Source organism: Micromonospora tarapacensis, assembly GCF_019697375.1.
In the GTDB taxonomy this organism is placed as follows: Bacteria; Actinomycetota; Actinomycetes; order Mycobacteriales; family Micromonosporaceae; genus Micromonospora; species Micromonospora tarapacensis.
Genome location: NZ_JAHCDI010000001.1, coordinates 57,672 through 114,424 on the forward strand (window position 1 = coordinate 57,672; position 56,753 = coordinate 114,424).

Genomic DNA, 56,753 nt, shown 5'->3' on the forward strand with positions numbered 1-56,753 from the left:
TCGACCTCGTCGATCGGCACCGGCGGCAGCACTCCGCTGCGCAGCCGGAACAGGCCACGCAGCGAACCCGCCCGCGCGGCCAGCTCGTCGACCTTGGCCGTGTAGTCGCGGAAGACGTCGTACTGCCGGCTGCGGGTGGCGTGCTGGAGCAGGAAGACCGTCTCCGGGTTGAACAGGTGCAGCTCGCCCTCGCGGCGCCACTGGTACTCGCCGCCGACCGGCAGCAGGTCGACGGGCTCGGCCGCCGACGCCGGCCAGGCCAGCGCGTGCCGGGCGGCCACCTCGGCGTGGATGCCGTCGAGCCCGACGCCACTGATCGTGCTCGGCGTGCCCCGGAAGTACCGCTCGACCAGGCGGGTGTGCAGCCCCACCGCCTCGAAGACCTGCGCGCCGCAGTACGACGACACGGTCGAGATGCCCATCTTGGACATGATCTTCAGGACGCCCTTGCCGAGCGCCTTCACGTAGTTGCGGATCGCGGCCCGCGGCTCGACGGCGGCCAACGTCCCGGTGGAGATCATGTCCTCCACCGACTCGAAGGCGAGGTACGGGTTGACCGCGGCCGCCCCGTAGCCGATCAGCACGGCGGCGTGGTGCACCTCGCGGCAGTCGCCGGACTCGACGATCAGCGCGACCTGGGTCCGGGTCTGCTCACGGACCAGGTGCTGGTGCACCGCCGCGGTGAGCAGCAGCGACGGGATCGGGGCGAGGTCGGCGTTGGAGTCGCGGTCGGAGAGCACCAGGATCCGGACGCCGTCCTCGATCGCCTCGGAGACGTGCCGGCAGATCTCGGTCAGCCGGGCCTTGATCCCGGCGCCGCCGTCGCGGATGCGGTAGAGCCCGGAGACCCGGACCGCCTTGAACCCGGGCAGGTCACCGTCCTCGTCGATGGAGAGGATCTTGGCCAGCTCGTCGTTGTCGATCACCGGGTAGGGCAGCACGATCTGCCGGCAGCTCGCCGGGCCGGGGTCGAGCAGGTTGCCCTCCGGGCCGATGGTCGTGGCCAGGCTGGTCACCAGCTCCTCCCGGATGGCGTCCAGCGGCGGGTTGGTGACCTGGGCGAACAGCTGGTGGAAGTAGTCGTAGAGCAGCCGCGGCCGGGTCGACAGCGGAGAGATGGGGGTGTCGGTGCCCATCGAGCCGATCGGCTCCGCGCCGGTGCGGGCCATCGGCGCGAGCAGGATCTTCAGCTCCTCCTCGGTGTAGCCGAAGGTCTGCTGGCGACGGCGTACCGAGTCGTGGGTGAAGACGGTGTGCTCGCGGGCCGGCAGGTCGTCCATCTCGATCAGGCCGGCGTGCAGCCAGTCGGCGTACGGCTGGGCGGCGGCCAGCTCCGTCTTGATCTCGTCGTCGTGCACGATCCGGCCGGCGGTGGTGTCGACCAGGAACATCTTCCCCGGCTGGAGCCGACCCTTGGCGACCACGGTGGCCGGGTCGAGGTCGAGCACGCCCGCCTCGCTGCCCAGCACCACCAGGCCGTCGGCGGTCTGCCACCAGCGGCCCGGGCGCAGGCCGTTGCGGTCGAGCACCGCACCGACGATCTCGCCGTCGGTGAAGGCGACCGAGGCCGGGCCGTCCCACGGCTCCGACAGGCTGGCGTGGAACCGGTAGAAGGCGCGCTTGTCGGCGCGCATCTCCGGGTCGTTCTCCCACGCCTCGGGGATCATCATCAGCACGGCGTGCGGCAGGCTGCGCCCGGCCAGGTGCAGCAGTTCGAGAACCTCGTCGAAGTTGGCCGAGTCGGAGGCGGCCGGGGTGCAGACCGGGAAGACCCGCCGGATGTTGCCGGTCAGCTCGGGGGTGCGCAGCAGGGCCTCGCGGGCCTGCATCCAGTTCCGGTTGCCCCGGATCGTGTTGATCTCGCCGTTGTGGGCGATGAAGCGGTACGGGTGCGCCAGCGGCCAGGACGGGAAGGTGTTGGTGGAGAACCGGGAGTGCACCAGGGCCACGGCGCTGTGCACCCGCTCGTCGGTGAGGTCCGGGTAGAAGACCGGCAGTTGGTCCGGGGTGAGCATGCCCTTGTAGACGATGGTCCGGCCGGACAGCGACGGGAAGTAGGCCGTCACCCCGCGCTCGGCGGACTCCCGCTCGGCCTGCTTGCGGACGCAGAACGCGACCCGCTCCAGTTCGATGCCGGACAGCGGGGAGCCGGCCGGGCCGGCGGCGGTGTCGGTGAGGCGCTTCGCGGCGAGGAAGAGCTGTCGTACCCGGGGCATCGCCGCCACGGCCGACTCGCCCAGCTCCGACGGGTCCACCGGAACGTCCCGCCAGCCGAGCACGTCGGCGCCCTCGACCAGGGCGTACTTCTCGACCACCTGCCGGGCGCGGGCCTCGGCGACGTCGTCGTCGGGCAGGAAGACCAGGCCGGTGGCGTACTCGCCGGCCGACGGCAGCGGGAACTCGACCACCGCGCGCAGGAATGCGTCCGGCACCTGGATCATGATGCCGGCGCCGTCACCGGTGTTCGGTTCGGCACCCCGGGCACCCCGGTGGTCCAGCCGGCACAGCGCGCCGAGGCCGTTGGCCACCACCGTGTGGGAGCGCCGGCCGTGCAGATCCGCCACGAAGGCCACCCCGCAGGCGTCGTGCTCACGGGAGGGGTCGTAGAGGCCGGCAGGGGACGCCGCCTGGCCGCGTCGCGGCGCCGGCTGGGGGCGGTGTGGGTACGCGAGGGCCACCGGGCCTCCTGTCGTCGCTCAGGGTGAATCATGGTCGGGACGACGTCGGCCCTTACTCGGACTATTGAGTCTACGTTAGGGCTCGGTGCGCAAGGCCAGTGCAGATTGATCACACCGTCCAGACTCTGGGACGGGCAGTCCCGCGCCGTGGATTCCAAGCAGGTCCGGACAACGACCCGTGGGGAGAATCACGGCGCTCTGGTCCGATTCGCCCGGAAAGGCCCCGGGTTGGGTCAGTGCGACGGTGGACGCCACTGGGCGGCGACGGCGGCGGCGCTGCCCAGCAGGCGGGGGGTGATGATGCCCAGCGCCGCGTCGCGGGCGCGCAGCGCCAGCCGGCCCCGGGCCTGCAACACGGCCGACATCCGGCGGGTCTGCCGGACCACGGCCGCCGCGCGGGGCCGCCGCGCCCGGTCGTAGGCCAGCACCGCGTCGGGCAGGGTCGACTCGCGCAGCAGCGCGGCGAGCGTCGCCGCGTCCTCGAAGGCGAGGCAGGCGCCCTGCCCGAGGTGCGGCGGCATGGCGTGGGCGGCGTCGCCGAGCAGCACCACCCCACCCGGCCCGGCCGGGAAGCCGTACGCCCGGGGTAGCGGACGCAGCTCCCGGATCTCCCGCTGCACCAGATCGGCCGGTTCGGTCGCGGCCAGCAGCTCGTCGACCGGGGCGGGCCAGCCGGCGTACCACCGTCGCAGCAGCGCCAGCTGCGTCTCCGGCGGCTCCGGTCGGGGAGCACCGGCCGCCGTGGCCATCCAGTAGATGCCGCCGCGGCTGGAGGCGCCGGACGAGCCGCGCTCGCCGAGCGAGGCGGCCACGAAGCGGTAGCCGGCGCCGAGGATCTCGCAGCCGACCGAGTCGGGCAGGCTCGGCGCGCGGTACCAGGGGATCACCGCCCGCCAGGCGGCGCACCCGGAGCTGACCACGCCCGCCTCCGGGGCGACCTGACGGCGGATCACGCTGTCCGTGCCGTCGGCCGCGACGACCAGGTCCGCCTCGTACGTGTGCCGGCCGTCACCCACCGCGGGACGCTCGCCGGGCGTCGCGCGTACCGTCCGCACGGTCACCCCGGTGCGCAGCTCGACCCGGTCCCCCAGGCCCGCGATCAGCGCGTCGTGCAGGTCCTCCCGGTGCACCACCACCGGCAGGCGCTCCACCGGCGTCTGGCGCGGCTGCACCAGCCAGTGCCCGTCGGGGCGGCGTACCCCACCGTCGGGCAGGCCGGTGGCGATGGCGTCCAGGCCGGCGCCGAGATCCAGGGCGCGCAGCGCGCGGACCCCATTGGGCCAGAGCACCACGGCGGCCGGCTCCGGGCGGATCCGGTCGGCCCGCTCCAGGAGCGTGACCTGCCAGCCCGACCGGGCAAGCGCACCGGAAACCGCCAGGCCGCCGAGCCCGCCGCCGACCACCACCGCGGTCCGCATGGCGTCGCCCCCTCGCCTCAGCTGTCGCGGTCGGTGGGTCGCGTCGCCGCGGACTCCGCCGCGTCGTCCGGCCGGTCCGTGGCGGGTGGGGAGTCTTCGTCGGCCGGGCCCGCCACGTCCGGGGGAGCCTCGCCGGTCCGGCGCCAGTGCTCGAACTGCTCCTCGCCGACCACCCGGTATCCCTCCGGCGCGGCCGGCCCGGTGCTGTCCTTGCCCGCCGACAGATCGACCTGGGAGACGTCGGAGCCGGCCGGCGGCGCGGTGGTGGCCGGCTCCGGCAGGCCGATCGGGATCAGGTACTCCCGTGGCCCGCGGACCCGTAGGAAGTAGATGAGCGCGCCGACGAACACCACCGCCGCGGTCCACACGTTGAGCCGTACGCCGAGGATCGTGTTCGCCTCGTCGGTGCGCATCATCTCGATCCAGAACCGGCCGGCGGTGTAGCCCATCACGTAGAGGGCGAAGGCGCGGCCACGGCCGAGCCGCAGCCTGCGGTCGAGGAAGTACACCAGCGCGGCGACGCCGACGTTCCACAGCAGCTCGTAGGCGAAGGTCGGGTGGTAGAGCCCCTCCTCCAGGATCGGCTGGCCGGCCTCGTCGCGCAGCGCCTGCCCGCCGTCCATCCGATGGATCTCCAGGCCCCAGGGCAGGTCGGTCCGGCCGCCGTAGAGTTCGTTGTTGAACCAGTTGCCCAGCCGGCCGATCGCCTGGGCCAGTGGCAGGCCCGGTGCCAGCGCGTCGGCCACCACCGTGAGCGGGATGCCCAGTTGCCGGGCGGCGAGCCAGGCGCCGACCGCGCCACCGGCGACCGCACCCCAGATACCCAGCCCGCCCTGGTGGATGAAGAAGATCTTGAACCAGTCACCACCGGTGCCGAAGTAGGCCTCCGGCGAGGTGATCACGTGGTAGATCCGGGCGCCGATGATGCCGGCCGGCACCGCGTAGACGGCGATGTCGAGCACCGCGCCGGGGGCGACCCCGCGCCGGCGCAGCCGACGTTCGGTGACCCAGCAGGCCACCACGATGCCGGCCATGATGCACAGCGCGTACGCCCGGATGGGGAATGGGCCGAGCTGCCACACGGCGCTGCTCGGGCTGGGGATGGCGGCCAGGGACGTCGGCGAGGCGAGACTCACGGGTGCACACGCTACCGCTGCGGGCCCCCGTGGCGTCACCCCGGTCGTCCCGGACCGGGTCAGCGGTCGGGCTGGCGCACACCTTCGGCAAGTTCCGCGCTGAGCGTGCGCAGGGCGGCCAGGCCGGCCGCCTCGTCGGGCGCGTCGACCAGGCAGCGGATCAGGGCGCTGCCGACGATCACCGCGTCGGCGTACCCGGCGACCGTGGCGGCCTGCGCCCCGGTGCCCACGCCCAGCCCGACCCCGACCGGCAGGTCGGTGACCTGGCGGACCCGGGACACCAGCAGCGGCGCCGCCTGCGAGGTCTGCGAGCGGGCACCGGTCACCCCCATGATCGCGGTGGCGTAGACGAAGCCCCGGCAGTGCCCGACTGTCATCGTCAACCGCTCGTCGGTGGAGGACGGCGCGACCAGGAACGTGCGGTCCAGCCCGTACGCGTCCGAGGCGGCCAGCCACTCCCCGGCCTCCTCGGGGATCAGGTCGGGGGTGATCAGCCCGGTGCCGCCGGCCGCGGCGAGATCCCGGGCGAACGCGTCGACCCCGTACCGCTCGATCGGGTTCCAGTAGGTCATCGTCACCACCGGCACGCCGGTGCCCGCCACCGCCTCGACGATGCGCAACGTGTCCCGGGTGCGTACGCCGCCGGCCAGGGCGATGTCGCTGGCCCGCTGGATCACCGGACCGTCCATCACCGGGTCGGAGTACGGAATCTCCACCTCGATCACGTCGACACCGGCGGACACCATCGCGGTCATCGCGGCGATGCTGCCCTCGACGGTGGGGAAGCCGGCCGGCATGCAACCGACCAGCAGCGCCCGGCCGTCGGCCCGGGCCTTGTCGAAGGCCACTCCGATCCGGCTCATGCCGGCACTCCGCTGCGTGGACGCTCGCTCATGCCTACTCCCTGTCGAGGATGCCGAAGTACTCGCCGGCGGTGTGCACGTCCTTGTCGCCCCGGCCGGAGAGGTTGACCACGATTGTGGGCTGCCGGCCCAGCTCGGCGGCGAGCTTTCCGGCGACGGTCAGGGTGCCGGCGAGGGCGTGCGCGCTCTCGATCGCCGGAATGATCCCCTCGGTGCGGCAGAGCAGCTCGAAGGCGGCCATCGCCTCGTCGTCGGTGACCGGCTGGTAGCTGGCCCGGCCCGAGTCGTGCAGCCAGGCGTGCTCCGGGCCGACGCCCGGGTAGTCCAGGCCGGCGGAGATGGAGTGGGACTCCTGTGTCTGCCCGTCGGCGTCCTGGAGCACGTAGGTGCGGGTGCCGTGCAGCACGCCGGTGGAGCCGCCGGTGATGCTGGCCGCGTGCCGGCCGGTGGCCACCCCGTCGCCGCCCGCCTCGAAGCCGTACAGGCGCACCTGCGGGTCGTCGACGAAGGCGTGGAAGATGCCCAGCGCGTTGGAGCCCCCGCCGACACAGGCCGTCACCGCGTCCGGCAACGCGCCGGTCAGGTCGAGACACTGCGCCCGGGCCTCGTCGCCGATGCCCCGGACGAAGTCGCGGACCAGCGCCGGGAACGGGTGCGGGCCGGCGGCGGTGCCGATCAGGTAGTGGGTCTCGTCGACGTTGGCGACCCAGTCCCGCATCGCCTCGTTCATCGCGTCCTTGAGGGTGCGCGAGCCGGTCGTCACCGGTACGACCCGGGCGCCCAGCATCCGCATCCGGGCCACGTTCAGCGCCTGCCGCTCGGTGTCGACCTGGCCCATGTAGACCACACAGTCCAGGTCGAACAGGGCGGCGGCGGTGGCCGCGGCGACACCGTGCTGGCCGGCGCCGGTCTCGGCGATCACCCGCTTCTTGCCCATCCGCCTCGTCAGCAGCGCCTGGCCGAGCACGTTGCGCACCTTGTGCGCGCCGGTGTGGTTGAGGTCCTCCCGCTTGAGCAGGACCCGGGCGCCGACCTGTGCGGAGAACCGGCGGGCCTCGTAGAGCAGCGACGGCGTGCCCGCGTAGTCGCGCAGCAGATCGGCGAGTTCGGCCCGGAACGCCTCGTCGGCCATTGCCGCGCGGTGCGCCGCCTCCAACTCGTCGAGCGCCGCGACCAGCGCCTCCGGCACGAACCGGCCGCCGAACGGGCCGAAGTGACCGGCGGCGTCGGGCAGCTCGTCACTCGCTCGCTGGCGCTCGTTCACGGCTGGTCCTCTCGCTGGGCGATACCGGCGCGAATCAGCGCGCCGGGCGGGGGGTGGCGGGGTGGTTGCCGGCGTTGACCAACTCGGCCACCGCCTCCCGGGGGCTCTTCTGGGTGACCAGCCCCTCGCCCACGAGCACCGCGTCGGCACCGGCCGAGGCGTACCGGATCAGGTCGTGCGGGCCACGCACGCCGGATTCTGCGATCTTGACGACGTTGCTCGGCAGGCCCGGCGCGATCCGCTCGAACACGGACCGGTCGACCTCCAGGGTCCGCAGGTCGCGGGCATTGACCCCGATCACCTGCGCGCCGGCCTCCATGGCCCGGTCGGCCTCTTCCTCGTCGTGCACCTCGACCAGCGCGGTCATGCCCAGCGACTCGATCCGCTCCAGCAGGCCGACCAGCGCGTTCTGCTCCAGCGCGGCGACGATCAGCAGCACCAGGTCGGCGCCGTGCGCGCGGGCCTCGTGCACCTGGTAGCTGGAGACCACGAAATCCTTGCGCAGCACCGGGATGTTCACCGCCGCCCGCACGGCGGCGAGGTCGTCCAGCGAGCCGCCGAACCAGCGCCCCTCGGTGAGCACGCTGATCGCGCGGGCCCCACCGGCGGCGTAGTCGCCGGCCAGGTCCGCCGGGTCGGCGATCTCGGCCAGCCTGCCCTTCGACGGCGAGGCGCGCTTCACCTCGGCGATGACCGCGACACCGGGCCGGCGCAGGGCCGCGTACGCGTCCAGCGGCGGTGGCGCGGCAGCCGCCAGTTCGCGGATCCGCTCCAGCGGAACCTGTTCCTGCCGCCGGGCCACGTCCTCCCGGACGCCGGCCAGGATCTCGTCGAGCACGCTGACGGGCGCCGCCGTGCCGGCCTCGTCCCCCTCCGCGTGCGGATGGTCAGCAGTCACCAACGGACTCCCCTCTCCGGGTGTCATGGGCCGATGCTAGGTGGCCCCACCTGGCGCCGACCGGCGGGGGTATGGCGCTCCTCACGAAATGGGCTGCGGCATAATGGCCGACTTGCGCGCACGTGGCGTGACTCCGAGTAACCGTTCGATCGACGCTTGACTATGGGTAGGGCTCGCGGCGGCCACCACCGGCCGATCGACACCGAGACTCGTCGATGCTGTGACCAAGCTCAAGGACGAAGGTCTCGTTGCCTGCTCAGGTCCGCTGCCGCAGAGTTGACGGTGCAGTCATCACCGCGAAACGTGAACCGAGCAGCATCGTCCTCGGGCAAACTCGATGACGCGCCCGCCTCGTCACGACGATCTCTCCCCGGGGTGATCATGAGTTCTTCCGCGCCGCACCCGACCATCGGAATCACCACCATCTCGCGCACCGTCGCGTCGCTCGCCGTCGGTGTCGTCCACACGCTGGAGCGGGCCCTGGTCGGGCCGGCCCGGGTACGGACCGCGCGGGGCAACGCCTGGGAGGCCGTCTGTGCCGACCGGGCCCGCGCCGACCAGCGGGCCGAGCTGGACCGGCTGGTCGCGCGGCTCACCGCCGCACGAAGCCGCGACCGGCTGCCGGTCAGCTGACCTTCGGGTCCTCATCCCGCTCGGTCGGGTCCTCGCCCCGGTCGAGCGCGTCCCACGCCTGCGCCGTGGCGGCCCCGGCGATCGGGCCGGACGGCCGTTCCCGCGGCACCGACCCGCGCTCGTACCGGGCGCCCATCGCCGGCCAGCGCTGACCGCGCGCCGCGGTGAGCAGCCCGCCGGTCGTCACCAGCAGCCCGCCCAGCAGGCAGAGCGCCGGCCAGTGCCGGCTGGCCTCGCCGGCCACGTCGACCACCAGCCCGTACCCACCACCGGTCCCCACCGCCAGGCCGAGCAGCGCCAGCAATCCGCCGAGCACCCGGCGCGGCCCGCCCCGGGTGGCCAGCACCGCGCCCCCGCCGGCCAGCCCGACCAGGGCCAGCGCCGGCAGCCAGGGCAGCAGGGCCGCCCCGGTCCGCACCTGGCGTACCGGCGGCAGCGGCGCCGGCCGGGCGGCCACCTCGACCGCCCAGGTGCGGGTCGCCGCCCAGAGCGCCAGCCCCGCGCCGGCCAGGCAGAGCAGCACGGCGTACGCCGCTTCCCGCCGCCCCGCCCCGGGCCGCGCGCCACCGGCCTCCGGCCGGGCCGACCGGCTCACCGGGCGGGCCGGAGGGTTTCCGCGGCGGCGATGGCCGCGAGCACCGCCGCCGCCTTGTTCCGGGTTTCCAGTTCCTCCGCGGCCGGGTCGGAGTCGGCCACCACGCCGGCGCCGGCCTGCACGTACGCCCGCCCGGCGCGGAGCAGCGCGGTCCGGATCGCGATGGCCATGTCGAGGTCGCCCCCGAAGCCGAAGTAGCCCACCGTGCCGCCGTAGACGCCCCGGCGGACCGGTTCCAACTCCTCGATGATCTCCATGGCGCGCACCTTCGGCGCGCCGGAGAGGGTGCCCGCCGGGAACGTCGCGGCGAGCGCGTCGAAGGCCGTCCGGTCGGCCCGCAGCACGCCGACCACGGTCGAGACGATGTGCATGACGTGGCTGTACCGCTCGATGGTCGCGAACTCGGGCACCTGGACGGTGCCCGGCCGGCAGACCCGGCCCAGGTCGTTGCGGCCCAGGTCCACCAGCATCACGTGCTCGGCACGCTCCTTGGGGTCGGCGAGCAGCTCGGCGGCGAGCCGGGCGTCCGCCGCCGCGGTCGCGCCGCGCGGGCGGGTGCCGGCGATCGGGTGCAGCAGCGCCCGCCGCTCACCGCCCGCCTCCCCGGTCACCTTCAGGTGCGCCTCCGGAGACGAGCCGACGATGTCGAAGTCGTCGAAGCGCAGCAGGTACATGTAGGGGCTGGGGTTGGTGGTGCGCAGCACCCGGTAGACGTCCAGCGGGTCGGCGTCGGTGTCGCGTTCGAAGCGCTGGGCAAGCACGATCTGGAAGCACTCGCCGGCCCGGATCGCCTCCTTCGCCGCCTCGACCGCCTTCGGGTACCCGCCCTCGGGGGTGCGGCTGGGCACCTCGCCGGCCGGCGGGCGGCGGACCGTGGCGACCATCGGCGGGATGGGCCGCGACAGCGCCGTGGTCATCGCGTCCAGCCGGCCCACCGCCTGGTGGTACGCGGCGGCGACCCGCTGCTCGCGACCCGGCTCGTCCAGCGGCGGCAGGATCGCGTTGGCCATCAGGATCGCCGAACCGTCGAAGTGGTCCAGCACCACCAGGTCGGTGGCGAGCATCATGCCCAGCTCGGGCAGGCGCAGGTCGTCCTCGGTGAGCGTGGGCAGTCGTTCGAAGCGGCGGATCAGGTCGTAGCCGAGGTAGCCGACCAGGCCCCCGGTCAGCGGTGGCATGCCGTCGCCCGGGTCGCCGGGCGGGCCGGCCAGGGCGCTCACCGTCGCACGCAGCATCTGGACCGGGTCACCGGCGGCCGGCAGCCCGGCGGGTGGCTCGCCGAGCCACCCGGCCACGCCGTCGCGCTCGACCAGCGTGGCGCTGCTGCGCACCCCGATGAAGGAGTACCGGGCCCAGGTTAGCCCCGCCGAGCCCACGCCCTGCTCGGCGGACTCCAGCAGGAAGGTGCCGGGCCCGCCGGCAAGCTTGCGGTAGACGCCCACCGGGGTTTCCGCGTCGGCGAGCAGCCGCCGGGTGACCGGCACCACCCGCCAGCGCGCGGCCAGTTCGGTGAAGGTCGCCGCGTCCGGGCGTACCGTGCCGTCGCTCATGCCCACCCGCCGCTCATGAGGGGACCTCGCCGGTGACGGGGAGTTCGGTGAAGAAGCAGGTGCGCTGCCCGGTGTGGCAGGCGGCGCCGACCTGGTCCACGTTGACCAGCACCGCGTCGCCGTCGCAGTCGAGCGCCACCGAGCGGACGTACTGGTGGTGGCCGGAGGTCGCGCCCTTGACCCAGTACTCGCGCCGGCTGCGCGACCAGTAGGTGGCCCGGCCGGTGGTCAGCGTGCGGTGCAGCGCCTCGTCGTCCATCCAGGCCACCATCAGCACCTCTCCGCTGTCGTGCTGGCGGACCACGGCGGCCACCAGGCCGTCGGGGCCGCGCCGCAGCCGGGCGGCGATCGCCGGGTCGAGCCGCGACGGCCGGTCCGGGCCGCCCGGCGGCTCCGGCTGATCGGGGTGGACGCCGGTCACCGGCGCGTCAGGTACGGGCACAGTGAGCCATTGTCCCGTACGCGGCGCGGGCACCTGAGCGGGCTCCCGGCCGGGCGGCGGCGCGCCACCGGCGGGCCGGCCCAGCTGGGCCACGTAGCGGTCCAGGCGCCCGTCGAGCAGGGCGTCGGCGAGATCCGGGCCGGCCACGGCGGCCACCTCGGCGAGGTACGGGCGGATCAGCGGCAGGGTACCGGCCACCAGGCGGGCCGCCGCCGCCCACAGCTGGCCGGTCGAGCCGGGCCACAGCCCCAGGCAGCGCAGCATGTCCTCCCGGTAGCCGGCGGGCGCCACCGGCAGGTCGAGCGCGGCGGCGAAGGCCGATCGGCGGGAGACCACCCGTACCGACGGGTTGGCCAGCCGCAGCACCGACGGGCAGAGCCGAGCCAGGTCGGCGGCGGCCAACCGGGCACCGAGCGGGTCGTCGGCGTCCCGGGCCGAGGCCACCTTGCCGAGGGTCGCGATCAACTCCTCCAGCCGCGGCTCGTCGGCCGGCTGGCACAGCACCGGAAGGTCGATGCGGTCACGCCAGTGGGGGTCGGCCCAGAGCAGCCGGGCGGGGGCCGTCACGGGCAGGCCGAAGGCCCAGTCGGCCGGCTCGCCGAGCCGGGTCACCCAGGACCGGACGTCCCGGGCCGCCACCGAGACATGGGTCAACCGGCCGGAGTGCTCCGCGAAGTACGCCCGACGGGCCGCGTAGGGTGCGCCACCGACGAGTACGTCGACGTCGACGTCGCTGTGGGCGGTGGCGGCCCGGCGGGCGTGGCTGCCGCGCAACAGGATGCCCAGCACGGGCCGATCGGCGGTCGCCCGCAGCCGCGCGGCCCAGTCGTCGAAAAACCCACTGTCCGGTGACGGAGCGTGATCCACCGCGCCATCGTGCCGTACGCCCGATCAGGGCGCAATGACCGATGACGGACCCGCTGTCCGATCCGGAGGTTACTGCCCGTGGTATGGCCTTACCGCCCCACCGGCCGGTTCACTCCGTTTGACGCTGGTATCAGGCGAACTCGCCCAGCTCCGCCCGGCGATAGTGGTCGATCTTGACGTCGAGCACCTTGAGGTCCTCCGTCAACTCGTCCATCCGCCGCAGCACCCGTACGCGGTGCTCCTCGAAGAGGGCCCCCCGGGCACCGAGCGTGCCGTCACCCTGCCGCGCCAGCTCGACGTAGCGACGCATGTCCCGCACCGGCATCCCGGTCCGGCGCAGCCGGGTGAGCAGCAGCAGCCAGTCGACGTCCTGCCGAGTGTAGCGACGCCGGCCGGCCGAGTCGCGGCCCACCGGCGCGACCAGCCCCTCCTGCTCGTACCAGCGCAACGTGTAGGTGCTCAGGCCCACCCGGTGAGCCGCCTCGCCGACGGTGAAGGTGCCCTCCCGCGTACCGATGTCCATCCACCGAGGGTCCCAGCATCGCCCCTTTCCGCGCGACCCCGCGCCGTCGCCAGCCTTGCTACGCCAGCAGGATTTCAACTATCGTTGATTTCAACAGCTGATGAGTTATGGAGGTGGACGATGGACGACGCGATCGCCGTCCGAGGCCTGGTCGTGGACCGGGGCGGGCGGCGGGTGCTGCACGGGATCGACGCCGTGGTCCCGTCCGGCTCGGTCACCGGACTGCTCGGGCCGAGCGGCAGCGGCAAGACCACGCTGATGCGCGCGGTCGTCGGGGTGCAGGTGATCACCGCCGGCACGGTGACCGTGCTGGGCACACCGGCCGGCTCGGCGCAGCTGCGCCGCCGGGTCGGCTACCTCACCCAGGCCCCGAGCGTCTACGCCGACCTGACCGTGCGGGAGAACGCCCGCTACTTCGCCGCCTTGCACGGCCGCGGCCGAGTCGAGGCCGACCGGGCGGTGGCCGACGTCGGGCTGGGGGCGGCGGCCCGCCAGCTGGTGGGCACCCTCTCCGGCGGCCAGCACAGCCGGGCGTCGCTGGCCTGCGCGCTGGTCGGCGAGCCCGAGCTGATCGTGCTCGACGAGCCCACCGTGGGGCAGGATCCGGTGCTGCGGGCCGACCTCTGGGCCCGCTTCCACGAACTGGCCGCCACCGGGACGACCCTGCTGGTGTCGAGCCACGTGATGGACGAGGCGGCCCGCTGCGACCGGCTGCTGCTCATCCGCGAGGGACGGCTGATCGCCGACGACACGCCGAACGCGATCCGGGCCACCGCCGGCGTGGACGACCTGGACGAGGCATTTCTCCGCCTGATCAGAGCGAACCGGGCCGGGGAGGCCTGATGAACCTACGGATCCTGACCGCCACCGTGCTGCGCATCCTGCGGCAACTGCGCCACGACCGGCGCACCGTGGCCCTGCTGGTGCTGGTGCCCACCGTCCTGCTCACCCTGGTCTACTACATGTACGCCGACCAGCCCAGCCAGCCCGGCCAGCCGTCCACCTTCGACCGGATCGCGCTGATCATGCTCGGCTTCTTCCCGTTCATCATCATGTTCCTGGTCACCAGCATCGCCATGCTCCGCGAGCGGACCAGTGGCACGCTGGAACGGCTGCTCACCACCCCGCTGGCAAAGGCCGACCTGCTCTTCGGCTACGGCATCGCCTTCGGACTGGCCGGCGCGGTGCAGGCCACCATCGCCTCCGCCGTGGCGTACTGGGTCTTCGACCTGGACACCGCCGGCAGCAGCGGGCTGGTTATCATGATCGCCGCGCTGAACGCGGTGCTCGCCGTCGCGCTCGGACTGCTCTGTAGCGCCTTCGCCCGCACCGAGTTCCAGGCCGTCCAGTTCATGCCGGTCGTGGTCGCCCCGCAGCTGCTGCTGTGCGGGCTGTTCGTGCCGCGCGACGAGATGGCCGGCTGGTTGCAGGCGATCAGCGACGTGCTGCCGCTGTCGTACGCCGTCGAGGCCCTGCAGGAGGTCGGCACGCACGCCGACCCGACCGGCACGATGTGGCGCGACGTGGCGGTCGTCGCCGGCGCCGTGGTGCTGGCACTGGTGCTCGCCGCGGCCACCCTGCGGCGGCGCAGCGGCTGACGGCGGCACGCGTGCGGCGTTCGGGACGGAGCGAGGGAGGGATGATGGTACGGCGGCCCGGACGGCGGCCCGGCAACCCGGGGACGCGGGAGGCGATCCTGGACGCGGCCCGGGCCGCCTTCGCGGAGCGCGGCTTCGACGCCAGCACCATCCGCGCCATCGCGACCACCGCCGGGGTGGACCCGGCCCTGGTGCACCACTACTTCGGCAGCAAGGACCAGCTCTTCCTAGCCGCCATGCGGGCGCCGGTGGACCCCGGGGAGCTGCTGCCGAAGGTGCTCGCCGGTGACCGGGACGGTCTCGGCGAACGGCTGGTACGCATGTTCCTCACGGTCTGGGACTCGCCGGCCGGTGGCGCCGGGGTGGCTCTGCTGCGCTCGGCGGTCAGCAACGAGTGGACCGCCCGGATGCTGCGCGAGTTCCTGACCACCCAGGTGCTGCGCCGGGTCCTCGACCAGCTCGACGCCGACCCCACGGAACTGCCGCTGCGCGGGTCGCTGGTGGCCAGCCAACTGATCGGGCTGGGCATGATGCGGCACGTGATCCTGCTGGAGCCGGTCGCCTCCGCGGCACCGGAGACCCTGGTCGCCGCGGTCGGCCCGACGGTCCAGCGCTACCTCACCGGCGAGTTGCCCGGCTGACGGTCACCGCCTCCGGTCGCCCGGTGCCGCCCGGGTCCCGCACACCGGAGGCAGCAGCCGGGCCAGTTCGGCCTGGTCGGCCAGGCGGCGGCCGAAGCTCAGCCGGGCCCGCCGCCGGGCGCCGGGCCGCCCGAATGTCACGAGCAGGCCGTACCGGTCGATCCGCTCGACGCGGGGCGCGTGGCCGGCGAGGCCGGCGGGGCCGGCGCTGAGGCCGAGTCGGCGGCGCAGGTAGCCGGCCATCTGGTCCGCGTGATGCTCGGCGAGGTGGGCGAGCAGCCCCGCCTCGGCCGGGTGCAGCGGGTCCGGTTCGGCCTCCGCGTACGCCTCGGGGTCGATCCGGCGCAGCTCGCCGGCCCGGTTCCAGCGGGCCTCGGCCACCTCGAACCGGAACAGCCGGAACCGGGTGCCGACGTCGAGCAGGTCGCCGGTGGGCTCCACCGCGGCGAAGTCCACCGCCGCGCTGCGGGCCGCGTCGCCGTCCAGCCGCCGCACCCAACCGGAGACCAGGGCCCGGCCGAGCGACGGCGCCCCGGCGGCGGGCGGCAGGTCGAGCACGTCGAGCACCGCCGCGACGGCACGGTCGTCGCCGACCGGGCGCAGTGCCGCCGCGAGATCGCTGACCACCGGCACCAGCAGCAGCACCCGGCCGTCGGGGTCGGTGGCGTGGCGGACGTGGTGCAGGCCGGGCCGGCACGCCAGGTGGACGAGGCCGGGCAACCGGCCCGCCACCAGGGTCCGGACGATCTCAGCGGGGCTGGGCCGCATGACACGACCTCCTTTGAGGTTAGGCTTACCTAACTCGGAGGGTATGACATCGGCCCGGCGCCGTCTACCGGGTCTGTTCCAACCACGAGGCGTAGAGCAGGCCGTAGACCGAATCCGGGTCGCGGATCAGCTCGTCGTGCGGGCCGCGCTGCACGACCCGGCCCCGGTCCACCACGATCACCTCGTCGGCACCCTGCGCGGTGGAGAGGCGGTGCGCGATGGCCAGCGTCGTCCGGCCGCGGGTGACCGCGTCCAGGGCCCGTTGCAACCGCACCTCGGTCGCCGGGTCGACGGCGCTGGTCGCCTCGTCCAGCACCAGCAGATCCGGATCCGCCACGTACGCCCGGGCCAGCGCGACCAGCTGGCGCTCCCCCACGCTCAACGCCTCGCCACGCTCCCCCACCCCGGTGGCCAGCCCGGCCGGCAGCCCGTCCAGCCAGTCGGCCAGGCCCAACTCGGTGAAGGCGGCGGTGAGCTGCTCGTCGGTCAACTCCGGGCGGGCGAAGCGGACATTGTCCGCGACCGTGGCGTCGAACAGGAACCCGTCCTGCGGCACCATCACCACCCGGGACCGCAACGAGTCGAAGCGGATCTCGGTCAGCGGCACGCCCGACAGCAGCACGGCGCCGGACGCCGGGTCCATCAGCCGGGTCAGCAGCTTGGCGAAGGTGGTCTTGCCGCTGCCCGTCTCGCCGACCACCGCCACCCGGCTCTTGGCCGGGATCTCCAGGTTGACGTCGTGCAGCACGGTCGGGCCGCCCGGATAGGCGAACCGCACCCCGGCGAACCGGATGTCCAGCGGACCCGCGGGCAGCTCGCGGCCCTGCCGGCCCGGGTCGGCCACGTCCGGCGCGATGTCCAGCACGTCCAGCACGCGACGCCAGCCGGCGATCGCGTTCTGCGCCTCGTTGAGCACCTCGGTGGCGATCTGCACCGGCTGGATGAAGAGCGTGACCAGGAAGAGGAACGCGGTGATCTCGCCGACGGTCAGCGTCCGGTCGGCACCGAGGAACACCCCCAGCACCACCACGCCGGCCAGGGCCAACCCGGCGGCCAGCTCGCCGACGGAGCTGCCGAGGATGCTGATCCGGATCGCCCGCTGCTGGGCCTGTCGCTGGCCGTCGATCGCCTCGTCCAACCGCCGGGAGGTCCGCCCGGCGATGCCGTACGCCCGGATCACCGGCGCACCGACCACGCTCTCGCCGACCGCCGCCAGCAGCGCGCCGGTGCGCTGCCGGACCACCCCGTAGGCGGCGGCGAGCCGGCGTTGCAGCAACCGGATCACCAGGACCGCCGGCACGAAGGCGGCGAAGACCACCAACGTCAGCTGCCAGGAGTACGCCAGCATCACCGCGGTGGTGACCGCCAGCTGCCCGAGGTTGACCAGCAGGATCACCCCGCCCCACTGGAGGAACTGGGTGATCTGGTCGACGTCGCTGGTGACCCGGGAGACCAGGGAACCCCGCCGCTCGGACTGCTGGTGCAGCATCGACAGGTCGTGCACGTGCCGGAAGGCCCGGACCCGCACCGCGGCCAACGCCGTCTCGCTGACCGTGAACAGCCGGCGCATCATCAGGTAGCCGCAGGCCGTGGTCACCACCAGCACCGCGGCGGTGACCCCCACCACCACGAACAACGCGTCCAGGTCGAGCCCGCCGGCGATGCCCCGGTCGATGCCCTGCTGCACCGCCACCGGAACGGCCACCCGGCCGATCATGTAGACCAGCGCCAGCCCGAGCGTGCCGGCCAGCCCGACCCGCAGTTGCGGGGAGAGCGCCAGACCCCGGCGCAGCGTCCACCACGTCGACTCGGGCCGCTCCGGCACCGGTGTCGTCCCGTCCACGGCCACGCTCACCGGGCCCACCTTTCGTTCGCGGCTGCGGGACTCCGCCGCGCCGCGTTCCTCGCGCTCACCGGTCCACCTCCAGGGGGGAGGGCAGCGGGGCGACCTCGTCGTACGTGGGCTGCCGGTCGGGGTCGACCTCGGCCTGCTCGTAGGCGGTGACCAGGTCGGCGTAGCCGGGCACGGTGGCCAGCAGCGTGGCGTGGGTGCCGCGCGCCACCACCCGCCCGTGCTCCAGGTAGATGACCTCGTCGGCGAGGGCGATGGTGGCTCGCCGGTAGGCCACCACCAGGATCGACGCCGACGGCCCGCCGCCCCCGGCCGAGCGCAGCCCGGCCAGGATGGCGGCCTCCACGCGGGGGTCGACCGCGCTGGTCGCGTCGTCGAGCACCAGCAGGCGGGGACGCCCGGCCAACGCCCGGGCGAGGGTGAGCCGCTGACGCTGGCCGCCGGAGAGCGAGGTGCCCCGCTCGCCGACCATGGTGTCCAGCCCGTCGGGCAGGGCGGCGACGAAACCGTCGGCCTCGGCCAGTCGCAGCGCCGCCCAGACCGCCCCGTCGTCGACGCCCGCCCGGTCCAGCGCGACGTTGGCCCGGACGGTGTCGTCGAAGACGAACGGCACCTGGGCCACCAGCGCGGCGACGCCGGCCAGCGAGTCCGCGGTCAGCTCGCGCACGTCCACCCCGTCGATGCCGACCGTGCCGGCACGCGGGTCCACCAGTCGCAGCGCCAACGCCGCCACGGTCGACTTTCCGGCTCCGGTCGGCCCGACCAGAGCGACGATCTTCCCGGCTCCGACGGTGAACGAGACCTCGCCGAGCACCTCGGCGCCAGGCAGGTGCGCCTCGGCGGGTTCGTAGGCGAACCCGACGTCGGTGAAGGTGAGCGCGGCCGGCCCCGCGGCGGCCGGGTCCAGCCGGGTGGTGCCGTACGGCATCTCGCCGGTGGCGTCGAGCACCCGGCGCACCCGGTCCCAGCCGGCGACGCTGCGCGGCAACTCGGCCAGCACCCAGCCGATGGCCCGGACCGGGAAGGCCAGCACGGTGAACAGGAAGGCGACGCTGACCAGCTCGGACACCTCGATGGCGCCCTGCCGCAGCCGGTACGCGCCGACCACCAGCACGGCGAGGGTGCCGAGACTGGGCAGCGTCTCCAGCATCGGGTCGAAGATGCCGCGCAGCCGGCCGACGGAGATCAGCGCGTCGCGCAACTCGCCGGCCCGACCCGCGAACCGGGCCGTCTCCTGGGCCTCCCGGCCCATCGTCTTGACCACCAGCGCCCCGTCGAAGCTCTCGTGGGCGATGCCACTGACCTCGGCCCGAAGCCGCTGCGCACGCGCCTGGCGCGGCGCCATCCGGCGGGAGTAGGCCACGTTGAGCGCGAACAGCGCCGGAAAGACGGCCAACCCGACGAGCGCCAGCGCCCAGTCGACGGCGAACAGCGACGCCACCGCGCCGAGCAGCATCACCAGCGTGCCGACGGCGAAGGGCAGCGGGGCGATCGGGTGCCAGGCGGCCTCCACGTCGGAGTTGGCGTTCGACAACAGGGTGCCGGTGGCGTTGCGGTGGTGCCAGGACAGCGGCAGCTCCAGGTAACGGCGGGTGACCCGGCGGCGGTAGTCGGCCTGGAGACGGAACTGCATGTAGCCCGCGCCGAGGCGCCGGCCGAAGATGCCGGCCACCCGAAGCACGCTCAGCCCGAACAGCGCCGTGGCGGCCAGGGCCAGCACACCCACCGCGACCGAGCCGGACTCGACCGAGGGGATCACCACGTCGCCGACCACCCCGCCGACCACGAACGCGCTGGCGACCACCATCAGCCCGAACAGCACGCTGCCGGACACCGCGACCGCGAAGATCCTCGGCTGTTCCCGGATGGCCCGCCCGAGGACGCCCAGCCCGCGGCCGAGTACCTCCCGACTAGTCCCGCTCGCCACATTCTCCCCCGCCGTAAGCCGCCATAATCCTCTCTCATCCTTACCGCTGCGCGTCGGGTCCGCCGACCCGCGGCAATATGTCCGACGTCACGTCGGCTCGGTGGATCGCTCCGGCGTCACACCGGAGCGGCAACCCGCCCCCGCACCGGCCTACGATCACTGTCATGCCGCGGTACGCCCGATCGGAGCGCGAGGCGCTCACCGAGCTGATGTCCACCCTGGGGCCGGACGCCCCGACCATCAACGAGGGCTGGACCATCCGTGATCTTGCCGCACACCTGGTCGTCCGGGAACGGCGCCCGGACGCCGCGGCCGGCCTGGTGGTCGCGCCGCTGCGCGGATACGCCGAGCGGGTGCGCCGCGAGATCGCCGCGCTCGGCTGGGCCGAACTGCTCGGACAGGTGCGGCGACCACCGGTGTGGAGCCCGGTGAGCAACCCGCTGGCCGACGAGCTGGCCAACACGTTGGAGTTCTTCATCCACCACGAGGACGTGCGCCGCGCCCAGGCGGGCTGGCGGCCGCGGGAGTTGCCGGCGGGACTGGACCGGGCGCTGTGGCGGCGCACCTCGACCCTGGCCAGGCTGGCCCTGCGCCGCTTCCCCGCCCACCTGCTCGTGCAGGCACCCGGACACGGCGAGGTGGCCACGGGCCGTGGCGGTGAGCCGCTGCGGCTGGTCGGTACACCGGGCGAGCTGGCGCTGTTCCTGTCCGGTCGGCAGCGGATCGCGCGGGTGCAACTCGACGGCGGTCCGGAGCTGGCGGACCGGTTGCGCGGCACCAACCTGGGCTTCTAACACGCTGTACGGAACCGGTCACGGGGTAATCCGAAACGTTATTCGCCTGATCGACCGCCCGACATCGGCGCTCCCTTACGCTGTCCGCGCCGCCTCGTGGGGGGGCGGCGCGACAGGGAGCGCGATGCGAAGCTTTGCGGTCTCGGCCCTGCGAGAGCCCCCGTTCTCCAGCGCCCGGCACGACGACACGGAGCGGGTGGCTCGGGAGAGCGCGGACTGGGCGCAGCACCTGGGCCTGATCAGTAACGGGCACCGGCTGCACCGGGCGGATGCCGCCGGGCTCGCCGGACGGGCCTGCCCGCAGGGACCGCTGGACCGCCTGCGGCTGCTGACCGACCTGATCTCCTGGCTGTTCGTCATGGATGACGCCTGCGACGAGGACGGTCTGGGCAGCGAGCCGACCGGTCTCGCGCCGACCGTGGCCGCCCTGCTGGACGTGCTGGACCACCACGGCGGGCCGGGTCCGGTGCCCGCCGGTGTCGCCGGGGCGCTGGGGCTCGGACTGGCCGACCTGTGCCGGCGGGTCCGCGCCCACCGGCGCCCGGCCCTGCTGCTCTGCTTCACCGCCGCGATGCGCGAGTACCTGCTCGCGCTGCTCTGGGAGGCGGCCAACCGGGAACACGAGCGGGTTCCCGCGGTCGACGAGTACGTCCAGATGCGCCGACACACCGGCGCCGTGTACCCGAGCCTCGCCCTGACCGATCTGGCCCTGAACGGCTTCCCGCCGGCCTCCCGCCGGGCCGACCCCGGCTGGGCCGCCCTGGAGTCGATCGCCGCCGACCTGATCTGCTGGTGCAACGACGTCTTCTCCTACGACAAGGAGCAGCACGGCGGGCCGGACGCACACAACCTGATCACGGTGCTGACCTGGGAGGTCGGCGACGAGTCGGTGGCGTTGCGGGCCGCCGCCGAACGGTTCAACGACCGGCTCGACGCGTACCTGGCCGCCGAGAACGACCTGCTGGCCAGCCACGGCGACGCGGTGCGACCGGCGCTGAAGACCCGGCGCAACTGGATCCGGGCCACCTACGACTGGTCGCGGGCGGCGGCGCGGTACGCGTGAGACAAGGGGTCCACCTGACGGGAGCGGCGGCGTGGATGATCGTCAGCACTAGCCGATGCCCGGCGCAGGCAATACCCTTCGGTAACGAATACCGACCGTGACGACCGTCACGCCTCCACCCCCGAAGGCGGCTACAGCGATGGCTCTCGATGTACCGTACCGTTCCATTCCTGACATGTTCCTCAAGCGCGTGGCCGCCACCCCCGAGCGCCCCGCCTTTGCCCACCCCGGCCCGGCCGGGCCGGTCTGGCTGACCTGGGCACAGGTCGCCGAGCGGGCCCGGGCGGTCGCCGCCGGCCTGCACGGCCTGGGTGTCGGGCCGGAGGATCCGGTGGCGATCCTGGCGAACACCCGACTCGAATGGGTGATCACCGACTTCGGCATCATGTGCGCCAGCGGCGCCACGACCACGGTCTATCCGACGACCGAGCCGGAGGACGCCACCTACATCATCGCGGACTCCGGCTCGAAGGTGCTCTTCGCCGAGGACCCGGACCAGGCGGCGAAGATCGCCGGGGCGACGCTACCGGCGCTGACCCACGTCGTCCTCTTCGACGGCACCCCCGACCCGTCGGCGGCGGTGCCCCAGCTGACCCTCGCCCAGTTGGAGGAGCAGGGCTCCCAGCGGCTCGCCGAGGACCCGGAGCTGATCGAGCGCCTGGTCGCCGGCATCGGTCCGGACCACCTGGCCACCCTGATCTACACCTCGGGCACCACCGGCCGGCCCAAGGGCGTCGAGCTGCTGCACGGCGGCTGGTGCTGGGAGGGCGTGGCGCAGAAGGAGGTCGGGCTGCTGCGCGACGACGACCTGCAGTACCTCTGGCTCCCGCTGTCCCACTCGTTCGGCAAGACGCTGCTCTGCGGCGCCACCCACGTCGGCCTGCCGACGTACGTGGACGGCCGGGTCGACAAGCTGGTCGAGCTGCTCTCGGTCGTCCGGCCGACGCTGATGTGCGGAGCGCCCCGGGTCTTCGAGAAGGTCTACAACAAGTCGGTGACCACCGCGCGGGACGCCGGCGGCGCCAAGGCGAGGATCTTCGCCTGGGCGGTGGGCGTCGGCAAGGAGAAGGTCGCCCTGGAACAGGCCGGCAAGGCGGTCCCCGGCGGGCTGAGGTTGAAGTACACGCTGGCCGAGAAGCTGGTCTTCAGCAAGCTCCAGGCCCGCCTCGGCGGCCGGATCCGGGTGCTGGTGTCCGGCGCCGCCCCGCTCAGTCCGGAGATCGCCACCTTCTTCGCCGCGGCGAACCTGCCGATCTCCGAGGGCTACGGGCTGACCGAGACCAGTGCCGGCAACTTCGTCAACCCGCCGCAGGGGCTGCGCATCGGCACCGTCGGCACGGCGTTGGGTGACCTGGAGTGCCGCATCGACACCGACGGCGAGATCCTGATCAAGGGCCGGCCGGTGATGCGGGGTTACCACAACCTGCCCGAGGAGACGGCCGCCGCGTTCACCGAGGACGGCTTCTTCCGCACCGGGGACATCGGCAGCCTCGACGACGACGGCTACCTGCGCATCACCGACCGCAAGAAGGACCTGGTCAAGACCTCCGGCGGCAAGTACGTCGCGCCGTCGCACATCGAGGGCACGTTCAAGGCGACCTGCCCGTACACCTCGCAGGCGGTGGTCATCGGCCAGGCGCGCAGCTTCTGCACCATGCTGGTCACGCTGGACCCGGACGCCATCGTCGGCTGGGCGACGGGCACCCCGCTGGAGGGCCGCCCGTACGCCGAGATCGTCGCCTCGCCCGAGGCCCTGGCCATGGTGGAGGAGTACGTCGCCGAGGTCAACAGCAAGCTGAACCGCTGGGAGACCATCAAGAAGGTCACCATCCTGCCCCGTGACCTGACCATCGAGAACGGCGAGATCACCCCGTCGCTGAAGATCAAGCGCCGCGGGGTGGAGAGCAACTTCTCCGCCGAGATCGACAAGATGTACGCCGGCACCGTCGCCGAGGTCTGACGACAGGTCGCCGCGTCGGCCCCGCCCCGGACCCCGGGTGCGGGGCCGACGCGTACCCCGGCGGGGTCGGGCGACTCGGCACCGGCCCGCCGGTGGCGGTCAGGCGATCACGCTGGGCTCCCGCCACCGGGCCAGCCCCGTCCGATCCAGGTCGTAGCGAATCGCGGCGATCCGCCCGACCGCCTCCACCAGGTCGGCCGCCGGCAGCGTGAACGGCAGCCGCAGGAAACGCTCCAGCGTGCCGTCCAGGCCGAACCGGGGGCCCGGCGCCAGGCGTACGCCGACCTCCTCGGCCGCCCGCGCCAGCGCGCTGGAGATCGGCCCGTCCAACTCGGCCCAGAGCGTCACGCCCCCACGGGGGACGATGACCCGCCATTCCGGCAGCCGGGCGGCCAGCGCGCCGAGCAGCGCGTCACGCTGGAGGGTCAGCTGCGCCTGCCGGGCGGCCACGATGTCCGGCGCGACGTCCAGCAGGTGCACGGCGACCAACTGGTCCAGCACCGGGCTGGACATGTCGACGCCCACCCGGGCGGCGGCCAGCCGCTGCACCTGCGGTGCGGAGGCCCGGATCCAGCCGATCCGCAGCCCACCCCAGAACGGCTTGCTCATTCCGCCGATGCTGACCACCCGGGAGTGCCGGTCGAAGCTCGCCGTCGGCGGCGGCAGGTCGGTCCCGTCCAGCGGCAGGTCCACGAAGGACTCGTCGATCACCAGATCGGTGCCGACGGCGTGCGCGGTGGCCACCAACCGCTCCCGCAGTTGGGCCGGCATCAGGTGGCCGGTCGGGTTCTGGAAGTCGGGGATCAGGTAACCCACCCGTGGGCGTACCTGCCGCAGCGTGCCCAGCAGCAGGTCCGCGTCCCAGCCGCTGGCGTCGGCGGCCAGGCCGTAGGTGCTGATCCGGGCCCGGCGGGCGGCCAGCGCCGCGAGGGCGTTGGGGTAGCTCGGCGACTCCACCAGCACCCCGCCGCCCGGGGCGAGCGTCAACCGCAGCACCAGGTCCAGGGCGTGCTGCGTGCCGTTGGTCACCATGATCTGGTCTGGCGAGGTGGGCAGGCCCCGCTCGGTGTACCGCTGGGCGACCGCCTCCCGCAGCTCGATGATCCCGATCGGGTGGTAACCGGCGCCGCCGAGGTAGCGGGGCAGGTCCTCGGCCGCGGCGCGGGCGGCGGGCAACAACTCGGGCGGGGCGGCCAGCGCCGCCACCCCCAGGTCGAGCATGTCCCGGTCGTCCAGCGGGATCCACAGCCCGTTGGGCGCCACCCGGTGTGTCCCGGGCAGCATCGTCCAGCTGCCCGCACCCCGCCGGCTGGCCAGATGCCCGCTGTCGCGCAGCTCGCGGTAGGCGGCGGTGACGGTGGTGCGGCTGATCCGCAGCGCCTCGGCCAGATCGCGCTCGGCGGGCAGGCGTACGCCCAGGGGGAGCCGCCCGTCGGCGAGCAGTCCGCGCACGGCGCCGGCCAGGGCCGCGTAGTCGGGGCTGCGTCGCCGGCCGGGTAGGGCGTGCCACTGCCCGAGCAGCCGCGCCAATTGGACCCCGCGGACCTGACTTGCCATGGCCACTCTCCCCGTATTGGCTCTATCATTGCGCCAATTGGCCCCTAGGGTGGCATGCGTGACAGTGATTGGCAACCTCCGACACCGGCCGGTCCGGCGGCTCACGCAACTGTTCGTCGGGCTCTTCCTCTACGGCTTCAGCATGGCGCTGATGATCCGCTCCGGGCTGGGCCTGAACCCCTGGGACGTGTTCCACCAGGGGGTGTCCCGGCTGACCGGCCTGACCATGGGCACCGTGGTCATCGGGGTGGGTGCGCTGGTGCTGCTGGCCTGGATCCCGCTGCGGCAACGCCCCGGCATCGGCACCGTGGCCAACGTCGTGGTCATCGGCGTGGCGGTCGACGCGACCCTGGCCCTGCTGCCACCCGGCGGGCCGCTCGCGCTGCGCAGCGCGCTGCTGGTCGCCGGCATCGTCGGCAACGGCGCGGCCACCGCGCTCTACCTCGGCGCCCGGCTCGGACCCGGTCCCCGCGACGGGCTGATGACCGGCCTGGTCGCCCGCCGGCCCGGCCGGTCGCTGCGCCTGATCCGCACGGTGATCGAGGTCGGCGTGCTGCTCGTGGGCGCGCTCCTCGGCGGGACGGTCGGTCTCGGCACGGTCGCCTACGCGCTGACCATCGGACCGTTGGCGCAGCTGTTCCTGCCCTTCTTCGAGGTTGCCGAGCCGGCGGCGGCGGAGACGACCGCGACGGCACCGGCCACCTGACGACCACGACCACCCGGCGCCGGCCAGCTGACCGGAGCGAGTCGGCACCGGCCACCCCCGTCGACCGAACGAAGTCACATCGTCACGCACCGTCGCAGTGTGCCGGGTGGTGTTCCGTCCAGCCGGATCGCCCGGCAGAATCTCCGCATGGGGGAGAACGCCTGGCGTCGCACCGACGCATGGATCTTCGTCTCGTTGGTGATCGCCAGCGGCGCCGGACGCCATCGGCGGTCCCCGACCACCCGCCGCCCCGAGGGCGTACGCCTCGCCGACGTGCTCTCCACCGCCGACCATCTGGACCGGAGCATCCCCGAACGGCACGACGTCGAAGGGGCGATCCGCCGGCTGCTCGGTGCCGGCCTGGTCGACGTCGCCGACGGCTGGTTCCGGCTCACCGCCGACGGGGAACACCTCTGGCGCTCCCGGCCCAACGCCGGGCTGGCCACCACCGTCGACACCGTGCAGGGGGTGCTCAGCCGGCGGCACTCAGCGGGCAGCGCGGAGTGGCACCTCGACGAGGCCGAGCACGCGGCCGCGGTGCAGGAATATCTCGTGCGATCCGTCCCGATGCCCCGGCGCTCCCCCGAGGGCCACTCCGACCGCGGCTGATGCCCACCCGCCAACCGGTGCGGCGTCGGACGGCGGGTCAGCGCACCGGGTGGCCGGCGCCGCGCAGCACGTCCTTGACCTGCCCCACGGTCAGCTCCCCGAAGTGGAAGACGCTGGCGGCGAGAACCGCGTCGGCACCCGCGCCGATCGCCGGAGGGAAGTGGGCCACCTCGCCGGCGCCGCCGCTGGCCACCACCGGCACGTCGACCACCCGGCGCACCGCGCCGATGAGTTCCAGGTCGAAGCCGACCTTCGTGCCGTCGGCGTCCATCGAGTTGAGCAGAATCTCCCCGGCACCCAGTTCGGCACCGCGGCGCGCCCACCGCACGGCGTCCAGGCCGGTGCCGCGCCGGCCGCCGTGCGTGGTCACCTCGAAACCGCTGGGGGTGGTGCCGGCCAGCGCCCGCCGGACGTCCAGCGAGAGCACCAGCACCTGCCGACCGAACCGCTCGGCGATCTCCGCGACCAACTCGGGCCGGGCGATCGCCGCCGTGTTCACCCCGATCTTGTCGGCGCCGGCGCGCAGCAGGGTGTCCACGTCCGCCACCGTACGCACACCCCCGCCCACGGTCAGCGGGATGAAGACCGACTCCGCCGTGCGCCGGACCACGTCGAGCATCGTGCCGCGATCGTCGGAGGAGGCGGTGACATCGAGGAAGGTCAGCTCGTCCGCGCCCGCGCGGTCGTACGCGGCGGCCAGCTCGACCGGGTCACCCGCGTCGCGCAGGTCGAGGAAGTTGACGCCCTTGACCACCCGTCCCGCGTCCACGTCGAGACAGGGGATCACCCGCACCGCCACCGTCATGCCGTGAGCCTATCGCTGCGCGGCCGGCCGCGGCCGGCCCGACCGGCCGCGCCGCCGGACCCGCCGCCCGTCACACCCGCACGAGCATCTTGCCGAGGTTCTCGCCCCGCAGCAGGCCGAGGAAGGCGGCCGGGGCGTTCTCCAGGCCGTCGACGATCGTCTCGTCGTAGCTGAGGGTGCCGTCGCGCAGCCAGCCGGAGACCTCCCGCACGAACTGCTCCCGCAGGTGCTCGTGGTCACTGACCAGGAAGCCGCGCAACGTCAGCCGCTTGCCGATGACCTGTGCCAGGTTGCCCGGGGCGGCCGGTGGCTCGGTGTCGTTGTACTGCGCGATCATGCCGCAGATCGCGGCGCGGGCGTGCGGGTTCATCGACGAGATCGCGGCCTCCAGGTGCTCGCCGCCGACGTTGTCGAAGTAGACGTCGACCCCGTTCGGGGCGGCGGCCCTGAGCAGGTCGCGCACCGGAGCGTCGTGGTAGTCGAACGCGGCGTCGAAGCCGAGCGCGCGCAGCCGCTCGACCTTGGCCGCCGAACCGGCGCTGCCGACCACCCGGCCCGCGCCCCTGCGCCTGGCGAGCTGGCCGACCACGCTGCCCACCGCACCGGCCGCGCCCGAGACGAAGACCGTCTCGCCGGGCCGCATCGCGGCCACCTCCAGCAGCCCGGCGTACGCCGTCAGCCCGGTCATGCCCAGCACGCCGAGGTACGCGGTCACCGGTGCGAGCGCCGGATCGACCTTCCGGGCGGCCTTCGCGTCCACCAGCGCGTACTCTCGCCAGCCCAGCCCGTGCAGGACGGTGTCGCCCGGGGCGAACCCGTCGGCGCCGCCGGTGACCACCTCGCCGACCGCCCCGCCGTCCAGCGGCGCGTCCAGGGCGAACGGCGGCACGTAGGATCGCACGTCGTTCATCCGCCCCCGCATGTACGGGTCCACCGACAGGTACCGGTTGCGCACCAGCAGTTGCCCCGGGCCGGGCGTGGGCACCTCGGTGGTGACGAGACGGAAGTTGTCCTCGGTGGGCCAGCCCTGCGGGCGCGAGGCCAGATGGATCTCACGGTTGGTGGGCACGGGGGTTTCCTCTCCACTGCCGGGGTACGGCGTCACGACGGCGACCAGGATGGGATCCGGCGGTGATCACGGGCGGGCGAGGACCGCCAGGGCCTGCGCCACGGTGAACGCCCCCGCGTAGAGCGCCTTGCCGGCGATCACTCCCTCCACCCCGATCGACTCCAGCGTGGCAAGCGCCCGCAGGTCGTCGAGGGTGGAGACGCCGCCGGAGGCGATCACGGGGGCGTCGGTCCGGGCGCACACCTCGCGCAGCAGGTCCAGGTTCGGCCCACGCATGGTGCCGTCCTTGGTGATGTCGGTCAGGACGTACCGCGAGGCACCCGCCTTGTCCAGCCGCTCCAGCACCTCGTACAGGTCACCGCCGTCGCGGGTCCACCCCCGGGCGGCCAGGGTCCGGCCGCGCACGTCCAGCCCGATCGCCACCCGGTCGCCGAACTCGCCGCAGACCCGGTCGCACCACTGCGGGTCCTCCAGAGCGGCGGTGCCGATGTTCACCCGGGCGGCACCGGTGGCCAGTGCGGCGCGCAGCGACTCGTCGTCGCGGATGCCACCGGACAGTTCCACCCGTACGTCGAGGCGGCGCACCACCTCGGCGAGCAGCCCGGCGTTGGAGCCCCGGCCGAACGCGGCGTCCAGGTCGACCAGATGAATCCACTCGGCGCCGTCGCGTTGCCACGCCACGGCGGCGTCCAGCGGGTCGCCGTAGGTCGTCTCGCTGCCGGCGGCGCCCTGCACGAGGCGGACGGCCTGGCCGTCGGCGACGTCCACGGCGGGCAACAGGGTGAGGCTCATGTGTCTTGTCCCTCTCACGTCGTCAACGGCGGTTCAGGGCGACCACCACGATCACCGGCAGTACGAGCAGCAGCAGCACGATCAACGCGAGGCGCAGGGCCACGTCGGGCACGAGCACCCAGATGAGGACGATCGCCGCCAGCGTCAACGCCACGATGGTGGCCCGTTCCCGCCGGGAGTACCTCGGCAGCCGGCCGGTCCGGCCGCGGCGCACCGTCGGCACCAGCCGGCGGACCAACGCACGGCGTCGCGCCCGGCGGGCCGCCGTGCGTTCCCGCAGCACCCGGAGCCGGGCGGCCTCCGCCTCGCGGGCCGCCCGGCGCTGGGCCCGTTCCTTGCTCACCGCGGCCTCCGGTGTGTGCCACCCACCGGATCAGCCACCGGCGGGCACGACGGTCAGCCAGTTGCGCAGCAACGCGGCACCGGTCTCGGCGGACTTCTCCGGATGGAACTGGGCGGCCGACAGGGGGCCCCGTTCCACCGCCGCGACGAAGTCGCAGTCGTGGTGCGCCGTGGTCACCCTGGCCCCGGACGCGGCCAGCGCGGCGACGTCACCGGCGGCGTACGAGTGGACGAAGTAGAACCGGCTGTCGGCGGGCAGGCCGGCGAAGAGCACCGAGCCCACCGGCGCCTGCACGGTGTTCCAGCCCATGTGCGGCAACCGGGCCGCGTCGAGCCGGGAGACGCTGCCCGGCAGCAGACCCAGCCCCTTGGTGACCACCCCGTGCTCGTCGCCGGACTCGAAGAGGATCTGCATGCCCACGCAGATGCCCAACACCGGCCGGCCGGCGGCGACCCGCCCGGCGATCACCGGGCCGGCGCCGATCGCCTCGATGCCGGCCATGCAGGCGGCGAAGGCGCCCACCCCCGGCACCACCAGGCCGTCGGCGTCGGCCGCGGCCGCGAGGTCACCGGTGACCAGCACGTCGGCACCGGCGGCGGCCAACGCCCGCTCCGCGGAGCGCAGATTGCCCGAACCGTAGTCGAGCACCACGATCCGGCGCCGGTCTGTCGGGGCGGCGTCTCGTCCGCCGACGGTCCGCTCTGTCACGATCCCTCCCCCGGTAGCAGCCAGAGCACGCCCGCAACCGTGGCCAGCACGGCCAGCAGCGCGGTCACCACCACCGCGCCCCGCGGCGCCCCCTGCCGGTGCAGCGACAGCGCCCCGCCCACCAGCACCCCCGCCAGGATCAGCAACAGCGTGGGCAGCACACCGCTCATCGACGCCGCCTCGACGCGGCGGCACCCGGGCCCGTCACAGCGCGCCCTTGGTGCTCGGGATCGCCCCGGCCGCCCGGGGATCCACCGCGGTGGCCTCCCGCAGCGCCCGGGACACCGCCTTGAACTGCGCCTCCACCACGTGGTGGGCGTCCGGGTGCCCGCCCGGGCGGGCCGCCCGCAACACGTCCACGTGCAGGGTGATCCGGGCTGCCTGGCCGAAGGACTCCCAGAGGTGCCGGGTCATGCTGGTCGGGTAGACCGGCCCGATGTACGGCGCCAGCGGCGGCTCGTCGTGCACGACGTACGGCCGGCCGGACAGGTCGACGGCGGCCCGGACCAGCACCTCGTCCATGGGCACGGTGGCCGAGCCGTACCGCCGGATGCCGGCCTTGTCCCCCAGCGCCTGGTCGAACGCCGCGCCGAGGGCCAGGGCGGTGTCCTCCATCGTGTGGTGGGCGTCGATCTCAAGGTCACCCACGGTCCGCACGGTCAGGTCGAAGCCGCCGTGCCGGGCGATCTGGTGCAGCATGTGGTCGTAGAAGCCGACCCCGGTGCTGATCTCGGCAGCTCCGGTGCCGTCCAGATCGACCTCGACCAGGACCTTGGTCTCCTTGGTGATCCGCTCCACCCGGGCGGTCCGGCTCATGGTGTGCCTTTCATCCGTGGCGACTGCGGGGCGACGGGCCCCTCGCGCTCAATCCTGTCGATGGCGGTGAGGAACGCGTCGGTCTCGGCGGGAGTGCCGGCGGTCACCCTGAGCCAGCCGGGCAGGCCGACGTCGCGCACCAGCACGCCGTGGGCGAGCATCGCCCGCCAGGCGACGGACTGGTCGCCGCCGACCTCGTACAACACGAAATTGGCGTCGCTGTCGGCGACCCGCAGGCGGCGACGGCGCAGCTCGCTGACGATCCGGTCGCGCTGCCGCATGATCGCGGCAACCGTGCCGAGCAGCGCGTCGCGGTGCGCCAGCGCGGCCCGGGCGGCGGCCTGGGTGAGCGCGGAGAGGTGGTACGGCAGGCGAACCAGCTGCACCGCCGCCACCACCGCCGGGTCGGCCGCCAGATAACCCAGCCGACCACCGGCGAAGCCGAACGCCTTGCTCATCGTCCGGGTCACCACCAGCCGCGGATGCCCCGGCAGCACCGCCAGGGCGCTCACCGTGCCCGGCCGGGCGAACTCCACGTACGCCTCGTCGACCACCACCATCCCGGGCGCGACGGCGAGCACCGCGGCGATCACCGCGGGGTCGAGCGCGGTGCCGGTGGGGTTGTTCGGCGAGCAGAGGAAGACCACGTCGGGCCGGTGCTCACGGACCTGGGCGACCGCCTCGTCGGCGGTGAGCCCGAAGTCGACGCCGCGGCGGGCGGGCACCCATCGGGTGCCGGTGCCCAGCGCCAGCAGCGGGTGCATCGAGTACGCCGGGGCGAAGCCGAGCGCGCTGCGCCCCGGCCCGCCGAACGCCTGGAGCAGCTGTTGCTGAATCTCGTTGGAGCCGTTCGCCGCCCACACACCCTCGACGGTGAGCCCGTGGCCGAGGTACCCGGCCAGGTCGGCGCGCAACGCCAGCGCGTCCCGGTCCGGGTAGCGGTTGAGATCGCGCAGCTCGGCCGTGACCGCCTTGCCGATCGCCTCGACCACGGCCTCCGGCACCGGGTAGGAGTTCTCGTTGGTGTTGAGCCGCACCGGCACGTCCAGCTGCGGCGCACCGTACGGCGAGCGCCCCCGCAGGTCCTCGCGGATCGGCAGGTCGTCCAGGGCGGTCATGCCGTCTCACCGGCGAACCGGGCACTGACCGCCTGGCCGTGCGCCGGCAGGTCCTCCACCCCCGCCAGGGTGACCACGTGCCCGGCGACGTCCCGCAGCGCCTGCTCGGTGTACTCCACCAGGTGCATGCCGCGCAGGAAGGACTGCACCGACAGCCCCGACGAGTGCCGGGCGCAGCCACCGGTGGGCAGCACGTGGTTGGAGCCGGCGCAGTAGTCGCCCAGCGACACCGGCGAGTACGCACCCACGAAGACCGCCCCGGCGTTGCGTACCCGCATCGCCCACTCCCGCGCGTCCACCGTCTGGATCTCCAGGTGTTCCGCCGCGTACGCGTCGACCACCCGCAGCCCCGCCGCGAGGTCGTCGACCAGCACCACACCGCTCTGCTCGCCGCGCAGCGCGGTACCGATCCGCTCGGCGTGCTTGGTGGCCGGCACCTGCCGGGCCAACTCCCGGTCCACCGCGTCGGCCAGCGCGACCGACGGGGTGACCAGCACGCTGGCCGCGAGCGGGTCGTGCTCGGCCTGGCTGATCAGATCGGCGGCCACGTGCACCGGGTCGGCGGTGTCGTCGGCCAGGATGGCGATCTCCGTCGGGCCGGCCTCGGCGTCGATGCCGACCACGCCGCGCAGCAACCGCTTCGCGGCGGTGACCCAGATGTTGCCCGGCCCGGTGATCATGTCGACCGGGGCGCAGTGCGCGCTGGCCGCGGCGTCGACGGCACAGCCGTACGCCAGCATCGCCACGGCCTGGGCGCCGCCGACGGCGTACACCTCGTCGACGCCGAGCAGCGCACAGGCGGCGAGCACCCGCTGGTCGGGCAGGCCGTCGTTGTCCTTCTGCGGAGGGCTGGCCACCACCAGCGACCGGACGCCGGCCGCCTGGGCGGGCACCACGTTCATCACCACCGTCGACGGGTACATCGCCAGCCCGCCGGGGACGTAGAGGCCGACCCGGTCCACCGGGACCCAACGTTCGGTGACCGTGCCGCCGGGCACGACCTGGGTGCGGTGGTCGACCCGCCGTTGGTCGTCGTGCACCCGGCGGACGCGGCCGATCGACTCCAGCAGGGCCGCACGGACCTGCGGATCCAACGTGCCCTCCGCCGCCGCGATCGTCTCGACCGGCACCCGGAGCACCTCCGGGCAGACCCCGTCGAACCGCTCGCTGGCCGCACGGACCGCCGGATAGCCATGCTCGCGCACCGCCGCCACGAGCGGACGGATGCGCTCGACGGCCACCGAGACGTCGAGCTGGGCACGGGGCAGCAGGTGGCGCGGGTCGGGCACGCCACCACGCAGGTCGATCCGGTTCAACACCCCTGCGAGTCTAGGCGGCCCCGCGCCCGGCCGACCGGCGCCGCCCGCTGTCCGGGACGGTGAGCCGGGACACGCCGCCGGCCGCCGGTCGGGCTACGCTTGATCACGTGACCGCACGGCTACCGGTGTTCCCGCTCGCCACGGTGCTCTTCCCCGGGCTGGTCCTGCCGCTGCACATCTTCGAGGAGCGCTACCGCGCCCTGGTCCGCCACCTGGTCGGGCTGCCCGAGGGGGCACCACGCGAGTTCGGTGTGGTGGCCATCCGCAGTGGCTGGGAGGTCGCGCCCGCCGCCGGTCGCAGCGCGGTCGGCACCGGGGAGGTGACGCTGCACGAGGTGGGCTGCACGGCCGAGCTCCGGCAGGTCACCGAGCTGGCCGACGGGGGCTTCGACATCGTCACCGTGGGGCGGCGGCGGTTCCGGGTGGCGGACATGGACCGCCACTCCGCGCCGTACCTGACCGCCGAGGTGCGGTGGCTGCCCGAGCCGACCGGCCCGGACGAGGTGGCCGCCGTGCTGGCGGCCCGGGTGATCGCCGTCTTCCGGCAGTACCTCGGCCTGATCCGGCCCGAGGCCGGTGAGCTGACCGAGCAACTGCCCGAGGATCCGACCGTGCTCTCCCACCTGGTGGCCGCGACCGCGGCGCTGACGGTGGCGGACCGGCAGCGGTTGCTCGCCATCGACGACACGGCGGCCCGGCTGCGCGCCGAGCTGAACCTGCTCAATCGCGAGGCGGCGCTGCTGCGCCAGGTGCGGGCGGTTCCGGTGCCGCTGGCGGAGCTGGCCACGGCGCCGCCGACCCCGAACTGACCCCGTCCGCCGCCGCAACGGACGGGTCGGCCGGCGGATACCCGGCGAGCCAGGTCATGGCCGGCTCCGGCCGCAGCGACGGCCACCGCGACCAGCCCGCCAGCAGCGTGTACGCCACGGCCGCACCGAACGCCGGCAGCAGCAGGTTGCCGAACGGCACCGGCAGCACCCCGAGGAACAGGTCGATCCCGCCGGCCCGCAGGTCCGCCGGCTTGGTGAAGGGCGTCCCGTCCGGTGCGGTCTCCAGCAGCCGCTGGTAGCCGGCCAGCCCGACCCGGCGCCCCACCTGCCAGGCGACCACGCCGGCGGCGAGCCCGCCGGCCACCACCACGACCAGCCCGACCGGCCCCCGGCGCCGCCGCAGCACGAACCACACGGCGAGCGCGGCGAGCACCCCGAACGCCAGCCCGAACAGGCTGAACCACCCGTCGGCGGCGATCGGTTGCTCCGGCTGCGCCTGACCGTAGACCGCGCCGTCGCCACTCTTGATCACCGGGGTGGCCGGCGCGACCGCCGCCCAGAGCAACCCCAGCGGGGCACCCAGCAGGCCCAGGAGCAGCACCGTCACCGCCCCGACGACCGCCGTACGGGCGGCGCGGCTCGGTGGTGGCGGCGCCGGCTGCGGGACTGCCGGCGATGCCGGTACGGGCGGTTCGGCGGCGGAGGTGTCCGGGCTCACCCGATGATCCTCGCAGTTCCCCGCGCAAGCCGTGCACGGTGTCGGCACCGCGGCCGGGTGACGTCCCGGTGCGAGCCGGCCGGTGAGGTGGCCACCCCGCTCAGCGGCCGAACGGTTCCAGCATCGCCGACGCCGCCCGCAGCCACGCCTGCCGGGTCTCGGCCTGGAGCTGGTGGTACTCGATCGAGGAGCCGGTCTCCAGGACCGGGTCGTACGGCACCACCGTCACCGCCCGGGTCCGGGTGGCGAAGTGCCGCTCCAGGTCCTCCTGCAACGGCAGCCGTCCGGGCGTGGGGCAGGAGATCAGGGTGACCGCGTTGTCGGCCAGCTCGCCCATCCCCTCCTCGTGCAGCAGGTCGAGCATCCAGTCCGCGCTGAACGCCGCGTCCTCGCGCGGCACCGTGGTGACCACCAGCTGATCGGCGGCCTGCATCACGGTGCGCCAGTTCGGGCTCTCCACGTTGTTGCCGGTGTCCACGCAGATCACGTCGTGGGTGCGGCGCAGCAGCTCCAGCACCCGCTTCACGGTGAACTGGTCCAGCCGCTGGGCGAACCGGGGGCTCTCCTCACCGGCCAGCACGTCGTACGAGCCGTCGGAGGCGTGCCGGAGGTAGTCGTCGAGAATCTCCAGCAGTTCCGGGCCCTCCCGGATCTCGATCTGGACGAGATCGGAGACCAGGTGCCGGATCGTCCGCGCGTGCCGGGCGCTGCCGGCGCGCAGGCCGAGGGTGCCACGCAGCTCGTTGTCGTCCCAGGCCAGCACGCCACGGCCGCGGACGCTGCCGACGGTGGCCGCGGCCAGCACGGTGGCCGTGGTCTTGTGCACGCCGCCCTTCGGGTTGGCGAAGGCGACCACCCGGGGCGTGCCCAGCTCCCGGCGGAGCACGGCGGCGGCCCGTTCGAGGTCGCTGCCGGCGCCCTGCGCACGCCACTCGATGCGCCCCGGCCGGCCGGCCACCGTCGTCGCCGGCGGCGCCGGGGTGGCGCCGGGGGCGCCGAGGGTGCCACCGGCGGGGAGGGCTGGTAGCCGCCGTTGTCCAACAACGCGTACCGGGACTCCGCCGGCGGCGCGGCGTGCCGGTAGCCGTTGTCCAGCAGCGTGTACCGGGACTCCACCGGATCGGGTCGGCGCGGCTCCGGCACCGCCGGGAGGACCGGCTCCGCCGGCTGTCCCCGGTACGGTTGGGCGGGATGCGTCGGGTCGACCCGATAGGCCGGCTCGGCCCGGTAGTCCGGTTCCGCGGCGTACGGTCGTTCGGCCGACTGCCCGATCGCCGCTGCCCGCCCCGCGAAGCCGGTGCCCGGTCCACGCCGGGACAACCGCTCGGACGGTGGCGGCGCATCCTCGGCCGGCTGCTCGGCGGCGGGCGGCTCCGCGCTGCGGCCACCGAGGCGGGCTCGGTCGAGCAGCGCCCGCCACCGCGGTGCCGGTTCGGCGGGCCGTCCCCAACCGGTCTCGCTGCCCTCCACGGCTCGCCTCCCCAGCGCTTCGGTTTACGTCTGACAGGCTACGAACGAAAGCCTATTCAGGCCACACCGGACGGCACACCGATGTGTCGGCAACCGTCACGGTGTCGACTCCACGTCGTCACCCTCGACGGCGTCTGCCGAGGTGGAAAGCGTCCCAGGTGTCATCGCCGAGGGTGTGGGCGAGGGCGCCACGGGTGATGGTGACGAATCCGTCACCCCGGCCGGCTCCGACGATCGTTTCTCCGGGACCGGCGACGATCGTTCCTCCGGGACCGGCGACGATCGTTCCTCCGGGACCGGCGACGATCGTTCCTCCGGGACCGGATCCGCGGTGGGCGAACCGGTGACGGTGCCCGGTGTGGCGTCCGGCGTCGGTTCCCGATCGGCCGGCGGCCGGACCACGTCCCGCTGCTCGGGCAGCGGCGGGGTGAACACCGCCCGCTCCAGCCGGTGGACCTCCGGCGCCGGGTCGACGACCCGTACGTTGGGACGGGCCGCCACGCCCCGCAGTTCCACCGGCGCGGCGCGTACCACCAGGCCGTAGAGGCAGGCGCAGCCCGCCCGGTAGGCCGCCGCCTCCGCCGCCGCGACCTGCGCGCCGCTGCGGTACAGCTGGCGCAGTTCGCGCTCCTGCGGCCCGCCGCCACCCAGCGCGGTGGCCCGAGCGCGGTAGTCCGCGGCCTCCCGCTCCTTGCGTTCGGCGAGCTTGACCATGCCGGCCGTCACGTCCTCCGGCACCCGCTGGGCGGGGATGCGGACGAGTTCGGTCTGCCGGCCCGGCAGCGGCACCCGCGCGAAGACGACCGCGACGCCCACGTCACCGACCAGCGCCGCGAGCGACTGCGGGGTGAGGTACCGGCTCAGCGAGACCAGGGCGTAGGTGCCCTCGCCGAGCAACCCGCTGCCGACCAGCGCCGCCAGGTCGGCCGCCGCCGTCCGCTCGTAGCCGGGGATCGAGTCGCCGTCGACGACCCCCACCCGGGTCACCTCGCCGACGGTGCGGTCCGGCAACGGCGGACCGCCCGTGGCGAGCACGGCCGTGGCCAGCACGGCGGCGCACGACAGCGTCGTCACCCATCCCAGCACCGGCACCCGGGCCGGGCCCTGGCCGAGCCGGCTGACCACGACGGAGAGGCGGGGCAGCAGTCGCTGATCCAGCTGCCGCAGCAGATCGCCGGCGCGCACGGGCGGTCCCCTCGTCGGTCGGTCGGGACGGGTGGCGCGCGTCAGTCACGGAGTCTGTCCAGCGCGCGTCCCAGATCGTCAGGGTAGTCGCTGACGAAGCGGACCTCGTCCCCCGTACGGGGGTGCTGGAAGCTCAACTCTCTGGCGTGCAACCACTGCCGATCCAGTCCGAGCCGGGCGGCGAGAGTGGGATCCGCGCCGTACGTGAGGTCACCCACGCACGGATGCCGCAGCGTGGAGAAGTGCACCCGGATCTGGTGGGTACGACCGGTCTCCAGCCGTACGTCGACGAGGCTGGCCGAGGGGAACGCCTCGATGGTGTCGTAGTGGGTGATGCTCGGCTTCCCGTCGGAGACCACCGCCCAGCGGTAGTCGTGCTGCGGATGCCGGTCGATGGGTGCGTCGACGGTGCCGCGCAACGGATCCAGGTGCCCCTGCACCACCGCGTGGTAGCGCTTCTCCACCTCGCGGTACTTGAAGGCCCGCTTCAGGGCGCTGTACGCCTGCTCGCTCTTGGCCACCACCATCACCCCGGTGGTGCCGACGTCGAGCCGGTGCACCACCCCCTGCCGCTCGGCGGCACCGCTGGTGGCGATGGTGTGCCCGATCGCGGCGAGCCCGCCGATCACGGTCGGGCCGGCCCAGCCGGGGCTGGGATGCGCGGCCACCCCGACCGGTTTGTCGACCACCACGATGTCGTCGTCGGCGTGGACCACCCGCAGGCCGGGCACCGCCTGGGGGACCACGGTCGGCGCCGCCGCCGGCGTCGGCAGCGTGACCTCCAGCCAGGAGCCGGCCCTGACCTTGTGCGAGTTGGGCCGGACCGCGCCGTCGACCAGCGCCCCACCGGCGTCGACGAGCGCGGCGGCGGTGGTCCGGGAGAGGCCGAACAGCCGGGCGACGGCCTGGTCGAGACGCATCCCGTCGAGACCGTCGGGTACCGGCAGGCTGCGTTGGTCGCCCCCGGCGGCGAAGGTGGCGGTCATGCGCCGTCCCGCCGCCCGCCGTCGGTGTCGCCCGGCTCCCCGGTCGTGGCGGCCTGCCGGGCCGCGTCACCGTCCCTGGCCCGGTCGCCATCCTTGCCGCCGGCCCGCCGGTGGTCGTCGGCCGGCGCCCGGGTGCCGTCGCGCTGCCGACCGGTGAACTCCAGCCCGACGGCCAGCAGCACGCCGCAGACCAGTGCGCTGTCGGCCACGTTGAAGATCGGGAAGACCCGACCGTACGGGTCGAAGACGCTGATCATGTCGACCACGTGGCCGACGAACCAGCCCGGGGCCCGGAAGATCCGGTCGATCAGGTTGCCCACGACTCCGCCGACCACCAGGCCGAGCGAGATCGCCCACGGCACCGAACGCAGCGCGCGCGCCATCCAGGCGATCCAGCCCAGCACGCCGACCGCGATCAGCGGGAAGATCCAGGTGTGGTCCCTGCCGAGGCTCCACGCGGCCCCGCTGTTGCGGGTCAGCGAGAGGTAGACCGCGCCACCCAGCAGCCGGACCGGTTCACGGTCGCTCAGCTCGAGCAACGCCAGATGCTTGGTCAGCACGTCGACCGTCAGCGCGAACGCCGCGAGGCAGAGGAGGATCGTGACGGGCCGGCGCCGCGATCTCGTGGTGGTGCCCGGCTCGGCGGTGCCGGACCCGGCGGGCGGTGCTGCGCTCATCTACTCCCCATCGACAGTCGCGGCGGTGTGTCACACGGCCGCACGGGCACCGGGGAGTGCGCCGTCAGCGCCGCTCCGCCAGTTGCTTGCAGGTCACGCAGAGGGTGGCCGACGGGAAGGCGGCCAGCCGCTCCACCGGGATGGGGTTGCCGCACCGCTCGCACCAGCCGTAGCCACCCTCGTCGAGACGCTCCAGGGCGCGCTCGACCTGCGTGATCCGTTCCAGGATGCTGTTGGCGAGGGAGATCTCCTGCTCCCGCTCGAACGTCTTGGTGCCGGTGTCGGCCTGGTCGTCCCCGGCCGAGTCGGTCAAGCGATCGCGCTGCAACTCGGTGATCTCGCTCAGCGTCTGATCGTACTCGGCTCGCAGTTCGTCATGCCGCGCCGCCAACGCGGCTCGGATCTTCTCGGTTTCCGCGGCACTGCGGGTGGACTTCGGCGCCGGCTTGCGGCCTGCGGTCCTGGTGTCGGCTGGCTTGGCCATAGTCGCTCCCTCGGCCACGGAGCCGCGGTGGGTCCGCGACGCCTCGACAGGGGCGCGCCGGCATCGACCGCCCCGAGTACAAAACGGGCGCGCGGCGACTAGGCCGCGCACTCCGGAGGTTGGCAAGGATACGGAACGTACAGGCGTCCGACAACGTGCCGCACCGGATCGCCCGATTCGCCCCGACTCCATGCAGATCGGGGCAAAGGGAACGCTAGCAGATCGGCGCAGCTCAACCGGCCGGTTCATTGCCGTCGCGCAACCGGCTCAGTCGCCCGACCAGATCCGGCGGTGCCGGGGTGATCAGGAAGAGTTTGTCCCGGCTCGCCGAGCCGGTACGCAACGACACCGCGGCCGGGCGGACGCCGAGCGCGGCGGCCAGCGCACGCCGGGCGGCCTCGGTGGCCCGGCCGTCGACCGCGGGAGGGCTCACCGCGATCACGAGTGCGGGCCCGTGCGGTCCGTCGAACCGGCCGCCCACCCGGGCCCGGGACGCACCCGGTTTCACCCGCACAGCGACGGTGAGCGCATCGGCCATCAAGGTCGGCTCAGCGGCGTCCGGATTCCGACAGCAGCGTGGTGCCCGGAGTGCAGTGCGCGCAGGAGGTGAAGCCGAGTTCGACCGCTTCGGCGACGGGCAGCGGCTCGTGCTCCCGCCCGACCAGGTGCGGGCACTCGCTGAGGTGGTAGCGCGGTCGGCCGTCGACCACCCGCACCTCGGCCGAGAGGCGGGCCACCCGCGCCGCCTGCGCCACGGTGATCTCCTGAGCCGCCGGCTCGTCGTCGTAGCCGTCGGCGTCCGCGACCCGCGGGCCCGTCACCGGTGAACTCGCCGGTGAGCCGGGTGGTTGCCGCCACCCGACGTCACCGGTGTCACCAGTTGCCGGCGCGTACTGCGCCGGGATACCCGGCTCGGGGCCGGCAGGGTCCCGTGGCGGGGCTCCGCCCGACACCGAGCCCCGGCCGGTGGCCGCCTGGCGGGCGCCCGCGACCAGTGCCACGGCGGCCAGCAGGCTGGCCGCGATCGAGACGACCAACAGCGAGCTGGAGCCACCGGCCAGGCCGAACACCAGTAGCACCACCGCGACCAGGATGAGCGCGAGACTGATGACTATCACGGCTCACCCCCCGCCGCGTCGTACCGATGAGGAAGGTCAGGTGATCGCCGCGTCCGCGACGACCACCGGCCCGTGTCAGCGACCGGCCTCGAGCGCCCCGGAGCGGCCTCCACCGTAGGAACCGGCCAGGCCGGCGGCGGCGAGGCCGTTGCCGGCGGCCCGGGTGTTGTCACCGCGGGTCATCTCGGCCTCCAGGCCCTGGCCGCGGCCGTCGAGGTCACGCAGCTGGCTCTCCAGGTACGCCTTGAGCCGGGTGCGGTACTCCCGCTCGAACTGCTTGAGCTCCTCGATGTGCTTCTGCAACGCGGTGCGCTTGGCGTCCAGACCGCCCATGGCCTCCTGGTGCCGCTGCCGGGCGTCACGCTCGAGCGCGTCGGCCTTGGCCCGGGCCTCCCGGGTGACCTCCTCGGCCTTCGAGCGGGCCTCGGAGAGCAGCTGGTCGGCCTCACGGCGGGCGTCGGAGACGTGGTCGTCGGCGGTCCGCTGGGCCATCATCAGCACGCGCAGCGCCTGCTGCTCGCCGTCACCGCCCGGCACCGCACCACCGGCGGTCCGGACCTGCTCCAACTCGGCCTGCATCGCGCGGGCGGCCTGCTCGGCGGAGGCCTTGTCGCGCTGCACCCGGTCGAGCTGGGCCTTGACGTCGTTGAGCTCGGCCGCCAGGCGGGCGTCACCACCGGGACCGGCCGGGGCGCCGCCCCGGCCACCGCGCTCCACCTGGGCGCGCAGCTCGTTGTTCTCCTCGATCAGACGGGCGAGTTCGCGCTCGACCTCGTCCAGGAAGGCGTCGACCTCCTCCTCGTCGTAGCCCCGCTTGCCGATCGGCGGCTTCTTGAAGGCGACGTTGTGGACGTCGGCCGGGGTCAGCGGCATCGAAACTCCTCGGGTCAGTTGCGGCCGCGATAGCGCGTCGGTCATCAGGCGGTCCTGATGATCGCCGGCTCTAACACAAACCTCATCAGCACGAACAGGATAACCAGGAGCACAAGGGAGGCCAGGTCGATGCTCACGGTACCAATTCGCAGCGGAGGGATCACACGCCTCAACGCCCAGAGCGGGGGATCAGTGACGCTCCACACGGATTCCAGTCCGGCGGACGCTCCGCGACCGGGTTGCCAGCGCCGGCCGTACTGCAGCACCGCGCTGAGCACGAAACGGGCCAGAAGGATGATCAGGAAGACATAAGTGATCAGGTAGAGAACCTGTAGCAAGATCGACAACACGGCAGGCGGCGTCCCTCGGGTCGGGCGGGTCAACTCAGGCTGAAGAACCCGCCCTCAGCGATCTTGGCCTTGTCCTCCGCGGTGACCTGGACATTGGCCGGTGAGAGCAGGAACACCCGGTTGGTCACGCGCTCGATCGTACCGCGCAAGCCGAAGGCCAACCCGGCGGCGAAGTCCACCAGACGGCGGGCGTCCGCCTCGTCCATCTCGGTGAGGTTGATGATCACGGGTACGCCGTCCCGGAAGTGCTCACCGATGGTGCGGGCCTCGCGGTAGGTGGTCGGATGCAGCGTGGTGATCTGGTAACGCTGCTCCTCCTCCGGCACCAGCGCGCGCTCGCGCGGCTGCGCCTGCGGCGCCAGGGCGAGGTTGTCGCGGGTGTGGTAGGTCAGCGCACCGGACGGCTCGCCGGTGGACCGGGTGATCGACCGGACGCTGGACCGCTCCACCCGCTCCGGGCGCTCGGACTCCAGCCGGTCGGCCTCGCTGAGCCGGCCGGAGCGCTCGCTCAGCCGGCCCCGGTCACTCAGCCGGGGACGCGGTGCCGGCGGCTCCTCCGCCTCGTCGTCCTCGTCGGCGAACTCCTCGGCGTACCGGCTCTGCCGGTAACGCGACTCGCGGTAGCCACCCTTGTCGTAGCCACCCTTGTCGTAGCCACCGTCGTCGTAGGCCCGCTCGTCGTCCTCTTCGACCAGTCCGAGCCAGACCCCCGCCTTGCGCAGTGCACCCATCCCGCGCCCTTCCCGTCCGCCGTGCGGCACACGCCCCCGCCGTGTCGCCGGTCGCGAGTGGACCAATCCTGCCCACCGAACCGGAACGGCAATCCCCCGACGCGCAATTCGCGTTGCACGTCATGCCCCCCGTGACCGGGAAGGCCGTTCCCGCAAACAACACTGATGTAATTTGCTTCCCTCGTGGTCAGGCTACCCCAGCGTGGGACGCATTCCGAGCAACGCGCTGCCGACGCGGACATGTGTCGCGCCGTGACCGATCGCCGCCTCCAGATCCCCGCTCATCCCGGCCGACAGGGTCGTGGCCCGCGGGTGCTCCGCCCGCAGCGCCGCCGCGATCGCGGCCAGCCGGGCAAACGCCCGCTCCGGCTCCCAGCCCAGCGGCGCCACGGCCATCAGGCCGGCCAGCCGCAACCCGGCGGCGGCGGCGACCGCGGCGGCGACCGGGCCGAGACCCACATCCGGATCGGCCGAGTCCGGCACCGCGCCGCCGCGCGCCGGGTCGGCGTCGATGCTGACCTGCACCAGCACGTCCAACAGCCGATCCCGGCCGCCGGACGTGGCGGCGGTGTCCAACGCGGACGCCAGCCGGACGCTGTCCACCGACTGGACCACGTCCGCGTACCGCAGCACCGACTTCACCTTGTTGCGTTGCAGCCGGCCGATGAAGTGCCAGCGCGGCGCGACCCCGGCCGCGGCGACCTGCGCCGCCTTGGCCGCCGCCTCCTGGTCGCGGTTCTCCCCCACGTCGGTCACCCCGAGGCCGGCCAGCGCCACCACGTCGGTCGCCGGGTAGGTCTTGGTCACCGCGATCATCGTCACCTCGGCCCGGTCACGGCCGGCGGCTGCGCAGGCGTCGGCGATGCGCGAGCGCACCCGGGCGAGCCCGGCGGCGAGTTCGGCGCGCCGGTCCGCGCGCACCAGGGCTTCACTGTCGGTCATCGGCGGTGCTCAGGAGCCGTTCTTGAGGAAGTCGGGCACGTCGACGTCGTCGAAGAGCACCCGGCGCGGCGACTGCGGCGCCGCCGGGGTGGCCGGCGATGGCACGACCGGCGTGCTGGACTGGGTGGGCTGGTTCTGGTTGGTCTTGCGGGCCGGCTCGGCCGCCTTGTAGGCCGGCGTGCCACCGTCGAAGCCCGCCGCGATCACGGTGACCCGCACCTCGTCGCCGAGCGCGTCGTCGATCACCGCGCCGAAGATGATGTTCGCGTCCGGATGTGCCGCGTCGGTCACCAGCTGGGCCGCGTCGTTGATCTCGAACAGGCCGAGGTCGGAACCGCCCGCGATGGAGAGCAGCACGCCCCGGGCGCCGTCCATGCTCTGCTCCAGCAGCGGGCTGGAGATGGCCGCCTCGGCGGCCTCGACCGCACGGTTCTCGCCCCGGGCGCTGCCGATGCCCATCAGCGCGCTGCCGGCGCCGCTCATCACGCTCTTGACGTCGGCGAAGTCCAGGTTGATCAGACCCGGCGTGGTGATCAGGTCGGTGATGCCCTGCACACCGGAGAGGAGCACCTGGTCGGCGGTGCGGAACGCGTCCATCATGCTGATGTTGCGGTCACCGAGCGCCAGCAGCCGGTCGTTGGGGATCACGATCAGCGTGTCGCACTGGTTACGCAGCTCGTCGATGCCGGCCTCGGCCTGCACCTGGCGGCGCTTGCCCTCGAAGGAGAACGGACGGGTCACCACGCCGATGGTCAGTGCGCCGAGCTTGCGGGCGATGTTCGCCACCACGGGCGCCCCACCGGTGCCGGTGCCGCCGCCCTCGCCGCAGGTCACGAAGACCATGTCGGCGCCCTTGAGGACCTCCTCGATCTCGTCGCGGTGGTCCTCGGCGGCGTTCTTGCCCACGTCCGGGTTGGCGCCGGCACCCAGCCCCCGGGTCAGCTCCCGGCCGACGTCCAGCTTGACGTCGGCGTCGCTCATCAGCAGCGCCTGCGCGTCCGTGTTGATCGCGATGAACTCGACGCCCTTGAGCCCAACCTCGATCATCCGGTTGACGGCGTTGACGCCGCCGCCCCCGATGCCGACGACCTTGATGACCGCCAGGTAGTTGTGCGGAGGTGTCATCTCCGGTCCTTTCCTTCGAGACTGGCTACTCCCCGGCCGGCTACGGCCTGGCCGGACCGGCGGTCGACGCAGCTGTCACCAGCGAGGTCGAGAGGCAAACCCTCGCCCTCTACTAGAGGGTTAGAGTTATGTCAACCACTGATCCCCTTCGGGGCAACGTAAGCGCAGCCGAGCGATGAGCCAAGGACCCTTCCGGCGTGTCGCCGGTGGAGCGAGCCGCCTCACCACTGACCGATCGCTCACCGGAAGGTGACCACGTCCGGCGCGCTCACGTCGATCCGGGCGGCATCCTGGTCGAGCAGCGCGGTGGCCACCCGCGCCTTGTCGTCCCCCCGGGTCGAGTCACCCCAGAAGACCGTACGGTCCCCGCGCAACCGCACGCTGATCCGGGCCAGGCCCTCGACGGTGACCTCCACCAGCTCGTCACGCAGCCGGGGGGTGAGGGCGGCGAGCACCTCCAACCCGGCTGCGGTCTCCGGATCGTCGGGCCCGGGCGTGGCCAGCCGCACCAGCGGCAGGCCGCCCGGGCGCTGCGGCACCGTGCGGAACACCACCCCGGCGGCGTCGACCACGGCGAACTGCTCCCCGCGCGGCACCACCGCCGCGCCGGTCCGCTCGGTCAGCCGGACCACCAGCGCGTCCGGCCAGTCCCGCGTGACGGTGACCCGTTCCACCGGCGGCAGCGTGCCGATCCGGCCCGCCAGCGCGGCCAGGTCGACCCGGGCCAGCGGAGCGCCGTCGGGGACTCCCGCCGCGTCCCGCACCTGCACCGCCGTCACCAGCTCGGCCCCCTCCACCCGCACCTCGCGCACGCCGAACAGGCCGGTGCCGAGCAGGGTCCACGCCACCAGTCCGGCCAGCGCGAGCAGCCCGCCGGCCACCGCCCAGGGCAACGCCGCACGCATCCGGCGGCGCCGCGCCCGGGCCATGAACCGCCGGGTGGAGGCGGGCACCGCGTCGCTGTCGGCGCGGACCAGCTGCCACCGCCGGGTGGGGCGGCGCCCCGCACCGCCGTCCACGCCGGTGCCACGCCCACGGGCCGGCCCGGGACTCATTCCGCCACGGATGCCGCGCCGTCCACGCCGACGACGCCGGGGACGCTGCCCCGATGCTCGTCGACCCACCGGCCGCGCCGCCGGGAGCGGTGCCCGCCAGCGCCTGCGGATCGGCGGTACGCGCCGCCAGCGCGGCCAGCAGTTCGTCGCCCATCAGCGAGATCGGCGGAGCACCCATGGTCACCACCACGTCGCCCGAACGCGCCCGGCGGGCCACCTCCACGGGAGCGGCCTCCCACGAGTCCGCGAAGACCTTCCGCCCCGCCGGCAGCGACACCGCCTCGACCAGTGCCGTCGACCCCTCACCCGGGCCCCGCTGCTCACCCGGCCCGAAGACCTCCAGCAGCACCAGCTCGTCGGCGATCGCGAGCGCCTCGGCGATCTCCGCCTGAAGTTCCCGGGTGCGGTAGACCCGGTAGGGCTGGAAGACGACGATCAGGCGCCCCTCGCCGGCCACCTCCCGCAGCGTCCGCAGGGCCAGGGTCATCGAGGTCGGGTGGTAGGCGTACTCGTCGTAGACGAGCACCCCGTCGGCGACACCCTTGCGCTCGAACCGCCGACGCACTCCCGGGAAGGCCGCCAGCGCGGTCTCCGCCGCCTGCGGCGGCACCTCCAACAGGCACGCGGCCAGCACCGCCGACGCGCTGTTGAGCCCCATGTGCCGGCCCGGCACCGGCAGCCGGAACTCGCCCAGCGGCCGGCCGTCGAGGTGGGCGAGGTAACGCACCCCGCGGGCCGAGGAGGCCATGTCGCTCAGCCGGAGGTCGGCGTCGGCGGCCTCGCCGTAGGTGTACACCCGGCGTCCCTCGGCGCGCAGCGTGGCGGCCAACCGCCGCCCGCCCGGGTCGTCGGCACAGGTGATGACGTAGCCCTCCGGGTCGGTGAGCCGGGCGAACTCGGCGAAGGCCGCCTCCAGGGTGGCCAGGTCACCATAGGTGTTCAGGTGGTCCGCCTCGATGTTCGTGACGATCGAGACGAACGGGCGGTAGATGAGGAACGACCGGTCGCTCTCGTCCGCCTCGACCACGAAGTGCTCACCGGTGCCGTGGTGCGCCCCCGAGCCGACCTCGGAGATCTCCCCACCGATCACGAAGGACGGGTCCGCGCCGGCCTGCTGGAGCACCATGGTGACCATGGAGGTGGTGGTGGTCTTGCCGTGCGTGCCGGCGACGGCCACGGTGCGGCGGCCGGTCATCGCGGCCGCGAGAGCCTCCGAGCGGTGCAACACCCGCAGCCCGCGCCGGCGCGCCTCGACCACCTCCAGGTGGTCGGCGGGGATGGCCGACGAGTAGACGACGGTGTCGACCCCGTCCAGGTTGGCCGTCTCGTGCGTCATGTGGATCGTCCCACCGAGCGCCCGCAGGCCGGCCAGCGACGGCCACTCGCGCAGCTCGCTGCCGGAGACCGGCAGGCCCCGGGTGAGGAAGAGCCGGGCCAGACCACTCATGCCGACCCCGCCCACCCCGATCAGGTGGATGTGGCCGAGGTCCTCGGCGGTCAGCGTGCCGGCCGGGCTGAACGTGGTCATCGGGACCAGCCTTTCGTTCGCGACTGCGGGGCTCGCAAACCCGGCTCACTCCTCGCGCTCACCGGGCCACCGCCTCGTAGACGAAGTTGAGCAGGGCCTCGTCACCGTCGCGCCGCCCGTACGCGGCTGCGGCGGTGCCCATCGCGTGCAGCCGCTGCGGGTCACGGATCAGCGGGAGCACCGTCCGTTCGAGCCAGTCCGGGGTCATCTCGGCGTCGTCGACCAGCAGCCCGCCGCCGGCCTCGACCACCGGCAGGGCGTTGCGCTTCTGCTCCTGGTTGCTGTGCGGGTAGGGCACGTAGATGGTCGGCAGCCCGATCGCGGCCACCTCGGCGCAGGTCATCGCCCCGCCCCGGCCGAGCATCAGGTCCGCGGCGGCGTATCCGGCGTCCATGTCGGACAGGTACGGCAGCGTCACGTACGGCACCGGCAGGTCGGTCGGGATCGGCACCGGCTCGTTGCGGGCGCCGATCACGTGCAGCACCTGGATGCCGTTGCGGGCCAGTTCCTTGGCCGCACCGGCGACGGCGAGGTTGATCGAACGGGCGCCCTGCGAGCCGCCGGCGACGAAGAGCACCGGCAGGTCGGGGCGGAGCCCGAAGTGGGCGCGGGCGGCGCCGCGGATGGCCGCCCGGTCCAGTCCGGAGATGCTGCGGCGCAGCGGCACACCGACCACCCGGGCGTCGCGCAGCGACTCGGCCTGCGACGGCTGGTGCGGGAAGCCGACCGCGACGTGCTTGGTGAACTTCATGCCCAGCCGGTTGGCCACGCCCGGCGGCACGTTCACCTCGTGGATCACGATCGGCAGCTCCCGCCGCCAGGCGGCCAGGTAGGCCGGCACCGAGACGTACCCGCCGAAGCCCACCACCACGTCGGCGCGCACCTCGTCGATGACCTTGCCCGCCGCGCGGGCGGCGGTCCACATCCGGCCCGGGGTGCGGACCAGGTTCATGTTGATCGACCGGGGTAGCTGGTAGGCGGGGATCTGCCGCAGGTCGTAGCCGGCCGGTGGGATCAGCTCGTTCTCCAGGCCCTTGGGTGTGCCGAGGCAGGTGATCCGGACGCCGGGGTCGTGCCGGCGCAGGCAGTCGGCGAAGGCGAGCAACGGGTAGATGTGCCCCCCGGTGCCACCTCCTGCGAGCACCACCGAACGCAGCGGACCCATCAACGTCTCCTCTCGTCCGCCGACCCGCCGCGGCCCCGGCCGTCCCGGGCGCCACGCGGTGCGGCCTGGTCGTCCCCGCGCCGCCTCCGCGCCCCGGGTACGGACCCTCGGGCAGCCGGCGGCGCCGCGCGGCGGCGCCGGCCGGAAAGCGGCGGCAACGGTGCCCACACTAGTCGGACCCACCGGGCCGGCGGACGGGCATGCAGCGCCCGGGCCGCATCCGGCTCGGCGCGGGCGAAGGAGGCCAGCATGCCGACCGCCGCGAGGGTGACCACCAGCGCGCTGCCGCCGTCGGAGATGAACGGCAGCGGTACGCCGGTCAGCGGCAACAGCCCGATCACGCCGCCGATGTTGATGAACGCCTGACCGACGAGCCACGCGGTGGCGCCCGCGGCCGCCAGCCGGCGGTACGGATCCTCGACCCGCCGGGCGATCCGCAGGCCGGTGTAGGCGAGCACCGCGAAGAGGGTGACCACCACCGCGCAGCCGACCACGCCGAGTTCCTCGGCGATGACCGCGAAGATGAAGTCGTTCTCGGCCGCGGGCAGCCACGCCCACTTGGTCCGCCCCTGGCCGAGACCGGTGCCGAACCAGCCGCCGTTGGCGATCGCGTACCGGGCCTGGACCATCTGGTAGCAGAGTTGATCCTTGCAGGCGTCCAGCGGCGGCGGGCTGAAGAACACGGTGAGCCGGGCCAGCCGGTAGTTGTCCTCGCCGCGCACACCGGAGCCGGCGCCGAGCGAGGCCACCGCGACCAGCAGCCCGATGCCGAGCAGCCCGATCGCGCTGAGCGCGGCGAAGACCCGCAGCCGCACCCCGGCCGCCCAGAGCAGGCCGACGACCAGGGCCAGCAGGCAGAGCATGCTGCCCAGGTCGTTGTAGCCGACCAGGACGAACAGCAGCCCCACCACCGGGAACAGCGGCGTGGCCAACTCCCGCCACCAGCCCAGCGCCGCACCCTTGCGGGCGAGCACGTGCGCGCCCCACAGCACCAGCGCGAACTTCGCCAACTCCGAGGGTTGCAGGCTGATCTCACCGACGTACAGCCAGAGCAGGTCAGCCTCCAGCGGGCCGATCCGCGGCTCGCCGTCGGTCAGCCGCCCGTACGCCACCAGCAGGTTCAGCAGCAGCAGCAGCCCCACCGCGACGCCCAGCGTGGGCCGGCCCAGCGTCCGGTAGGTGCTGGCCGGCAGGCGCTGGCAGGCCCAGAAGGCCACGATGCCGATCACCGCGAAGATCGCCTGCTTGGTCAGCGACGCCGAGGCGTCACCGCCCTCGGCGTAGTCGCGCACGCTGGTGGCCGAGAAGACCATGGTCAGGCCGATCAGCAGCAGTAGCCCGGCGCTGGCGAGCAGCAGGTGGTAGGAGGCCAACGGCCGGGCCAGCAGGCCGCGCAGCGCCGCCAGGCCGCCCACCGCGTCCAGCCCGCGCCACGCGCCGTCGGCCGGCCGCTGGCGCGTCGCCGGCACGTCGCTTCCCGCTCGCGCCTCCCCCACAGCGTCATCATCGCGGTTACCGGCACCCGACACCGGCGGTACCGGCCGGTCGGCGTGTCGAACGTGCGCTGATCACGTCCTGCTGTCACGCGGTCACGATGGTGTGACAGGTCGGAGCACCCGGCCACCGCGACGTCGCGTCGCGGTGGGTCACCCCGGCCGCTGCCGGATCGGCGGGTGCCGGCGGCCCGGCGGGTCAACCCATGTTGGCCAGGAAGTCGCTGTAGAAGAGGCCGAGGGCGATGGCCACGCCGATGCCCGCGATGATCCAGAACCGGACCACGATGTTGACCTCGCTCCACCCGGCGAGCTCGAAGTGGTGCTGCAACGGCGACATCCGGAAGACCCGCTTGCCGGTGGTCTTGAACGAGATGATCTGAATCACCACCGACATCGTGATGATCACGAACAGTCCGCCGATGATCGGCAACAGCAGCACGGTGCGGGTGGACATCGCCATGCCGGCGATCAGGCCGCCGAGGCCGAGGGCGCCGGTGTCGCCCATGAAGATCCGGGCCGGCGAGGTGTTCCACCACAGGAAGCCGACACAGGCACCGGCCGCCGCCCCGGCGATCAACGCGATCTCCAGCGGATCCCGGACCGTGTAGCAGTAGTTGTCCGCGTTGGCGGTGTACGCCGGGTCGGCGCACCAGTGCCGGTACTGCCAGAACGCGATCACCGCGTACGCGCCGAGCACCATCACCGAGGCTCCGGTGGCCAGACCGTCGAGGCCGTCGGTCAGGTTGACGCCGTTGGTCGCGGCCATCACCACGAAGATGAAGATGACCACCGCGCCGATCTTGGTCACGTCCAGCGCCGGGATGTCCCGGATGAAGCTGAGCGTCGTGCTGCCCACCGTCTCGGTGTTGGTCACCGCGCCGGAGGCGTCGGTCATCGTGGACGGGAAGTAGAGCGCGACGACCCCGAACATCGCGCCGACCAGGATCTGGCCGAGCAGCTTGCCGCGCGCGCTCAGGCCGCCGCTGTGCCGCTTGCGGACCTTCAGGAAGTCGTCGAGGAAACCCACCGCGCCGGAGAAGACCATCAGGCCCAGCAGCACCAACGCGGTGATGGTCGGCTCGACCTGGGCGATCTGCGCGTCCGGCAGGGTGGTCAGGGCAAGGTGACCGGCCACGTACGCGATGACGGTGGCCAGAATGAACACCACGCCGCCCATCGTCGGCGTGCCCTTCTTGCCCTGGTGCATCTGCGGACCCTCGGCCCGGATGGGCTGGCCGGCCTTCAACCGGGTGAACACCTTGATCGCGATCGGGGTGGCGAAGAGCGAGACGAGGAAGGCCACCCCGATGGCCACGATCACCGCCCTCACGCCGCGCCCCCCTCGGCCGGCGTGCCCGCGGAGGTGCCCGCGCCGTTCCCGGCGGCGTCGGCACGCAGCGCGTCGGCCACCTCCCAGGTCCGGTACCGGGAGCCCTTCACCAGGACGACGTCGCCCGGCCGTAGCTCGCTGCGCAGCACCTCGACAGCCGCCGCCTGATCGGTGAGCAGCACCGACTCTCCTCCCCAGTCACCTACCGATGTCGCACCGTGGTGGATCGGCGCCGCCGCCTCGCCGACCACGATCAGCCGGTCGACGCCCAACTCGGCCGCGAGACGGCCCACCTCGGCGTGCCCCTGCGCCTCGAACTCACCCAGCTCGGCCATGTAGCCGAGCACCGCGACGGTCCGCCGCCCGGCGCCGACACCGCCCAGCGCACGCAGCGCCACCGCCGTCGACGCCGGGTTGGCGTTGTACGAGTCGTCGATCACGGTCACCCCGTCGGTGCGTTCGAAGACGTCCATCCGGCGGGTGGAGACCAACCCGAGCGCGCCCAGCGCGATCGCCAACTCGGTCAGCGGCATGCCCAGCTCCCGGGCCACCGCCGCGGCGGCCAGCGAGTTGGAGACCTGGTGCCGCCCGGTGAGCCCGAGCCGCACCGGCGCGCTGCCCTCCGGCGTCACCAGCGTGTACGCGGGACGTCCGCGCTCGTCCAGCGTCACGTCCACGGCCCGCACGTCGGCGTGGTCGGCCTCGCCGTAGCGGACCACCCGGGCGGCCGTACGGGTGGCCATGGCGTCGACCAGCGGGTCGTCGGCGTTCAGCACGGCCAGGCCGTCGGCCGGCAGCGCCTCGACCAGCTCGCCCTTGGCCAACGCGATGTTCTCCTGCGAGCCGAACTCGCCGATGTGCGACACCCCGACGTTGAGCACCACGGAGATGCGCGGCGGCGCCACCTCGCAGAGGTACCGCACGTGGCCGATGCCCCGGGCGCCCTTCTCCATCACCAGGTACCGGGTGGTCGGCCCGGCCTGCAACGCGGTGTACGGGTGCCCCAGCTCGTTGTTGAACGACCCGGGCGGCGCCACCGTCTCGCCGAGCCGGGCGGTCACCTGGGCGATCAGGTCCTTGGTGGTGGTCTTGCCGGAGGAGCCGGTGAGCCCGATCACGGTCAACCCGGGCAGCCGGTCCACCACCACGCGGGCCAGCCGGCCCATCGCGACCAACGCGTCGGCGACGAGGATCATGGGCACCCCGGGCATCTCGCGGGTGCCCAGAACCGCCACCGCCCCGGCGTCCACGGCCGCGGCGGCGTAGTCGTGCCCGTCCACCTTCTCCCCGTCGAAGGCGACGAAGAGACCACCGGGGGTGACCATGCGCGAGTCGAACTCCACGCCTGCGGTGACCTGCGCGGCGGGGTCGGCGGCGGCCAGCCGTCCGTCGACCGCCGAGGCCACCTCGGCCAGGCTGAGCGTGATCACTGCTGGCTCTCCAGATCCCCGAAGCCGGCCCGCAGGGCGTCGGCGAGTTCGGTCCGGTCGTCGAACGGGTACACCTCGCCGACGACCTCCTGGCCGCGTTCGTGGCCCTTGCCCAGCACCGCCACCACGTCGCCCGGCGACGCCAGCCGGACCGCCTCGTCGATCGCCGCGCGGCGGCCCGCGACCTCGACGATCCGCGCCGGCGCCCCGGCCCGGTCGGTGCCGGCGAGCACCTCGGCCCGGATCGCCGACGGATCCTCGGTGCGCGGGTTGTCGTCGGTCACCACCACCACGTCGGCTCCCTGCGCCGCCGCGGCACCCATCATCGGCCGCTTGCCCCGATCCCGGTCGCCCCCCGCGCCGATCACGCAGATCAGCCGGCCGGCGCTGAGTTGGCGCAGCGCGGCCAGGGCGGCCACGATCGCGTCCGTCTTGTGCGCGTAGTCGACCACCCCCCGCACACCGCCGGCCACGCCCACCGACTCCAGCCGGCCGGGGACGCCGCCGCAGGCGGCCACCCCGGCGGCGGTCGCCGGGTCCACTCCGGCGGCGACCAGGGCGGCGATGGCCAGCAGGGCGTTGGACACGTTGTGCCGGCCGGGCAGCGCCACCCCGGCGGGCAACTCCAGCCCGCCCGGTCCGTGCGCGACGAACCGCTGGGCGTACCCCGCGCCGCCGACCTGGTCCGCCCACCAGGTCGCGGCCGGGTCGCCGGCCGCGGAGAAGCTGACCGTGGCCGGCTTGACCAGCGCCTTCAACGCCGGGTCGTCGTGGTTGAGCACCTCGACGGCGCAGCGGCCGTCGAACAGCCGCGCCTTGGCCGCGAAGTAGTCCGCCGAGTCGGCGTGGAAGTCGAGGTGGTCGGAGCCGAAGTTGGTCCAGCCGCCGACGGTGAACCGCACCCCGCCGACCCGGCCCATCGCCAGGGCGTGGCTGGAGACCTCCATGACCACCGCGGTCACGCCCCGCTCGCCGGCGGCGGCCAGCATCGCGTGCAGGTCGGTGGCCTCGGGCGTGGTACGCACGCTGTCCACCACCACGTCACCGAGCCGCGTCTCCACGGTCCCGATCAGGCCGGTGGTGTGCCCGGCGGCGCGCAGCCCGGACTCGACGAGGTACGCCGTGGAGGTCTTGCCGGCGGTGCCGGTCACCCCGATCACGATGAGCTGCTCGGTCGGGTCGCCGTAGACGGCGGAGGCGAGGGTGCCGAGCACCGCACGCGGATCGGTCACCACCAGGGCGGGCAGCCCGCTCGCGGCGGCCAGTTCGGCTCCGGCCGGGTCGGTCAGCACGGCGACCGCGCCGGCCGCCGCCGCGCCGGCCGCGAACTCGGCGCCGTGCCGGCGGGCGCCCGGCAGGGCCGCGTACAGGTCGCCGGGGTGAACCTCCTGGCTGGCGTGGGTCACCCCGGTCACCATCGGGTCGGTTCCGCCGGTGGGCGCCACGGCGAGCCGGGCGGCCAGGCCACCGAGCCGGATTCCGGGCACCGAACGGGGACGAGGATTGCCGCGCACGGCGTCAGACCCTACCCGGTCCCCCGCTCCCGGCCGCACGGCGCGCCTGAATCTCCGTCCCATCGCGTCGAACCGCAGGCAGCGGCTACGGAAACACGGTGAACGTCGGCGCCGGCTCGCCCGGGGGAGGCACCCGGAAGTGGCGCAACGTGAAGGTCATCATGTCCCGGAAGGCCGGTGCCGAGATCTGGCCACCGCCACCGCTCGGGCTGTGCACGAAGACCGCGATCACGTACCGCGGGTCCTCCGCCGGCGCCATCCCGATGAACGACGCGACCTCGCCGGGCTGCTTCTTGCCCTCGACCAGCCGCCAGCCGGTGCCGGTCTTGCCGGCGACCCGGTAGCCGGGCACCGCCGCCGCCAGCCCGGTGGCGTCGTCCACGGTGGTGACCGCCTCCAGGAGCGTACGCAGCGCGGCGGCGTTGTCCGGGCTGAGCACCTGCCGGGTCACCGGCTCCGCCGCCGGGGTCCGCTTCCCGTCCGGGGCGATCGTCTCGCTGACCAGGTGCGGCTGGACGTAGGTGCCGTCGTTGGCGATGGCGGCGTACGCGGCGGCCATCTGCAACGGGGTGGCGTCCACGCTGTGCCCGATCGGCACCGACCCGTGCGACGAGTCGCTCCACTCCGCCAATGGCAGCAGCCGCCCGCTCGCCTCGCCGGGCATGCCGACCCCGGTCGACTCGCCCAGCCCGAACCGCCGCTGGTAGTCGAGCAGGCGCTCCGGGCCGAGCTTGTCGGCGATCTGGATGGTGCCGACGTTGGAGGAGTACGCCATCATCCCGGCCACGCTCATCCGCCGGCCGTTCCCGAAGTGGGTGTCGGGGAACCAGGTGTCTCCCTTGCGGATGCCGTTGGCCACCGGGAACGAGGTGTCCGGAGTGATCACCCCCTCCTGGAGCGCCGCACCGAAGGTGATCGCCTTGTGCACCGAGCCCGGGTCGACCACGAAGCTGGTGGCCGCGTCCACCCGGTCGGTCGGCTCGCTGGGGAAGGGTCTGGCCGCGTTGTACGTGGGGTGGCTGGCCTGGGCCAGCACCTCGCCGGTGCGCGCGTCCAGCACCACCGTCGCGCCGGTGCTGCCCTGCACCTGCTGCATCCGGTCGCTGAGGATGCGCTGCACCATGTACTGCAGGTCGCGGTCGATGGTGAGCACCAGCGAACTGCCCGGCTTGGCCGGGGTGGTGATGCTTAAGCCGCCCGGGATGGGCGCCCCCAGGTCGCCGAGGCCGACCTCGAAGACCCGCTGGCCGTCCTCGCCGTGCAGCAGGTCGTCGAAGCGTGCCTCCAGGCCCTCCAGCCCCACCATGTCGGGGCTGGTGAAGCCGATCAGGTTGGCGGCCAGGTCTTCGCCGGGCACCTCGCGCCGCTCGTCCCGGTGGGTGTTGATGCCCGGCAGCTTGAGCGCCATGATCTCCTTGGCGCGGTCGATGTCCACCCCTCGGGCCAGGTACTCGAACTGCGAGTCGACGCCGCTGATCCGCTTGCGGGGCCGCATCCTCTCGGCCAGTTCCGAGGCCGGGATGCCCAGCAGCGGGGAGAGCGCGTCGGCGGTCGCCGCGATGTCCTCGATCCGGGTCGGGTCGGCGTAGACGTACCGGGCCTCGACGCTGTGTGCCAGGGCGGCCTTGCCGGAGCGGTCGTAGATCGCCCCGCGCGGCGCGGGCAGCTGCACGGTCCGGGTCCGGTCGGCGAGCCCGCCGTCGGCGTACGCCGGGGTGTCGACCGCCTGGAGCACGACGAGCCGGACGCCGATGGCGACGAAGAGAGCCAGGGCCAGCACGGTGCCCAGGCGCAGCCGGCGGCCGGGGTCGGCGAGCCGGGGCGGGCGGGGCGCTTCCGCGCCGGCCGCCGCGCCGCCGGCCGGTCGCCACGGCGCGGCTCACGGGCGACCCGCCGCCGGGGCGTCACGGTCGGGGATTCGTCGCGTCCGGTGCGGTCGCTGACCGTCCGGACCACGGTGGCACCACCGACGCCGCCGTCCCGGCGGGTCGGGCCGCCCGGCCGGCCGGCGGCCCGACCCCCGTCGAGGACCTGCAGGGCGGGGCGGAACGGATCCTGCGACCGGCTGCTGCGTGGGGTGCGCCGCTGCTCGACCCGGCCCCCGGCGGCCGGCGCGGCCCCTCCCGGATGGTGCGGCCCCGCGGCGTGTACGCGCGGGCGTCGGAGATGCCTCCGACGCCCGGCTCTCCGCCCCGCTCTCCCGCCGCCCGGGGCGGCACGCCCCGCTCCCCGCCGCCACGGGACGAACCGCGCCGGGAGCCTGTGGCATCCCGGCGCGGTTCGTCTGATCTCGATGGCACGGCCTACCCCTCCGCGCCCTGCTGGCTCGCGATGGACACCGGCCCGCCGGCCGGCTGCGGCACGCCGATCACCTTGCCGTCCGGCAGCCGGATGTAGGCCAGCTCATCCGACTCGACCAGACCCAGCCGGCGGGCCTGGGCGGCGAGGTTGCCGGGCGACTCGGACTCGGCGATCTGCTTCTTCAGCTGCTGCT

Annotated in this window: 51 protein-coding genes and 5 pseudogenes (2 of these 56 cut by a window edge); 10 read left to right on the forward strand and 46 right to left on the reverse strand. The window is 73.7% G+C overall.

Going from position 1 to position 56,753, the window contains the following annotated elements:
- The 6 genes from gltB to trpC all read right to left on the reverse strand — a co-directional run.
- Positions 1-2,678, reverse strand: the 5' portion of a protein-coding gene (gene gltB / locus KIF24_RS00240) for a glutamate synthase large subunit (protein WP_221082220.1). 2,071 nt of this gene lie to the left of the window's left edge; only the first 2,678 of its 4,749 coding nucleotides appear in the window; its start codon is at positions 2,676-2,678; the stop codon falls past the left edge of the window.
- Between the two features lie 233 nt (positions 2,679-2,911).
- Positions 2,912-4,096, reverse strand: coding sequence for an FAD-dependent oxidoreductase (locus tag KIF24_RS00245; RefSeq protein ID WP_221082221.1), 1,185 nt, complete (start codon positions 4,094-4,096; stop codon positions 2,912-2,914).
- A gap of 17 nt (positions 4,097-4,113) precedes the next feature.
- Positions 4,114-5,232 (reverse strand): prolipoprotein diacylglyceryl transferase, encoded by a 1,119-nt coding sequence (lgt, locus tag KIF24_RS00250; RefSeq protein ID WP_221082222.1) that lies wholly within the window; start codon positions 5,230-5,232, stop codon positions 4,114-4,116.
- Between the two features lie 59 nt (positions 5,233-5,291).
- Positions 5,292-6,095 (reverse strand): tryptophan synthase subunit alpha, encoded by an 804-nt coding sequence (gene trpA, locus KIF24_RS00255; RefSeq protein WP_221082223.1) that lies wholly within the window; start codon positions 6,093-6,095, stop codon positions 5,292-5,294.
- Between the two features lie 34 nt (positions 6,096-6,129).
- Entirely contained in the window at positions 6,130-7,359 is a 1,230-nt protein-coding gene (gene trpB / locus KIF24_RS00260) for a tryptophan synthase subunit beta (protein WP_221082224.1), read from the reverse strand.
- Positions 7,360-7,393: 34 nt separating this feature from the next.
- Positions 7,394-8,197 (reverse strand): indole-3-glycerol phosphate synthase TrpC, encoded by an 804-nt coding sequence (gene trpC / locus KIF24_RS00265; protein WP_221082301.1) that lies wholly within the window; start codon positions 8,195-8,197, stop codon positions 7,394-7,396.
- Positions 8,198-8,638: 441 nt separating this feature from the next.
- On the opposite strand from trpC, the gene KIF24_RS00270 reads away from it, so the two are divergent.
- The gene (locus KIF24_RS00270) at positions 8,639-8,890 is read left to right on the forward strand and encodes a hypothetical protein (protein WP_221082225.1); all 252 of its coding nucleotides are present in this window, start codon (positions 8,639-8,641) and stop codon (positions 8,888-8,890) included.
- Here the strand turns inward: KIF24_RS00270 and KIF24_RS00275 are convergent.
- The 5 genes and pseudogenes from KIF24_RS00275 to KIF24_RS00290 form a co-directional block, all read right to left on the reverse strand.
- Positions 8,883-9,485, reverse strand: coding sequence for a Trp biosynthesis-associated membrane protein (locus KIF24_RS00275; RefSeq protein ID WP_221082226.1), 603 nt, complete (start codon positions 9,483-9,485; stop codon positions 8,883-8,885). The two genes, KIF24_RS00270 and KIF24_RS00275, sit on opposite strands and share 8 nt — an antisense overlap.
- Entirely contained in the window at positions 9,482-11,035 is a 1,554-nt protein-coding gene (locus tag KIF24_RS00280) for an anthranilate synthase component I (protein ID WP_221082227.1), read from the reverse strand. Before KIF24_RS00280 ends, KIF24_RS00275 begins: the two co-directional genes overlap by 4 nt.
- Before the next feature lie 13 nt (positions 11,036-11,048).
- A complete protein-coding gene (hisI, locus tag KIF24_RS31990) occupies positions 11,049-11,477 on the reverse strand; it encodes a phosphoribosyl-AMP cyclohydrolase (RefSeq protein ID WP_331460975.1) in 429 nt (142 codons plus the stop codon).
- Positions 11,478-11,657: 180 nt separating this feature from the next.
- Positions 11,658-12,344, reverse strand: a pseudogene (locus KIF24_RS34225) (phosphoribosyl-AMP cyclohydrolase); the annotation flags it as partial.
- A 130-nt stretch (positions 12,345-12,474) separates the two neighbouring features.
- Positions 12,475-12,867: a MerR family transcriptional regulator gene (locus KIF24_RS00290; RefSeq protein ID WP_221082229.1), complete on the reverse strand. Its 393-nt coding sequence runs from the start codon at positions 12,865-12,867 to the stop codon at positions 12,475-12,477.
- 120 nt (positions 12,868-12,987) lie between these two features.
- Between KIF24_RS00290 and KIF24_RS00295 the strand changes: the two genes are divergently transcribed.
- From KIF24_RS00295 to KIF24_RS00305, 3 genes are read left to right on the forward strand one after another with little or no spacing between them, the layout of a single operon-like run.
- Positions 12,988-13,710 carry an ABC transporter ATP-binding protein gene (locus KIF24_RS00295; RefSeq protein ID WP_221082230.1) on the forward strand — a complete coding sequence of 241 codons (723 nt, stop codon included), beginning with the start codon at positions 12,988-12,990 and terminating at the stop codon, positions 13,708-13,710.
- The gene (locus tag KIF24_RS00300; protein ID WP_221082231.1) at positions 13,710-14,465 is read left to right on the forward strand and encodes an ABC transporter permease; all 756 of its coding nucleotides are present in this window, start codon (positions 13,710-13,712) and stop codon (positions 14,463-14,465) included. The genes KIF24_RS00295 and KIF24_RS00300 overlap by 1 nt, the downstream gene beginning before the upstream one ends.
- Positions 14,466-14,509: 44 nt before the next feature.
- Positions 14,510-15,106 (forward strand): TetR/AcrR family transcriptional regulator, encoded by a 597-nt coding sequence (locus tag KIF24_RS00305; protein WP_221082302.1) that lies wholly within the window; start codon positions 14,510-14,512, stop codon positions 15,104-15,106.
- 3 nt (positions 15,107-15,109) lie between these two features.
- Here the strand turns inward: KIF24_RS00305 and KIF24_RS00310 are convergent, their stop codons facing one another.
- From KIF24_RS00310 to KIF24_RS00320, 3 genes are all read right to left on the reverse strand, one after another.
- Positions 15,110-15,874, reverse strand: a complete 765-nt coding sequence (locus KIF24_RS00310; protein ID WP_221082232.1) for a DUF2470 domain-containing protein — start codon at positions 15,872-15,874, stop codon at positions 15,110-15,112.
- A 64-nt stretch (positions 15,875-15,938) separates the two neighbouring features.
- On the reverse strand, positions 15,939-17,723 hold the full coding sequence (locus KIF24_RS00315) for an ABC transporter ATP-binding protein (protein WP_407939847.1): 1,785 nt from the start codon (positions 17,721-17,723) through the stop codon (positions 15,939-15,941).
- 61 nt (positions 17,724-17,784) lie between these two features.
- Positions 17,785-19,653, reverse strand: a complete 1,869-nt coding sequence (locus tag KIF24_RS00320) for an ABC transporter ATP-binding protein (protein WP_221082233.1) — start codon at positions 19,651-19,653, stop codon at positions 17,785-17,787.
- A 164-nt stretch (positions 19,654-19,817) separates the two neighbouring features.
- Between KIF24_RS00320 and KIF24_RS00325 the strand changes: the two genes are divergently transcribed.
- The 3 genes from KIF24_RS00325 to KIF24_RS00335 all read left to right on the forward strand — a co-directional run bounded on the left by KIF24_RS00325 (position 19,818) and on the right by KIF24_RS00335 (position 23,470).
- Positions 19,818-20,447: a TIGR03085 family metal-binding protein gene (locus KIF24_RS00325; protein ID WP_221082234.1), complete on the forward strand. Its 630-nt coding sequence runs from the start codon at positions 19,818-19,820 to the stop codon at positions 20,445-20,447.
- A gap of 124 nt (positions 20,448-20,571) precedes the next feature.
- Positions 20,572-21,510 carry a terpene synthase family protein gene (locus tag KIF24_RS00330; RefSeq protein ID WP_221082235.1) on the forward strand — a complete coding sequence of 313 codons (939 nt, stop codon included), beginning with the start codon at positions 20,572-20,574 and terminating at the stop codon, positions 21,508-21,510.
- A 139-nt stretch (positions 21,511-21,649) separates the two neighbouring features.
- A complete protein-coding gene (locus KIF24_RS00335; protein ID WP_221082236.1) occupies positions 21,650-23,470 on the forward strand; it encodes an AMP-dependent synthetase/ligase in 1,821 nt (606 codons plus the stop codon).
- Positions 23,471-23,569: 99 nt separating this feature from the next.
- Here the strand turns inward: KIF24_RS00335 and yczR are convergent, their stop codons facing one another.
- On the reverse strand, positions 23,570-25,027 hold the full coding sequence (yczR, locus tag KIF24_RS00340) for a MocR-like transcription factor YczR (RefSeq protein WP_221082237.1): 1,458 nt from the start codon (positions 25,025-25,027) through the stop codon (positions 23,570-23,572).
- Between the two features lie 58 nt (positions 25,028-25,085).
- Here yczR and yczE point away from each other — a divergent pair, with 58 nt between their 5' ends.
- Both yczE and KIF24_RS00350 read left to right on the forward strand, forming a co-directional pair.
- A complete protein-coding gene (gene yczE / locus KIF24_RS00345) occupies positions 25,086-25,733 on the forward strand; it encodes a membrane protein YczE (RefSeq protein WP_221082238.1) in 648 nt (215 codons plus the stop codon).
- Between the two features lie 147 nt (positions 25,734-25,880).
- The gene (locus KIF24_RS00350; RefSeq protein WP_221082239.1) at positions 25,881-26,342 is read left to right on the forward strand and encodes a hypothetical protein; all 462 of its coding nucleotides are present in this window, start codon (positions 25,881-25,883) and stop codon (positions 26,340-26,342) included.
- A 37-nt stretch (positions 26,343-26,379) separates the two neighbouring features.
- On the opposite strand, the gene hisF is transcribed toward KIF24_RS00350, so the two are convergent.
- The 9 genes from hisF to hisD all read right to left on the reverse strand — a co-directional run bounded on the left by hisF (position 26,380) and on the right by hisD (position 33,312).
- Positions 26,380-27,147 carry an imidazole glycerol phosphate synthase subunit HisF gene (hisF, locus tag KIF24_RS00355; protein ID WP_221082240.1) on the reverse strand — a complete coding sequence of 256 codons (768 nt, stop codon included), beginning with the start codon at positions 27,145-27,147 and terminating at the stop codon, positions 26,380-26,382.
- A 70-nt stretch (positions 27,148-27,217) separates the two neighbouring features.
- Positions 27,218-28,216 carry an NADP-dependent oxidoreductase gene (locus tag KIF24_RS00360; RefSeq protein WP_221082241.1) on the reverse strand — a complete coding sequence of 333 codons (999 nt, stop codon included), beginning with the start codon at positions 28,214-28,216 and terminating at the stop codon, positions 27,218-27,220.
- A 66-nt stretch (positions 28,217-28,282) separates the two neighbouring features.
- Positions 28,283-29,008, reverse strand: coding sequence for a bifunctional 1-(5-phosphoribosyl)-5-((5-phosphoribosylamino)methylideneamino)imidazole-4-carboxamide isomerase/phosphoribosylanthranilate isomerase PriA (priA, locus tag KIF24_RS00365; RefSeq protein ID WP_221082242.1), 726 nt, complete (start codon positions 29,006-29,008; stop codon positions 28,283-28,285).
- Positions 29,009-29,030: 22 nt separating this feature from the next.
- Complete coding sequence (locus KIF24_RS00370) at positions 29,031-29,351, reverse strand: hypothetical protein (protein WP_221082243.1); 321 nt, start codon at positions 29,349-29,351, stop codon at positions 29,031-29,033.
- A gap of 30 nt (positions 29,352-29,381) precedes the next feature.
- Entirely contained in the window at positions 29,382-30,059 is a 678-nt protein-coding gene (hisH, locus tag KIF24_RS00375; protein ID WP_331460972.1) for an imidazole glycerol phosphate synthase subunit HisH, read from the reverse strand.
- Positions 30,056-30,229, reverse strand: a complete 174-nt coding sequence (locus KIF24_RS00380) for a hypothetical protein (protein WP_221082244.1) — start codon at positions 30,227-30,229, stop codon at positions 30,056-30,058. Before KIF24_RS00380 ends, hisH begins: the two co-directional genes overlap by 4 nt.
- 34 nt (positions 30,230-30,263) lie before the next feature.
- Complete coding sequence (gene hisB / locus KIF24_RS00385) at positions 30,264-30,875, reverse strand: imidazoleglycerol-phosphate dehydratase HisB (RefSeq protein WP_221082245.1); 612 nt, start codon at positions 30,873-30,875, stop codon at positions 30,264-30,266.
- Entirely contained in the window at positions 30,872-31,993 is a 1,122-nt protein-coding gene (locus tag KIF24_RS00390) for a histidinol-phosphate transaminase (RefSeq protein WP_221082246.1), read from the reverse strand. The genes hisB and KIF24_RS00390 overlap by 4 nt, the downstream gene beginning before the upstream one ends.
- Positions 31,990-33,312: a histidinol dehydrogenase gene (hisD, locus tag KIF24_RS00395; protein WP_221082247.1), complete on the reverse strand. Its 1,323-nt coding sequence runs from the start codon at positions 33,310-33,312 to the stop codon at positions 31,990-31,992. Before hisD ends, KIF24_RS00390 begins: the two co-directional genes overlap by 4 nt.
- 107 nt (positions 33,313-33,419) lie before the next feature.
- Here hisD and KIF24_RS00400 point away from each other — a divergent pair, with 107 nt between their 5' ends.
- Positions 33,420-34,121 carry an LON peptidase substrate-binding domain-containing protein gene (locus tag KIF24_RS00400; protein ID WP_221082248.1) on the forward strand — a complete coding sequence of 234 codons (702 nt, stop codon included), beginning with the start codon at positions 33,420-33,422 and terminating at the stop codon, positions 34,119-34,121.
- On the opposite strand, the gene KIF24_RS00405 is transcribed toward KIF24_RS00400, so the two are convergent.
- The 22 genes and pseudogenes from KIF24_RS00405 to KIF24_RS00510 all read right to left on the reverse strand — a co-directional run.
- Positions 34,033-34,800 carry a DUF2567 domain-containing protein gene (locus tag KIF24_RS00405; protein WP_221082249.1) on the reverse strand — a complete coding sequence of 256 codons (768 nt, stop codon included), beginning with the start codon at positions 34,798-34,800 and terminating at the stop codon, positions 34,033-34,035. The genes KIF24_RS00400 and KIF24_RS00405 overlap by 89 nt on opposite strands.
- A 100-nt stretch (positions 34,801-34,900) precedes the next feature.
- Positions 34,901-36,270 (reverse strand): annotated as a pseudogene (locus tag KIF24_RS00410) (AAA family ATPase).
- Between the two features lie 96 nt (positions 36,271-36,366).
- A complete protein-coding gene (locus tag KIF24_RS00415) occupies positions 36,367-37,455 on the reverse strand; it encodes a hypothetical protein (protein WP_221082250.1) in 1,089 nt (362 codons plus the stop codon).
- 41 nt (positions 37,456-37,496) lie between these two features.
- Entirely contained in the window at positions 37,497-38,441 is a 945-nt protein-coding gene (locus KIF24_RS00420) for an RluA family pseudouridine synthase (protein ID WP_221082251.1), read from the reverse strand.
- Entirely contained in the window at positions 38,438-39,118 is a 681-nt protein-coding gene (locus KIF24_RS00425; protein WP_221082252.1) for a signal peptidase II, read from the reverse strand. The genes KIF24_RS00420 and KIF24_RS00425 overlap by 4 nt, the downstream gene beginning before the upstream one ends.
- A 64-nt stretch (positions 39,119-39,182) precedes the next feature.
- Complete coding sequence (locus tag KIF24_RS00430) at positions 39,183-39,602, reverse strand: TraR/DksA family transcriptional regulator (protein ID WP_221082253.1); 420 nt, start codon at positions 39,600-39,602, stop codon at positions 39,183-39,185.
- A gap of 232 nt (positions 39,603-39,834) precedes the next feature.
- The gene (locus KIF24_RS00435; RefSeq protein WP_221082254.1) at positions 39,835-40,140 is read right to left on the reverse strand and encodes a DUF167 domain-containing protein; all 306 of its coding nucleotides are present in this window, start codon (positions 40,138-40,140) and stop codon (positions 39,835-39,837) included.
- Between the two features lie 10 nt (positions 40,141-40,150).
- Positions 40,151-40,720 (reverse strand): hypothetical protein, encoded by a 570-nt coding sequence (locus KIF24_RS00440; protein WP_221082255.1) that lies wholly within the window; start codon positions 40,718-40,720, stop codon positions 40,151-40,153.
- A 75-nt stretch (positions 40,721-40,795) separates the two neighbouring features.
- Entirely contained in the window at positions 40,796-41,593 is a 798-nt protein-coding gene (locus KIF24_RS00445; RefSeq protein ID WP_221082256.1) for a DivIVA domain-containing protein, read from the reverse strand.
- A 44-nt stretch (positions 41,594-41,637) separates the two neighbouring features.
- Positions 41,638-41,943, reverse strand: a complete 306-nt coding sequence (locus KIF24_RS00450) for a YggT family protein (RefSeq protein ID WP_221082257.1) — start codon at positions 41,941-41,943, stop codon at positions 41,638-41,640.
- Between the two features lie 29 nt (positions 41,944-41,972).
- Positions 41,973-42,674, reverse strand: a complete 702-nt coding sequence (locus KIF24_RS00455) for a cell division protein SepF (protein WP_221082258.1) — start codon at positions 42,672-42,674, stop codon at positions 41,973-41,975.
- A 192-nt stretch (positions 42,675-42,866) separates the two neighbouring features.
- Positions 42,867-43,616, reverse strand: a complete 750-nt coding sequence (locus KIF24_RS00460; RefSeq protein ID WP_221082259.1) for a YggS family pyridoxal phosphate-dependent enzyme — start codon at positions 43,614-43,616, stop codon at positions 42,867-42,869.
- A 9-nt stretch (positions 43,617-43,625) separates the two neighbouring features.
- Entirely contained in the window at positions 43,626-44,741 is a 1,116-nt protein-coding gene (ftsZ, locus tag KIF24_RS00465) for a cell division protein FtsZ (protein WP_221082260.1), read from the reverse strand.
- A 239-nt stretch (positions 44,742-44,980) separates the two neighbouring features.
- Positions 44,981-45,760: a cell division protein FtsQ/DivIB gene (locus KIF24_RS00470; RefSeq protein ID WP_221082305.1), complete on the reverse strand. Its 780-nt coding sequence runs from the start codon at positions 45,758-45,760 to the stop codon at positions 44,981-44,983.
- A 73-nt stretch (positions 45,761-45,833) separates the two neighbouring features.
- Positions 45,834-47,324: pseudogene (gene murC, locus KIF24_RS00475) on the reverse strand (UDP-N-acetylmuramate--L-alanine ligase); the annotation flags it as partial.
- A gap of 58 nt (positions 47,325-47,382) precedes the next feature.
- Entirely contained in the window at positions 47,383-48,489 is a 1,107-nt protein-coding gene (gene murG, locus KIF24_RS00480; protein WP_221082261.1) for an undecaprenyldiphospho-muramoylpentapeptide beta-N-acetylglucosaminyltransferase, read from the reverse strand.
- Positions 48,489-49,895, reverse strand: a complete 1,407-nt coding sequence (locus tag KIF24_RS00485; protein ID WP_221082306.1) for an FtsW/RodA/SpoVE family cell cycle protein — start codon at positions 49,893-49,895, stop codon at positions 48,489-48,491. Before KIF24_RS00485 ends, murG begins: the two co-directional genes overlap by 1 nt.
- 286 nt (positions 49,896-50,181) lie before the next feature.
- The gene (mraY, locus tag KIF24_RS00490; protein ID WP_221082262.1) at positions 50,182-51,315 is read right to left on the reverse strand and encodes a phospho-N-acetylmuramoyl-pentapeptide-transferase; all 1,134 of its coding nucleotides are present in this window, start codon (positions 51,313-51,315) and stop codon (positions 50,182-50,184) included.
- A complete protein-coding gene (locus KIF24_RS00495) occupies positions 51,312-52,745 on the reverse strand; it encodes a UDP-N-acetylmuramoyl-tripeptide--D-alanyl-D-alanine ligase (RefSeq protein WP_221082263.1) in 1,434 nt (477 codons plus the stop codon). Before KIF24_RS00495 ends, mraY begins: the two co-directional genes overlap by 4 nt.
- Positions 52,742-54,322, reverse strand: a complete 1,581-nt coding sequence (locus tag KIF24_RS00500; RefSeq protein WP_221082264.1) for a UDP-N-acetylmuramoyl-L-alanyl-D-glutamate--2,6-diaminopimelate ligase — start codon at positions 54,320-54,322, stop codon at positions 52,742-52,744. The genes KIF24_RS00495 and KIF24_RS00500 overlap by 4 nt, the downstream gene beginning before the upstream one ends.
- Positions 54,323-54,344: 22 nt before the next feature.
- Positions 54,345-56,559: pseudogene (locus KIF24_RS00505) on the reverse strand (peptidoglycan D,D-transpeptidase FtsI family protein).
- Positions 56,560-56,562: 3 nt separating this feature from the next.
- Positions 56,563-56,753, reverse strand: a pseudogene (locus tag KIF24_RS00510) (septum formation initiator family protein); it runs 416 nt beyond the window's last position.

Bases quoted from the DNA above. Each gene is read 5' to 3' on its own strand.
- KIF24_RS00245 (WP_221082221.1), bottom strand. From the start codon at position 4,096: ATGCGGACCGCGGTGGTGGTCGGCGGCGGGCTCGGCGGCCTGGCGGTT.
- trpA (WP_221082223.1), bottom strand. From the start codon at position 6,095: ATGAGCCGGATCGGAGTGGCCTTCGACAAGGCCCGGGCCGACGGCCGG.
- KIF24_RS00270 (WP_221082225.1), top strand. From the start codon at position 8,639: ATGAGTTCTTCCGCGCCGCACCCGACCATCGGAATCACCACCATCTCG.
- KIF24_RS00280 (WP_221082227.1), bottom strand. From the start codon at position 11,035: ATGAGCGACGGCACGGTACGCCCGGACGCGGCGACCTTCACCGAACTG.
- KIF24_RS00290 (WP_221082229.1), bottom strand. From the start codon at position 12,867: ATGGACATCGGTACGCGGGAGGGCACCTTCACCGTCGGCGAGGCGGCT.
- KIF24_RS00295 (WP_221082230.1), top strand. From the start codon at position 12,988: ATGGACGACGCGATCGCCGTCCGAGGCCTGGTCGTGGACCGGGGCGGG.
- KIF24_RS00300 (WP_221082231.1), top strand. From the start codon at position 13,710: ATGAACCTACGGATCCTGACCGCCACCGTGCTGCGCATCCTGCGGCAA.
- KIF24_RS00305 (WP_221082302.1), top strand. From the start codon at position 14,510: ATGGTACGGCGGCCCGGACGGCGGCCCGGCAACCCGGGGACGCGGGAG.
- KIF24_RS00310 (WP_221082232.1), bottom strand. From the start codon at position 15,874: ATGCGGCCCAGCCCCGCTGAGATCGTCCGGACCCTGGTGGCGGGCCGG.
- KIF24_RS00325 (WP_221082234.1), top strand. From the start codon at position 19,818: ATGCCGCGGTACGCCCGATCGGAGCGCGAGGCGCTCACCGAGCTGATG.
- KIF24_RS00330 (WP_221082235.1), top strand. From the start codon at position 20,572: ATGCGAAGCTTTGCGGTCTCGGCCCTGCGAGAGCCCCCGTTCTCCAGC.
- KIF24_RS00335 (WP_221082236.1), top strand. From the start codon at position 21,650: ATGGCTCTCGATGTACCGTACCGTTCCATTCCTGACATGTTCCTCAAG.
- yczR (WP_221082237.1), bottom strand. From the start codon at position 25,027: ATGGCAAGTCAGGTCCGCGGGGTCCAATTGGCGCGGCTGCTCGGGCAG.
- KIF24_RS00350 (WP_221082239.1), top strand. From the start codon at position 25,881: ATGGGGGAGAACGCCTGGCGTCGCACCGACGCATGGATCTTCGTCTCG.
- hisF (WP_221082240.1), bottom strand. From the start codon at position 27,147: ATGACGGTGGCGGTGCGGGTGATCCCCTGTCTCGACGTGGACGCGGGA.
- priA (WP_221082242.1), bottom strand. From the start codon at position 29,008: ATGAGCCTCACCCTGTTGCCCGCCGTGGACGTCGCCGACGGCCAGGCC.
- KIF24_RS00380 (WP_221082244.1), bottom strand. From the start codon at position 30,229: ATGAGCGGTGTGCTGCCCACGCTGTTGCTGATCCTGGCGGGGGTGCTG.
- hisB (WP_221082245.1), bottom strand. From the start codon at position 30,875: ATGAGCCGGACCGCCCGGGTGGAGCGGATCACCAAGGAGACCAAGGTC.
- KIF24_RS00390 (WP_221082246.1), bottom strand. From the start codon at position 31,993: ATGACCGCCCTGGACGACCTGCCGATCCGCGAGGACCTGCGGGGGCGC.
- KIF24_RS00420 (WP_221082251.1), bottom strand. From the start codon at position 38,441: ATGACCGCCACCTTCGCCGCCGGGGGCGACCAACGCAGCCTGCCGGTA.
- KIF24_RS00425 (WP_221082252.1), bottom strand. From the start codon at position 39,118: ATGAGCGCAGCACCGCCCGCCGGGTCCGGCACCGCCGAGCCGGGCACC.
- KIF24_RS00430 (WP_221082253.1), bottom strand. From the start codon at position 39,602: ATGGCCAAGCCAGCCGACACCAGGACCGCAGGCCGCAAGCCGGCGCCG.
- KIF24_RS00435 (WP_221082254.1), bottom strand. From the start codon at position 40,140: ATGGCCGATGCGCTCACCGTCGCTGTGCGGGTGAAACCGGGTGCGTCC.
- KIF24_RS00445 (WP_221082256.1), bottom strand. From the start codon at position 41,593: ATGCCGCTGACCCCGGCCGACGTCCACAACGTCGCCTTCAAGAAGCCG.
- KIF24_RS00455 (WP_221082258.1), bottom strand. From the start codon at position 42,674: ATGGGTGCACTGCGCAAGGCGGGGGTCTGGCTCGGACTGGTCGAAGAG.
- KIF24_RS00460 (WP_221082259.1), bottom strand. From the start codon at position 43,616: ATGACCGACAGTGAAGCCCTGGTGCGCGCGGACCGGCGCGCCGAACTC.
- ftsZ (WP_221082260.1), bottom strand. From the start codon at position 44,741: ATGACACCTCCGCACAACTACCTGGCGGTCATCAAGGTCGTCGGCATC.
- murG (WP_221082261.1), bottom strand. From the start codon at position 48,489: ATGGGTCCGCTGCGTTCGGTGGTGCTCGCAGGAGGTGGCACCGGGGGG.
- KIF24_RS00500 (WP_221082264.1), bottom strand. From the start codon at position 54,322: ATGGGACGGAGATTCAGGCGCGCCGTGCGGCCGGGAGCGGGGGACCGG.